General features: G+C 47.9%; 56 protein-coding genes and 2 pseudogenes (2 of these 58 only partly in view). 18 read left to right on the forward strand and 40 right to left on the reverse strand.

Going from position 1 to position 57,671, the window contains the following annotated elements; all coding sequences use genetic code 11:
- The 5 genes and pseudogenes from IJ22_RS09440 to IJ22_RS09460 all read left to right on the forward strand — a co-directional run.
- Positions 1–1,039, forward strand: partial view of a discoidin domain-containing protein gene (locus IJ22_RS09440; protein ID WP_062408630.1) — the 3' portion only. 1,388 nt of this gene lie to the left of the window's left edge; 1,039 of the gene's 2,427 nt are visible here — the last part of the coding sequence; the start codon falls outside the window, past its left edge; it ends in the stop codon at positions 1,037–1,039.
- A 34-nt stretch (positions 1,040–1,073) separates the two neighbouring features.
- Complete coding sequence (locus tag IJ22_RS09445; protein ID WP_062408631.1) at positions 1,074–2,867, forward strand: DNRLRE domain-containing protein; 1,794 nt, start codon at positions 1,074–1,076, stop codon at positions 2,865–2,867.
- Positions 2,868–2,997: 130 nt separating this feature from the next.
- Positions 2,998–3,534, forward strand: coding sequence for a phage holin family protein (locus tag IJ22_RS09450; RefSeq protein ID WP_062408632.1), 537 nt, complete (start codon positions 2,998–3,000; stop codon positions 3,532–3,534).
- Positions 3,535–3,637: 103 nt separating this feature from the next.
- Positions 3,638–3,943, forward strand: a complete 306-nt coding sequence (locus tag IJ22_RS09455; protein ID WP_235594292.1) for a hypothetical protein — start codon at positions 3,638–3,640, stop codon at positions 3,941–3,943.
- A 14-nt stretch (positions 3,944–3,957) separates the two neighbouring features.
- Positions 3,958–4,470, forward strand: a pseudogene (locus IJ22_RS09460) (peptidoglycan recognition protein family protein); the annotation flags it as partial.
- Positions 4,471–5,034: 564 nt separating this feature from the next.
- Here the strand turns inward: IJ22_RS09460 and IJ22_RS25695 are convergent.
- The 3 genes and pseudogenes from IJ22_RS25695 to IJ22_RS09470 all read right to left on the reverse strand — a co-directional run bounded on the left by IJ22_RS25695 (position 5,035) and on the right by IJ22_RS09470 (position 6,282).
- Positions 5,035–5,367 carry a recombinase zinc ribbon domain-containing protein gene (locus IJ22_RS25695; protein ID WP_082660752.1) on the reverse strand — a complete coding sequence of 111 codons (333 nt, stop codon included), beginning with the start codon at positions 5,365–5,367 and terminating at the stop codon, positions 5,035–5,037.
- Between the two features lie 65 nt (positions 5,368–5,432).
- Positions 5,433–5,732: pseudogene (locus IJ22_RS09465) on the reverse strand (SPFH domain-containing protein); the annotation flags it as partial.
- Positions 5,733–5,745: 13 nt separating this feature from the next.
- The gene (locus IJ22_RS09470) at positions 5,746–6,282 is read right to left on the reverse strand and encodes an NfeD family protein (RefSeq protein ID WP_062408635.1); all 537 of its coding nucleotides are present in this window, start codon (positions 6,280–6,282) and stop codon (positions 5,746–5,748) included.
- 333 nt (positions 6,283–6,615) lie between these two features.
- On the opposite strand from IJ22_RS09470, the gene IJ22_RS09475 reads away from it, so the two are divergent.
- A complete protein-coding gene (locus tag IJ22_RS09475; protein WP_054818406.1) occupies positions 6,616–7,599 on the forward strand; it encodes a YpdA family putative bacillithiol disulfide reductase in 984 nt (327 codons plus the stop codon).
- A gap of 63 nt (positions 7,600–7,662) precedes the next feature.
- Here IJ22_RS09475 and IJ22_RS09480 read toward each other — a convergent pair whose 3' ends face one another.
- From IJ22_RS09480 to IJ22_RS26535, 3 genes are all read right to left on the reverse strand, one after another.
- Positions 7,663–8,394, reverse strand: a complete 732-nt coding sequence (locus IJ22_RS09480; RefSeq protein ID WP_062408636.1) for a phosphonate ABC transporter ATP-binding protein — start codon at positions 8,392–8,394, stop codon at positions 7,663–7,665.
- Positions 8,395–8,468: 74 nt separating this feature from the next.
- The gene (locus IJ22_RS09485) at positions 8,469–8,954 is read right to left on the reverse strand and encodes a DinB family protein (RefSeq protein WP_054818405.1); all 486 of its coding nucleotides are present in this window, start codon (positions 8,952–8,954) and stop codon (positions 8,469–8,471) included.
- Positions 8,955–9,076: 122 nt separating this feature from the next.
- Positions 9,077–9,223 carry a hypothetical protein gene (locus IJ22_RS26535; RefSeq protein ID WP_174349962.1) on the reverse strand — a complete coding sequence of 49 codons (147 nt, stop codon included), beginning with the start codon at positions 9,221–9,223 and terminating at the stop codon, positions 9,077–9,079.
- Between the two features lie 186 nt (positions 9,224–9,409).
- Between IJ22_RS26535 and IJ22_RS25700 the strand changes: the two genes are divergently transcribed.
- The 3 genes from IJ22_RS25700 to IJ22_RS09495 all read left to right on the forward strand — a co-directional run bounded on the left by IJ22_RS25700 (position 9,410) and on the right by IJ22_RS09495 (position 11,266).
- Entirely contained in the window at positions 9,410–9,580 is a 171-nt protein-coding gene (locus IJ22_RS25700) for an aspartyl-phosphate phosphatase Spo0E family protein (RefSeq protein WP_074729694.1), read from the forward strand.
- 184 nt (positions 9,581–9,764) lie between these two features.
- Positions 9,765–9,950 carry a hypothetical protein gene (locus IJ22_RS09490; RefSeq protein WP_054818404.1) on the forward strand — a complete coding sequence of 62 codons (186 nt, stop codon included), beginning with the start codon at positions 9,765–9,767 and terminating at the stop codon, positions 9,948–9,950.
- Between the two features lie 131 nt (positions 9,951–10,081).
- On the forward strand, positions 10,082–11,266 hold the full coding sequence (locus tag IJ22_RS09495; RefSeq protein WP_062408637.1) for a M20 family metallopeptidase: 1,185 nt from the start codon (positions 10,082–10,084) through the stop codon (positions 11,264–11,266).
- Between the two features lie 83 nt (positions 11,267–11,349).
- On the opposite strand, the gene IJ22_RS09500 is transcribed toward IJ22_RS09495, so the two are convergent.
- The 4 genes from IJ22_RS09500 to IJ22_RS09515 form a co-directional block, all read right to left on the reverse strand.
- Positions 11,350–12,072 (reverse strand): amino acid ABC transporter ATP-binding protein, encoded by a 723-nt coding sequence (locus IJ22_RS09500; protein ID WP_054818402.1) that lies wholly within the window; start codon positions 12,070–12,072, stop codon positions 11,350–11,352.
- Positions 12,065–12,745 carry an amino acid ABC transporter permease gene (locus IJ22_RS09505; RefSeq protein WP_054818401.1) on the reverse strand — a complete coding sequence of 227 codons (681 nt, stop codon included), beginning with the start codon at positions 12,743–12,745 and terminating at the stop codon, positions 12,065–12,067. Before IJ22_RS09505 ends, IJ22_RS09500 begins: the two co-directional genes overlap by 8 nt.
- 105 nt (positions 12,746–12,850) lie before the next feature.
- Complete coding sequence (locus IJ22_RS09510) at positions 12,851–13,708, reverse strand: transporter substrate-binding domain-containing protein (RefSeq protein WP_062408638.1); 858 nt, start codon at positions 13,706–13,708, stop codon at positions 12,851–12,853.
- A 200-nt stretch (positions 13,709–13,908) separates the two neighbouring features.
- Positions 13,909–14,370 (reverse strand): protein-tyrosine phosphatase family protein, encoded by a 462-nt coding sequence (locus tag IJ22_RS09515; RefSeq protein WP_062408639.1) that lies wholly within the window; start codon positions 14,368–14,370, stop codon positions 13,909–13,911.
- Between the two features lie 238 nt (positions 14,371–14,608).
- On the opposite strand from IJ22_RS09515, the gene IJ22_RS26325 reads away from it, so the two are divergent.
- Positions 14,609–14,773 (forward strand): YheC/YheD family protein, encoded by a 165-nt coding sequence (locus IJ22_RS26325; RefSeq protein ID WP_160327368.1) that lies wholly within the window; start codon positions 14,609–14,611, stop codon positions 14,771–14,773.
- 19 nt (positions 14,774–14,792) lie between these two features.
- Here the strand turns inward: IJ22_RS26325 and IJ22_RS09525 are convergent, their stop codons facing one another.
- From IJ22_RS09525 to IJ22_RS09535, 3 genes are all read right to left on the reverse strand, one after another.
- The gene (locus IJ22_RS09525; protein ID WP_062408641.1) at positions 14,793–15,623 is read right to left on the reverse strand and encodes an alpha/beta hydrolase family protein; all 831 of its coding nucleotides are present in this window, start codon (positions 15,621–15,623) and stop codon (positions 14,793–14,795) included.
- Between the two features lie 156 nt (positions 15,624–15,779).
- Entirely contained in the window at positions 15,780–16,235 is a 456-nt protein-coding gene (locus IJ22_RS09530) for a Fur family transcriptional regulator (RefSeq protein ID WP_054818399.1), read from the reverse strand.
- A 66-nt stretch (positions 16,236–16,301) separates the two neighbouring features.
- Positions 16,302–17,306 (reverse strand): CobW family GTP-binding protein, encoded by a 1,005-nt coding sequence (locus IJ22_RS09535; protein WP_062408642.1) that lies wholly within the window; start codon positions 17,304–17,306, stop codon positions 16,302–16,304.
- A gap of 214 nt (positions 17,307–17,520) precedes the next feature.
- Between IJ22_RS09535 and IJ22_RS09540 the strand changes: the two genes are divergently transcribed.
- A complete protein-coding gene (locus tag IJ22_RS09540; RefSeq protein WP_062408643.1) occupies positions 17,521–18,906 on the forward strand; it encodes a hypothetical protein in 1,386 nt (461 codons plus the stop codon).
- Between the two features lie 115 nt (positions 18,907–19,021).
- On the forward strand, positions 19,022–19,657 hold the full coding sequence (gene trhA / locus IJ22_RS09545) for a PAQR family membrane homeostasis protein TrhA (RefSeq protein ID WP_054818397.1): 636 nt from the start codon (positions 19,022–19,024) through the stop codon (positions 19,655–19,657).
- Between the two features lie 61 nt (positions 19,658–19,718).
- Here the strand turns inward: trhA and IJ22_RS09550 are convergent, their stop codons facing one another.
- The 4 genes from IJ22_RS09550 to IJ22_RS26330 all read right to left on the reverse strand — a co-directional run bounded on the left by IJ22_RS09550 (position 19,719) and on the right by IJ22_RS26330 (position 23,399).
- The gene (locus tag IJ22_RS09550; RefSeq protein ID WP_062408644.1) at positions 19,719–20,129 is read right to left on the reverse strand and encodes a DUF4395 domain-containing protein; all 411 of its coding nucleotides are present in this window, start codon (positions 20,127–20,129) and stop codon (positions 19,719–19,721) included.
- Positions 20,130–20,166: 37 nt separating this feature from the next.
- On the reverse strand, positions 20,167–22,317 hold the full coding sequence (locus IJ22_RS09555) for a DNA topoisomerase III (protein WP_062408645.1): 2,151 nt from the start codon (positions 22,315–22,317) through the stop codon (positions 20,167–20,169).
- An 82-nt stretch (positions 22,318–22,399) separates the two neighbouring features.
- Positions 22,400–23,002, reverse strand: a complete 603-nt coding sequence (locus tag IJ22_RS09560; protein WP_062408646.1) for a YkoP family protein — start codon at positions 23,000–23,002, stop codon at positions 22,400–22,402.
- Positions 23,003–23,222: 220 nt separating this feature from the next.
- Complete coding sequence (locus IJ22_RS26330) at positions 23,223–23,399, reverse strand: endonuclease/exonuclease/phosphatase family protein (protein ID WP_160327369.1); 177 nt, start codon at positions 23,397–23,399, stop codon at positions 23,223–23,225.
- A 125-nt stretch (positions 23,400–23,524) separates the two neighbouring features.
- On the opposite strand from IJ22_RS26330, the gene IJ22_RS09565 reads away from it, so the two are divergent.
- Positions 23,525–24,637: an MGDG synthase family glycosyltransferase gene (locus IJ22_RS09565; RefSeq protein ID WP_062408647.1), complete on the forward strand. Its 1,113-nt coding sequence runs from the start codon at positions 23,525–23,527 to the stop codon at positions 24,635–24,637.
- A gap of 160 nt (positions 24,638–24,797) precedes the next feature.
- Here IJ22_RS09565 and IJ22_RS09570 read toward each other — a convergent pair whose 3' ends face one another.
- The 5 genes from IJ22_RS09570 to IJ22_RS09590 all read right to left on the reverse strand — a co-directional run bounded on the left by IJ22_RS09570 (position 24,798) and on the right by IJ22_RS09590 (position 36,335).
- Positions 24,798–25,655 carry a metallophosphoesterase gene (locus IJ22_RS09570; protein ID WP_062408648.1) on the reverse strand — a complete coding sequence of 286 codons (858 nt, stop codon included), beginning with the start codon at positions 25,653–25,655 and terminating at the stop codon, positions 24,798–24,800.
- Positions 25,656–25,941: 286 nt separating this feature from the next.
- Positions 25,942–26,376 (reverse strand): YkoP family protein, encoded by a 435-nt coding sequence (locus IJ22_RS27180; protein WP_418007115.1) that lies wholly within the window; start codon positions 26,374–26,376, stop codon positions 25,942–25,944.
- A 271-nt stretch (positions 26,377–26,647) separates the two neighbouring features.
- Complete coding sequence (locus IJ22_RS09580; protein WP_062408650.1) at positions 26,648–26,875, reverse strand: hypothetical protein; 228 nt, start codon at positions 26,873–26,875, stop codon at positions 26,648–26,650.
- Between the two features lie 43 nt (positions 26,876–26,918).
- Positions 26,919–27,803, reverse strand: coding sequence for a UTP--glucose-1-phosphate uridylyltransferase GalU (gene galU, locus IJ22_RS09585; RefSeq protein WP_054818392.1), 885 nt, complete (start codon positions 27,801–27,803; stop codon positions 26,919–26,921).
- Positions 27,804–27,923: 120 nt separating this feature from the next.
- Positions 27,924–36,335, reverse strand: coding sequence for a glycoside hydrolase family 94 protein (locus tag IJ22_RS09590; RefSeq protein ID WP_062408651.1), 8,412 nt, complete (start codon positions 36,333–36,335; stop codon positions 27,924–27,926).
- A gap of 367 nt (positions 36,336–36,702) precedes the next feature.
- Here IJ22_RS09590 and IJ22_RS09595 point away from each other — a divergent pair, with 367 nt between their 5' ends.
- Positions 36,703–37,563, forward strand: coding sequence for an alpha/beta fold hydrolase (locus IJ22_RS09595; protein ID WP_062408652.1), 861 nt, complete (start codon positions 36,703–36,705; stop codon positions 37,561–37,563).
- Between the two features lie 2 nt (positions 37,564–37,565).
- On the opposite strand, the gene IJ22_RS09600 is transcribed toward IJ22_RS09595, so the two are convergent.
- The 13 genes from IJ22_RS09600 to IJ22_RS09660 all read right to left on the reverse strand — a co-directional run bounded on the left by IJ22_RS09600 (position 37,566) and on the right by IJ22_RS09660 (position 48,894).
- Positions 37,566–38,315 carry a sulfite exporter TauE/SafE family protein gene (locus tag IJ22_RS09600; RefSeq protein WP_062408653.1) on the reverse strand — a complete coding sequence of 250 codons (750 nt, stop codon included), beginning with the start codon at positions 38,313–38,315 and terminating at the stop codon, positions 37,566–37,568.
- Between the two features lie 62 nt (positions 38,316–38,377).
- Entirely contained in the window at positions 38,378–38,725 is a 348-nt protein-coding gene (locus IJ22_RS09605; RefSeq protein WP_054818388.1) for an XdhC family protein, read from the reverse strand.
- The gene (locus tag IJ22_RS09610) at positions 38,725–39,981 is read right to left on the reverse strand and encodes a TRAP transporter large permease (RefSeq protein ID WP_054818387.1); all 1,257 of its coding nucleotides are present in this window, start codon (positions 39,979–39,981) and stop codon (positions 38,725–38,727) included. The genes IJ22_RS09605 and IJ22_RS09610 overlap by 1 nt, the downstream gene beginning before the upstream one ends.
- Positions 39,971–40,471 carry a TRAP transporter small permease gene (locus IJ22_RS09615; protein WP_062408654.1) on the reverse strand — a complete coding sequence of 167 codons (501 nt, stop codon included), beginning with the start codon at positions 40,469–40,471 and terminating at the stop codon, positions 39,971–39,973. The genes IJ22_RS09610 and IJ22_RS09615 overlap by 11 nt, the downstream gene beginning before the upstream one ends.
- A 25-nt stretch (positions 40,472–40,496) precedes the next feature.
- On the reverse strand, positions 40,497–41,567 hold the full coding sequence (locus tag IJ22_RS09620; protein WP_235594339.1) for a TRAP transporter substrate-binding protein: 1,071 nt from the start codon (positions 41,565–41,567) through the stop codon (positions 40,497–40,499).
- Positions 41,568–41,585: 18 nt separating this feature from the next.
- Positions 41,586–42,275 carry an isochorismatase family protein gene (locus IJ22_RS09625; protein WP_054818384.1) on the reverse strand — a complete coding sequence of 230 codons (690 nt, stop codon included), beginning with the start codon at positions 42,273–42,275 and terminating at the stop codon, positions 41,586–41,588.
- A gap of 48 nt (positions 42,276–42,323) precedes the next feature.
- Complete coding sequence (locus tag IJ22_RS09630; RefSeq protein WP_062408656.1) at positions 42,324–43,043, reverse strand: RraA family protein; 720 nt, start codon at positions 43,041–43,043, stop codon at positions 42,324–42,326.
- Positions 43,044–43,535 carry a (2Fe-2S)-binding protein gene (locus IJ22_RS09635; RefSeq protein ID WP_054818381.1) on the reverse strand — a complete coding sequence of 164 codons (492 nt, stop codon included), beginning with the start codon at positions 43,533–43,535 and terminating at the stop codon, positions 43,044–43,046.
- An 18-nt stretch (positions 43,536–43,553) separates the two neighbouring features.
- Positions 43,554–45,914, reverse strand: a complete 2,361-nt coding sequence (locus IJ22_RS09640) for a xanthine dehydrogenase family protein molybdopterin-binding subunit (protein WP_062408657.1) — start codon at positions 45,912–45,914, stop codon at positions 43,554–43,556.
- Between the two features lie 5 nt (positions 45,915–45,919).
- Positions 45,920–46,792 (reverse strand): FAD binding domain-containing protein, encoded by an 873-nt coding sequence (locus IJ22_RS09645; protein WP_054818375.1) that lies wholly within the window; start codon positions 46,790–46,792, stop codon positions 45,920–45,922.
- 27 nt (positions 46,793–46,819) lie between these two features.
- On the reverse strand, positions 46,820–47,281 hold the full coding sequence (locus IJ22_RS09650; protein WP_062408658.1) for an SRPBCC family protein: 462 nt from the start codon (positions 47,279–47,281) through the stop codon (positions 46,820–46,822).
- A gap of 16 nt (positions 47,282–47,297) precedes the next feature.
- Positions 47,298–48,002: a cyclase family protein gene (locus IJ22_RS09655; protein ID WP_062408659.1), complete on the reverse strand. Its 705-nt coding sequence runs from the start codon at positions 48,000–48,002 to the stop codon at positions 47,298–47,300.
- A gap of 82 nt (positions 48,003–48,084) precedes the next feature.
- Positions 48,085–48,894 carry an IclR family transcriptional regulator gene (locus IJ22_RS09660; protein ID WP_062408660.1) on the reverse strand — a complete coding sequence of 270 codons (810 nt, stop codon included), beginning with the start codon at positions 48,892–48,894 and terminating at the stop codon, positions 48,085–48,087.
- A 293-nt stretch (positions 48,895–49,187) separates the two neighbouring features.
- On the opposite strand from IJ22_RS09660, the gene IJ22_RS09665 reads away from it, so the two are divergent.
- Positions 49,188–50,111: a S66 peptidase family protein gene (locus tag IJ22_RS09665; RefSeq protein WP_062410927.1), complete on the forward strand. Its 924-nt coding sequence runs from the start codon at positions 49,188–49,190 to the stop codon at positions 50,109–50,111.
- Positions 50,112–50,247: 136 nt separating this feature from the next.
- Here IJ22_RS09665 and fumC read toward each other — a convergent pair whose 3' ends face one another.
- The 3 genes from fumC to IJ22_RS09680 all read right to left on the reverse strand — a co-directional run bounded on the left by fumC (position 50,248) and on the right by IJ22_RS09680 (position 53,750).
- Positions 50,248–51,636 (reverse strand): class II fumarate hydratase, encoded by a 1,389-nt coding sequence (fumC, locus tag IJ22_RS09670; protein WP_062408661.1) that lies wholly within the window; start codon positions 51,634–51,636, stop codon positions 50,248–50,250.
- A gap of 199 nt (positions 51,637–51,835) precedes the next feature.
- Entirely contained in the window at positions 51,836–53,047 is a 1,212-nt protein-coding gene (locus IJ22_RS09675) for a CynX/NimT family MFS transporter (protein WP_062408662.1), read from the reverse strand.
- Positions 53,048–53,054: 7 nt separating this feature from the next.
- Entirely contained in the window at positions 53,055–53,750 is a 696-nt protein-coding gene (locus IJ22_RS09680; protein ID WP_054818372.1) for a FadR/GntR family transcriptional regulator, read from the reverse strand.
- Between the two features lie 182 nt (positions 53,751–53,932).
- Here IJ22_RS09680 and IJ22_RS09685 point away from each other — a divergent pair, with 182 nt between their 5' ends.
- From IJ22_RS09685 to IJ22_RS09695, 3 genes are all read left to right on the forward strand, one after another.
- The gene (locus IJ22_RS09685) at positions 53,933–54,127 is read left to right on the forward strand and encodes a hypothetical protein (protein ID WP_054818371.1); all 195 of its coding nucleotides are present in this window, start codon (positions 53,933–53,935) and stop codon (positions 54,125–54,127) included.
- Between the two features lie 104 nt (positions 54,128–54,231).
- On the forward strand, positions 54,232–55,158 hold the full coding sequence (locus IJ22_RS09690; protein ID WP_062408663.1) for an aromatic acid exporter family protein: 927 nt from the start codon (positions 54,232–54,234) through the stop codon (positions 55,156–55,158).
- Between the two features lie 205 nt (positions 55,159–55,363).
- On the forward strand, positions 55,364–56,041 hold the full coding sequence (locus IJ22_RS09695; protein ID WP_235594293.1) for an SIMPL domain-containing protein: 678 nt from the start codon (positions 55,364–55,366) through the stop codon (positions 56,039–56,041).
- A 48-nt stretch (positions 56,042–56,089) separates the two neighbouring features.
- On the opposite strand, the gene IJ22_RS09700 is transcribed toward IJ22_RS09695, so the two are convergent.
- Together IJ22_RS09700 and IJ22_RS09705 are read right to left on the reverse strand one after the other, a co-directional pair.
- Positions 56,090–57,187, reverse strand: coding sequence for a GerAB/ArcD/ProY family transporter (locus IJ22_RS09700; protein WP_062408664.1), 1,098 nt, complete (start codon positions 57,185–57,187; stop codon positions 56,090–56,092).
- Positions 57,187–57,671 carry the end of a Ger(x)C family spore germination protein gene (locus tag IJ22_RS09705; RefSeq protein WP_082660755.1) on the reverse strand. The gene runs 769 nt beyond the window's last position, so 485 of the gene's 1,254 nt are visible here — the last part of the coding sequence; the start codon falls outside the window, past its right edge; its stop codon occupies positions 57,187–57,189. Before IJ22_RS09705 ends, IJ22_RS09700 begins: the two co-directional genes overlap by 1 nt.

A 57,671-nucleotide genomic window follows, 5' to 3' on the forward strand; every position in this document is an offset into this window, starting at 1 on the left:
TGTAGTTCGAGGTAGTTCTAGTGTTGATACATATTCCCATATCTCTTCATCGACTTCATCAGTTACCTATGGTTTTCGTCCTGTGTTAATAGTAGAGCCTTTAATATTTCCTCCAACATTTGAAGGGGGAATAGATAAGACATCAATACATAGTGATGATGTTACATTAGCAGGAACTATTTCTGATCCAGATAACAATAGTGTTCAATACAGGATTCTTATAAACGGTGTTAATGAATATCCCTCAGAAGGCTATACCGATTTTATGCCTTCTCCGCTCGCTATTAATTATACAATCTCTAATAGTAAATTTATTTTAGGAAGTAATCAAATTTCATTAGAGATGGTTAATAGTAAAGGGAGTGAAGCAAGTTGGATTACTACGGTTACACTTGATAGTCAGAACCCTACAATAACAGCCTTTATGACTGGTATGCAATTGAATGCGACAATTGAAGATCCGGAAAATGATACTGTTCAGTTTAAAGTAGTGTTAAATGATGTGCAAATATATCCTAATGTTGGTTATACTTCTCTTGTGCCGACACCTGTAAATTATCAAAGAATCTTTCACAGCAATGAAATAAATTTGGGAAGCAATAATACTGTACAAATAATTGTATTAGATAAATATGGAGCACAAAGTGAAGTTACTTTAAATTTTATAGGAGAATATACGGGACTATTATTCTTTGACACAGGCGGAAATTATTATTCAACTGATATTGGAGAAGTCTTAAAATATCTCGATTTCGGAACATTGGTCGCAGGTCAATCATCATTGGATATAAAGGTAAATCTAAAAAATACATATCCATATAACATACAAAATATCCGTTTGTGGTCAGAACATTCAATCGAAGGGCTGGCAGTAGAATTAAGCAAAACAAATAATCCTTTTATTGCAAACAGTTCACTCATATACGGTCAAGTGATGAGTTATAATGATTCATTAGAATTTTATGTAAGACTAAAAGTAGACACATCGGCGCAAGTCGGAGGTACATTTGATATTCGAGTAAGTGCTGACCCAGTTTAGTCGTTCCAATACAATGGAATAGGAAGTGATGAAGTTGTCAGACGATTTTATTGATATATCGGGGAGGATTATTATTCCTCCTCATAACAAAATGACAGGAAAATTAAATATCATTGCGGTGGGCAAAGAAGATATTGTATCTTCTATAACCGTAACAAGATATAATGAAATTCCTAGCTTGATATATGTATACAGTGATTATGTTGTTGAAAGAATTGCTTATCCACCAAGATTAGGTAATCAAAGACGAGCGAATCTTAGGATTTTAAATCGAAGTAATATTCTTGGAAATATTAAGATAAATCCTAAAAACAAGATGACAGGCAGGACGGAAATTGTTCAACCTCCTAAAACAATAGCTCAACTATATCCAGTTAAGGATGCATTTGTTCGTGAGGGAGTTAAAACCCTTAACTATGGCATTGAGCAAACAATGCTTGTTGGATACAATAGGAATTTAAATGAAAGATATCGCTCTTTTCTGGAATTTGACTTATCACAACTTCCAGAGAATATTACAATCGAAAAAGCAGAACTTAAGGTTTTTAATCTTAATAAAGAATCAGTAAATCATCAAGTAGGATTATTTTCTGCTGCTTCTACATGGACTGAACAGGGTGTTACATGGAATAGTCAACCTGCAATTCAAAATATACTTGACAGTAAAAATATTAATGAAACTGAAGGATATATTTCATTTGAAGTCACAAATAAAGTTTCGAACTGGTGCGATGGAACAGAAGTTAACTATGGATTTATTTTAAAATCTTTAAATGAATCAATCCAGCAATACGGACAATTTTATACAAGAGAAAGTCAAATTAATAAGCCCATATTAGAAATAACTTATCGGGAAAAAATTATATATAGTGCTGGACGTACTGAGATTGATGGAAATATATTTGTAAAATCTATAGGACAAAAAGATTTATCTTCATCTATTCGAATCCAAGAATATGATCAAAAAGCGACACTACGCTCCAGTATACATATTTACAATCCTGATTATATGGAATCTTCAATTTTGGTAAATAGACCAAAGATTGAAGCGAATATTCAAGTTCGAAGAAGTGATGAAAGTGATTTACTTTCAAATTTAATTGTAAGACAAAAGTGGCTTGATCAAAGAGATGCAAGTATATTAGTTAACGCTCCATCTAGAGTAGGACATATTAATATTCCATATCGTAGTGATTTACCTTCAGATTTAAATGTAAGACAAAAAAAGTCTGATTACAGAGATGCAAGTATATTAGTTAACGCTCCATACAGAGTAGGACATATTAATATTCCATATCGTATCAGTCTTCCTTCTTCAGTTACGGTGAGAGCATTAGGATGTGAAAAATTTCCTGCCAAAATCAGTATAATCCGAAAAGAAATTTTAGGAAATTTAACAGTTAAAAGAAGAGATTTCAGTGAAATCAATGGCTCTATTGCGGTTAAAAGAAGTGATTTCGATGAAATCGATAGTTCTATCTCAGTAATAAGAAAAGAAATACCAAGTAGTATTATGGTTGTTTTAAGTGACTATTTGCCGGGAAGTATTACTGTACAGCAAACAGACGAATCAACCATTCCTTCATATATCACAATTCCGTATAGGAAAGATTTACATGGTTCCATAAATGTGGTTGGGGCTAGTATGATATCGGGAAATATCTTTGTTATATCGGGTTTTTTAAGAGCGAGCATATCAATTCCTGAATACGCCTCTTACGACATTTTGGGACAGATGAAGGTTCGTGCAAAGTGGATAAGTGAAATACCAAGCTCATTAACTGTGGGAGGAGACAATATTCCCGGTGGCTTTGTGTTCATTATATAACATAATAAAATTTTTATTGTGTCTTATTACACATTAAAAAAATTTGTAATTCAGATTAAGTGAGATCGTCTTTGGGGCGATCTCTTATTTTTATGATAATAATATTGATGGTAGGAAGTAGGCGAGTGGATTGTCTCAAGAATTAAGAGAAACCTTTACTGATGTGTGGATATACATTTGTAAAACTTTTATTTATGTAAAACCATTATTTGTAATTATATCTACAGGAATATCTTACATTTTATTTCCTCATGAGTCGTACGTTCCAGCAGCAATTGCTTTGATCGGTGCTCTTATTTTAGATGTAGTAACAAAATATTACTCTGTTGGCGCTCTCAATGGAGGAATAAAAAATGCAATTAAAACCAAAAAATTGACATCTGAATCATTGTGGAGAGGAACAAAAAGAAAAATAATTAGTGTTTTAGTTATTATGATTCTTTGTGGTCTATCTTATCGGCTTTCACCTCTTGATGCTGTCGGAATCTTGTTCACAACCGTATGCTATACTTTTATGTTTTGGAGAGAAGCACAGTCAATAGTTGAAAATTTAATTGATGCAGGACATGAAGATTTAGAGTGGTTGCTATTCTTAGTAAAGAAGAAGCAAAAAGAAGTTTTAGACCAAAAAAATGAGGTAAAAGATAAAGACGAAAAGACGGTTTAATTATCAACTATGCCCACTGCAAGGTAATTAGATAATAACCGTCTCTTATAATTTTATCATAATTTCATGTTATTAACAAGAATAATCTATGGAGGTGAAGAAAGTGGAAGAACAATTTTTTACTTGGCAATCCCTTTCAACAATGGGAGGCTCATCTTTACTGACTTTCTTTGTGGTTCAATATACCAAAAATTTAGTTGACAAATATTTCAAAATACCAACTGATATTTATGCTATAGCGGTTGCCTTTTTTGTCTTAGTGTTTGCACAATTGGCATTGGGAGCAGATGGTTTGGATTGGAAATTATATGTCTTAACTTTTGCAAACTCATTTTTAGTAGCCGCTGGTGCAGCGCATATTCAAAATAAGTCAATGAATCCGCCTAAAGACAGTAGAGGTGATAAGTAATGACTCAATTTAAAATGAAATATGAGATTATTCAAGATTATATTCGCATTGGAAATGCTCGTAGTGGTCAAAAACTTAATGGAGTACATTTTCTTGTTGCTCATGATATAGGAAATGGTGCAAGTACTGCTTATAACAATCGCTCATATTTTAACAACCAACAACCGTTAGCTTCTGCTCACACATTTATTGATGATAAACACATACTTGAAATTGTTCCATTAGACGAGAAAGCATGGCATGTACAATATAATACTACCAATGATAATAAGTTATTTGGTGCAGACGCGAATGATGTAGCGATAGGTGCTGAGTTATGTTGGGGAGGAAAAATTAATTTCCAAGAAGCTTATAGACGGTTTGTATGGTATCATGCATATCTTTGCTGGAAATTTAACTTAGATCCTACAAAACATATTGTTAGCCATAAAATTCTTGATCCTCAAAGACGTTCTGATCCTGATAATGCGCTTAATAAAAATGGGCTGACTTATGAGCAGTTTTTAAAAGATGTGAAAAATGAATACGATGACTGTTTAAGATTGGAGAGCGATGAAAACATGAAACTCACTTTAAATGAATGGAAAATGCTTGGTGATTCAATTGATGGCTGGTACAGGAAAGGTCTTATATCGGATTATAAATGGGCTGAAAAAGCATATAAACAAGAGATTACTCTAAGTGAACTTACATGGTTAAATGCAATTGTATTCACTCGTAAAAATGGCATTAAAGTTTAATACAATCCAATTGGAAGTGTAATTTGTACATTCGGATGAGAATACAAAAAAAGTTATTGAAGTAAGCATTGAATATGCGTTAATTAAGAGTAAAAAATAAGTATACTCCTCTCTTCTATTACCTAATAAAAGCCAGATTTTATTACCTTCTCATGACTATATGTAGTGTCTATAGTATAAAATAGACACTACATATAGATTATTCTTTACGGAAATTGATAATTCATGTTCCCCCTCTAATTTTCCATAAATCCTACAACCATACGGCTTTAACCTCCCTCCTTTCGTGTTCACTAAAAACATGCATGTTGCCCCCATTTCGACATTTATTTACATTTTACTTGAGGGAGGCTAATATTTAAACTTTGTTCCATAAGGCGATGAATTATCATTTACTACACTATTTGTTCCGTCTTTATAATAAATTCGATACCCCCTGTCTCTAACTTCAATAACTTGAACATGCTCTCCCAATGATCCTTCCACTCGAACTCCTTTTAATTTTAAATGAGTTGATACGATATGTGCTATTTCCTCTTCTTTTATAGTGAAATTGGAACATGCTAAAGTTCCCTTTTTCTGATATGTTGAACATGTGTATGCTTTGTGATTTCGAAGTTGTTTACCTCTATACTTTCCTCCACAGTTTAGGCATTTAATCAGGCCATTTCCAAATTGGTACATATTTAGTATCACCCCAGAAGATTATAACACAACGTACTGAGCATATAAATTATCTACAGTGATTAAATAGGAACGCCCTGCTCCGTGTAAACCTCCGGGGTGGAGACGTCCAATTTGTGTGATAAGAGCGAAACAAATTCGGCTTGCTGAAATACCGGAAGGATGAAAGACCCGCCGCCGCGAACAATTTTAATTTTGCGTCCGGAATCGTCCGTCAATACATTTTTGCTGCCGAGGAACGATCCGGTGACGATCATCGCCTCATCCGGACTTACCGTTTTGTACCGGGCCCAGAACGCAAGCCCCAGTACGACAATCACACCGACAACAATGATTGGAATTGTCAGAAGTTCAGTTAATACCATTCCCTTCTCTCCTTTACAACTTGGGTTCGTCCAGACGGGTCACAAACAGCGTGCCGTCTTTCACTTCCACCGTCACTACTCTGGCACCCGCCTCAATCGAGTTACCGTCAAAGCTTTCCGCAATCTGATTCGTAACGCCTCCGCCCATCTGCATCACAACCTCCCCGCAGCCTTGGGCCGGAATCGGCACCGACACCTCCCCGATCCTTCCGACCAAATCCTGCATGGAGAAAGCCAACGAATTCTCGGTGTTTTGCATTGGCTTGACGTATAAGAAAAAGATCAATGTCCCGGACAGAACGGCGGCCAGCAGAGATAGGAACAACACTGCAGCAGCTGCCAAAGGGGAATACTTCGTAAGCAAAATGCCCGAGCCACCGAGTACCGTCAAACCGCTAAACAGCACCATCGGTTGCAAGTAATGCAGCACGTCGCCGGACATCCAATCGAACATCCCGTCTATCGCGCTGCTCAGCAGGTCGCCGAACACAACCGTCACTAGCGCAAATAATACGCCGGTAATAAGCAGTCCCCAATACAGCTCCAACATGATGCTCCCTCCAAACTTCAAACAAATGTGCACAATCAGTAATACGCAGCATACATCTAGAAAGTTGCATTTTTACCTCACAAATCCAAAAATATGAACAAAATGCGACATGCCCCCGAAATCGCGAATCACGGGTTGAACCGGATCGGACGCAACGCCGCCTATAAGAGCGGTTGGGTACTCTAAATAAGCGCAAAAAGGATCAAAGATGAGGTTGCCCGGCCCGGGAACACTGCTTGGTCAATGCAAACTGGAAACCGCTGGTCAAATCGGTTACTATGATAAGGGAACTGCTGTACATACCCTTAATTACAGGTAGGCGAGGTGTTTGTTGTGGAAGAAGTCGTTGTGATCGGGGCGGGTCCTTGCGGCTTGTCCGCCGCTGTTGAGCTGCAGAGAATCGGTCTGAATCCGCTCGTTATTGAGAAAGAATGCGTTGTGCATTCGATTTATTTATACCCTACTTATATGCAATTTTTCAGTACGCCGGAGCTGCTTGAAATCGGAGGGTATCCTTTCTCCACTCCGAATGACAAACCCTACCGGTTGGAAGCATTAAACTATTACCGGAACGTGGCCCAACGCAGTGAGCTGCGCATCCGCTCGTATGAGACGGTAACGGGAATCACCCGTCAAGCCGACGGCACCTTCGAGCTGACCGTACAGAACAAATTCGGCGCATCTGACAAAGTACAGACCCGTTATGTTGTCGTGGCCACCGGGTACTTCGATTCTCCGAATATGCTGGGCATTCCAGGCGAGGATTTGCCCCATGTCTCGCATTATTTCAGAGAAGCCCATCCTTATACCGGTACCCGGGTAGCCGTCATCGGCGGAAGCAACTCCGCGATCGACGCGGCTATGGAGCTGCTTCGCGCAGGAGCAAGCGTGACGGTCATTTACCGCGGGGAAACGTATTCCTCCGTCATTAAGCCTTGGGTTCTGCCCATATTCGAAAGTATGGTAAGCAAAGGCAAAATCCGGATGATGTTCCGTTCACGTGTAACGCACATTACGGAGACGACGATCACTGTGGTAACGGACGGGCAGGAGCAAACGCTGGACAATGACTTTGTGCTGGCCCTAACCGGCTTTCGGCCGGATCGAAGCCTGCTGACCAAAGCAGGCGCCGAATTAAACATAGAGGCGGGCGGCGTGCCGAAGCACGACCCGGACACGATGGAGACGACGGTACCTGGCCTGTACATTGCAGGAGTAGCGGCTTCCGGCTCCAATGCCAATGAAGTGTTCATCGAAACCGGACGTCTGCACGGCGGACGCATTGCCGCTCATATCGCTTCAAAGAAACAAACCTGAACATTGGAATCATTCCAAAGGTCGCCCCGGGCTTTAAGGACAGGCGGCCTTTTTTCCTTGCGCTTATTTAAAAATAAGATCTTTTTCCCGCTGCGTCAGACGGCGTCCGGCGATATCGACAACCAGCTTTCCCCCCGACAATCCCCAAATCCTGGTGGCAAACTTCTCTGCGAGCTCAACTTGATGAAGGCTGCAGAAGACGAGAATCTTGTTTTTGCGGCAGATCGTCCGCAGATCCTCCAGTACGCGGCTTGCCGCCTCGGGGTCCAGCCCGGACACCGGCTCATCTGCAAAGATCACCCTTGCCCCTTTAATCAACGCTTTACAAATGGCTACCCGCTGCTTCTCCCCGCCGCTCAGCTTTTCAACAGGCTCGTGGGCTTTGTCAAGCAGTCCCACGCGATCCAAATAATCCATCGCTTCCATATGATCGTCTTCCGATACCGTATTGGTGAGAAAGCGCCACCATGATTTTTTGAACAGCAGCGCGGAAAGCACATTTTTAACAGCCGATTTTTTTTCATTTAAGCCCGGTTTTTCCTCCAGATATACCCACTGCTTGCGCAGCTGAAATTTCTCCCAAGCATTCAAACCGGTAATATCTTTACCATCATAAATATATTGGCCTTCATCCCATTTTTCCTTCAGCATCAGACACCGGAAAAAAGTGGTTTTGCCGCTTCCGCTGGCACCAAGCAGGGCGATCAAATCGCCTTCGTCCGCCTGAAAGCTGATACGCTGCAGTACGCGGTGATCGGGTGGGAAGGTTTTGCTCAAACTTCGTACAATGATCATCCGTCCGATTCTCCTTTACTCACATGAATCTCTAATACTATACCATGATCCCCGGCCCGAAAACCACCGCGCCTTCATTCACCTTCAGCCAGCCTTAAGTAATAGATGAAGTCCGTGGAAGCGCCGGACACACTCCAATGCCGCATCATCGATGCGATATTGCCTAAGTGATATGTACCATGATTCGATAAATGCTGGACGACTTCAAGTATCGAATTGGAGAATACTTCACCCTTTGAATTGGAATAAGTGATCCTGTCCCCGGCACTTACCCTCTGCAAAAATAGGCTGTAATCCGCCCGAAGCCGATCAAACCGCTGCTTCAGCTCTTCGATGGATGGCTGTTCGCTCCTTTCCATCGGATAAGGAATCTGCCGAAGTCGGGATAACCACAAACCGTCGACATCCGCCAAATGAGCCAGTGTTTCTCCAATCGTAGGAAATACACCGGGAACCGGCGTATACAGCACGTCCTCTTCCATTTGTTTTAAATACGCAAGCCAGGCATCGATCGCCCAAAAATGATAATCGATCAGCTTGCATAGCCAGTCATTATTCATTCCTCTCAGCCTCCCTGACCTTTATCATAATCCATTCACGGAATATAATAAATCCTGAAAAAACGGGAAAAAGCCGCCCGCAGTTCGGACAGCTTTAGATTCATTCGGCGAACGGCTTTTTACTATTGAGGATTCGTTTCCTTTGGGACCTCATTCAGACTGGGCGGATGAGTGGCCGCTTTGTCCGGCTCTACGATCGTACCCTCTTGCGTAAATTTATTTTCTCTGAAATCAGGATTGTTTCTCTTATTGGCTTTCTTGTTTTCCATGTCCCGCATCACCTCCCATTTTAAGGTTATGATTTCATAATAATACTTTTTTATGCATATTTTGTTATTTGTCATAAAAATTTAACAAAGTTTTCGACAAAAAATTACAATTTTCACGCTAACCTCGTATTATAATACTCTAAGGAATAGCGGTATCTATCAATTATAGGATGTGATAGGACATTCATGGAAGAAGCTGAATTGAAACGCCGCATGGAACGAATGCAGCGCCAGCTTTATGTGCTGGTCGAGAAGACGGGAAGCTTTGTAGACCCCAAGGTCGTCGAGCTTAGCCAACAGATCGATTGCCTCGTTCTATCTATCCAACTCTTACGAATGAAGGACAAACTCCAATAAATCCGAGGCCGTTGAATGAAATCAATGAGCCTCTTTATTGTGCTTCGGCTTGATAAATATTACATGATATGTTATATTAAAAACAAGGAAAATCAAGGGTTTAAGCAATATACGCACCTTGTACCCCCTGCTTGATGTACTCTCTTGATGCACCACTCAAATGATAATAAAGGAGCGATGCACCATGAATTATGATGCTCATCAACAACCGCAGGAGAAAAAGATTTCCGTTGAACTGACTTTGAATGAAGCTCTGGCTCTTACCGGCGTCCGATTCCGGGATAATCATAAGCTCGAGGTCAACGCCATGGCCAAGATCAAAAGACAGCTCGAAGAGCAAATCATCGACAGCCGCAGAAATGTTCAGTAATCGGCTTTGAAATGAAATCGTTAACAAGATCCCGATGCAAGCCCTTTGCATCAGGATCTTTTTGTTTTATTCCGCCCTCTTCATATATAATGGATTCACACTAGGGAATCAGTAAAGGAGCGACATCGTTAATGAAGCAGCAAATCGCGTCGGTCATCGACCGTTATAGTGAATCGTTTACCAGCCTGTCCAAATATATCGGAGAGCACCCGGAGCTCGGAAACGAGGAATGGGAAGCCTCGTCCCGGCTCAAGGAAGCACTGCGTGAGCATGGCTTCGAGATCCAATCTCCGGTCCTCGATCTCCCCACCGCCTTTATCGGCACGTACGTATCAGTCAAACCGGGCCCCACAATCGCTTTTCTGTGTGAATACGATGCGCTGCCAGAGCTTGGGCATGCTTGCGGGCATCACTTGATTGCCGTCATGGGACTGGCCGCGGCTGTCGGCTTAAAAGAGGTAATTGACGAGATCGGCGGCACGATCCGCGTCTATGGGACACCCGCAGAAGAAACGAAAGGCGCAAAGGTTCCCATGGCTGCCGCCGGGTTGTTCGATGATGTCGATATCGCCATGATGGCGCACCCTTATCATACATATGAGAAATCCGGCAGCTCGCTCGCCATGGACGCGATCCAATTCGAATACTTCGGTAAATCCGCTCATGCCGCGGCAAGTCCTTATGAAGGCATTAACGCGCTCGATGCGATTCTGCTGTTGTTTCAATCGATTGGGGCATTGCGTCAGCAGTTGCGAAGCCACGCCCGCATCCATGGCATCATTACCGAAGGGGGCAAGGCTCCGAATATTATTCCGGACTATGCGGCTGCACAATTTTACATCCGGTCCGCAAACCGACCCTATACCGATGAAGTGGTACAGAAGGTTCTTCGCTGTGCCGAAGGAGCCGCTCTTCAAACCGGATGTACGATGAAATGGTCCAACTATGAATTTTCATATGATGAATTAATCACAAACCGCGTATTATCCGACCTGTTTACGAAAAATTTAACATCGATGGGCATTGCCGAGGACATGATCGAAACCGGCAAGGATCACGGTTCGCTTGACCTGGGCAATGTATCGCGCCATTGTCCGACCATTCATCCTTATGTGAAGGTAGTGGATGAACGCCACATGCTGCATACGAAAGAATTTCGCGATCTGGCGATGCTCCCGCGTGCCTTCGAGGGCATGCTGCTGGCTGCCAAGGTGCTGGCTTTTACCGCATATGATGTGATCGTCAATCCCGACCTGCTCCGTTCCATCCGGGAAGAATTTGAACGCAGCATTCGCAGCGGACACCAGGGGAACTGACGGATTCATCATGAAACAAGAAAGAGGCAGATGAGCAGCTCCATTCACTCATTTGCCTCTGTTTGTGCGTTTAAATTCAAAATTCATAACACTTTTCTCAGGAATTCCTTCGTCCGCGGATGCTGTGGATTCGCGAACACTTCCACAGGTTTGCCCTGCTCGACGATTTTGCCGCCGTCCATAAAGATCAACCGTGTGCCAACCTCTCGGGCAAAGCCCATTTCGTGGGTGACGACAACCATGGTCATTCCCTCGGCAGCCAGCTCTTTCATAACATCGAGCACCTCGCCCACCATCTCCGGATCAAGCGCAGACGTAGGTTCGTCAAACAGCATTACCTTGGGGGACATGGCAAGCGCCCTGGCGATGGCAATCCGCTGCTTTTGACCGCCGGACAGCTGTCCCGGATAGCTGTCCGCTTTATCGGTTAAACCGATTCGCCTCAACAGCTCCCGTGCGACCTTGTTCACTTCATCATTGCTCATCTTCTTCAGCTTTCGCGGAGCTAACGTAATGTTTTCCAGCACCGTCATATTCGGAAACAGGTTAAACTGCTGGAATACCATGCCCATCCGCTGACGCAACAGATTGATATCATGCTTGCTGCGGAACAGCGAGGTGCCTTCGAATTCAATATCTCCGCCGGTCGGCTGTTCCAGCAAGTTCAAACAGCGTAAGAACGTGCTTTTGCCCGACCCGCTGGGGCCGATGACAACGACAACTTCGCCTTGGCCGATGTCGATATCGATACCGTTCAACACCCGGTTATTCCCGAAAGCCTTATGCAAATCCGTTACTTTAATCAGAGGTCCTCAGCCTCCTTTCAGCTAGTCCGAGCAGCTTGGACAACACAAAGGTCATCATAAAATAAACGATCGAAACAACGATTAACGGCTCAAACGGCTGGAACGTGTTGCCCTTCACTGTATCTGCGCTGTACATCAGTTCAGCCACCCCGATGACGGATACGATGGAAGAGTCTTTGATAATGGTAATGAATTCGTTGCCAAGCGCTGGCAGCACATTGCGGAACGCCTGGGGCAAAATAATATAGCGCATGGCCATCGCATGAGGCATCCCAAGCGAGCGGGCCGCCTCCATTTGACCTTTGTCAATCGCCTGAATCCCTGCACGAAACGTCTCCGCCACATAGGCGGCGCTGTTAAACGACAGGGCAAGGATGCATGCCGCCACGTCGGGAAAGGCCGACCCCAGCCAAGGAAGCTCAGGAAACTTGATTCCCAGCTTGGGCAAACCGTAATAAAACAAAAGCACCTGCACCAGCAGCGGCGTCCCGCGGATAAATTCAATATAGGACACGGAAAAAATCTTCAGCGGATAAATACGCGACATGCGCATGAGCGCGAGGCCAATACCGAGAATGACCCCGAAAATGACGGTAAAAAAGGACAATATCAATGTCATTTTGGCCCCGTTAATAAAAAACATATAGTACGTCGGCAAAAATGAAAAATCCATCCGTTCCCCTCCTTTTATTTATGTACGGCCTATAACCGAACAAAAACCCGCCGGAAAACGCTCCGCTCAGGTTTTTGTCCGATCATTTTCATAGACCAGGCCGAATTACTGTGCTTCCACCAGCTCATTCGCTTCGGCAACCATCTTATCAATCGATTTATCCTGAATCAGCCTGTCCAACGTTTGGTTCATCGCTTCCACAAGGTCGGATCTGCCCTTCTTGACGGCAATCGCAGAACCGCTGTCCTCAGAAGCCAGCTTGATATCCGAGATGACCAAATCCTTGTTCTTCGTCAGGTAAGCTTCAGCAACAGGCAGTTCCACTACAAGAGCATCAATTTTTTTGTTTTTCAATTCCATCATCAGGTCGGAAATTTTGCCAAGAGGCTTCACTTCAGAGCCTGGCATCTGTTCTTTCACGATCTTTTCCTGAGTCGCGCCTTTCTGGGCCCCCACTTTCATCCCCTTCAAGGATTCAATCGTATTGAATCGATCTTTATCCTCTGCACGAACGACAACCTTTTGGACAGCCGTATAATATATTTTGGTAAAATCAACAGCATTCATGCGCTCAGGAGACGGCGTCATCCCCGAAATCACAAAATCCACATTACCGGCTTGCAGCGCTGCCAGCAGTCCTTCGAATTTCATGTCTCTGATCTCCAGCTCAACTCCCAGATCCTTCGCAATCTCTTTGGCTATTTCGATGTCAAAGCCGACAATCTCATCTTTTTTGTTAATCTCTTTATGAAATTCGTAAGGAGGATAATCGGCGCTGGTACCGACCACGATTTTGCCGGCTTGCTTAATTTTCTCCAACGTTGATTGTGTTTGCTGCGCGGTTTGGGATGAATGGTCTCCTCCGCCTGATTGTTCCGTCGTCGCAGCAGGCTTTGTCCCGCAGGCAGTGATGATCAGCAGCAAGCTCATCAGCATAAGTGCAATCGCCTTATATTTTGACATTGGTCAATTCTCCTTTCTCATTAACTTCAACATTATATAATAGAGATTCCAGTTTTACAACATATCGAATGTTGATAATAGGATGTATTATTATGGAATATACCATAATCAATTGGAATACTATGGGATTTTATTCCTGTTCAAAATATAGAAAAAGCGGTATTCCCCATTTTCGGGAAATACCGCTTCTGATTTTCGTTTTATTCGGTTTTCGCATCATCCAGTTGAAAGATCTCAGCCACCGATTTCTTCAGCTTCTCATGAACCACGACTTCCGGACGGATGGCTTGAATCCGCGCCTCGGCATCATCCACCGAGTCGCTGAGTCCGAGGGCAAGAAGGGTGCCGATGGCTACGCTTCCGGCTCTGCTGCGTCCCGCCGCACAGTGAAACGCCACTTTTTTCCCCGCCTCGGCTTCCTTTACGATCGTTTCAACGGCTTGTTTAAGAAACTTTTCCTGTCCCTCTTCTTTATCCACCAACGGGATATGGATTCTTACTACGCCTTCCTTATCCAGCTGCGCGTCAGGCGATTCTGCCCTCAGGTCGACAATGACCTCGCATTTTTCCTCTTCTATGAACGACTGCACATCCTGCTCTCCGCCGATGAATATTTTGTTATCCACCAAGGCCTGGTACGATTTTTTCGATTTTTCCGCCACAACCGCCACTCCCCTCACCTGATTTACTATGACTAAGTTTATCAAAGCATGCACAAATACACAATTTTTTTAACTACAGCACACATACACAGGAGGTGGTCGCTATGTATTCGTACAAAAAAAAGTATAAAAGCAAGACGATCAAGGGAAAGCTCCGTGTGTGCCATGATTTGAGAGCCAATAAGGAGCTGAAGCCTCTGGTTCCCCAGACCTTGCCCTTGTCACCGAAGAACCTGGAATGCAGGAAGCGGGAATTGATTTTGCCTATGACTCCAAACAGCGCTTATGGGTGCTGGAGGTGAATTCAAACCACCCCCAATTTCATCCTTTAAAAAAACTCGATCCCGCAGCTTATCGCCGGATGGTCGCTTATGCCAGAAGCTACGGCAGACGCGACGATTAGGATGCTTGCATCGGATAAATCAAATCTCCCAATCGTTCCATTCGTTCTTGCGTTTATCGATCTGGAGCAGCCAATCCCGTGTTTTATGAATGACTTGCTCCTTCGCCTGACCGCCGCTGAAGGTATGATCCGCCTGAAAAATAACTTCTTTATCGCATTGTCCCTGACTGCGGAGCCAGAACAGCTTTTGGTATAAGAAGCAGTAATCGACCGGAATTACTTCGTCTGCAGTACCGTGGACAAGGAACACATCGCCGCTGAATTTACGCAGTTGCTCGAACGGTTGATGCTTGGCCAGCGATTCGAAGAATATAGGCTTCAGCGAGTAACCGAGGTAATCGGTTGAACCGTGCTTTACCGCTTCTTCGTATGCCTTTTTGCCGGTTATGCCTACAATGTCATTAAAAGGATAAGCAACGGGAGCCCAAAGAACAAGCGTTTTGACCCTTTTGTCCCGGGCAGCGGTCAGTATGGCGACGGCTCCACCCAGGCTATGCCCCAGAAGAATCACCTTTTGAGGATCTACGCAATCGATATCGAGCGCATAGTCAAGGACGGAGCGCGTTTGATCGATCATCGCATCGAGCCCGCCACTTCCATAATCGCCTGTGCTTTCACCGCAGCCCCCGTAGTCGAATCGGAGCACCATATATCCGTTTCGCGCATATTCCCTGGCCGCAAGCACGAATAACCGGTCTACTCCAATCCTGCTTCCGACAAAACCGTGAGCGATAATAATGATAGGGTACTTCTCATTTATAGAATTGCCGTTCCTATTCCCCGATACCGGGTAGTGAAGCGTGGCCGCGAGCTCCTGTTCCCCGCTTTGTATCGTAATATGATGTTCCATGATGACTTCCGCTCCTTTTACAAATCTCCTAAAATATATTATTCCGATGTTTTTAGTGTGTTTTATCGCTATAATAGCACCCTGCCCGATATACTGTCAAACGAAAAAAACTCTGCCTTTGCGGACAGAGAAGTTTTCATGCTATTTGAGTAAAAGTTATTGCTGCTTCGCATTCACAGGTGTGCAGTCGCCGCAGTATCCCAATATTTCAAACCGGTGATTGAGCACTTGAAAATCAGTCGGTACGCCATCCATCTGCTTCATTGGACAAAATTCAAAGGGAATCGTCCTCTCGCAGCTGATGCATATGAGATGATGATGGTGATGCGACTCGCATCTGGCGCGGAACTTCAATCCGTCGTTCAAATAAATTTGCTCCAGCACTCCCATCTCGGTTAACAGCCGGAGGTTGCGGTACACCGTATCAAAGCTCACTCCAGGATACTGCTGTCTCATATACTCATAGACATCCTTGGGAGCCAAATAACCTCTCGATTCGGCAAACAGACCGGCAAGACTTTTCCGCTGGTCGGTAATGCGCCAGCCCTTTGCCGACATTGCCTTTAAGATTTCTTCAATTGTCGTTTCCGTGTCATGCTCATGAATGGCCATAGCTACCTCTCCGTTTTGCGCCTGGATACTATTAATAATGCCTGAATACGCGCCGTGAGTCAAGATTCATCGGTTTTCGAGCGCGGTTAACTGCTCTGCCAGAGCGGTTTTGTCGAAATGCTCGCCAATGAACACGGCAACGTTCGGAACGTTTTCTTTTGGCGCGATTTTGATAAAATCCATCTCGCGGTACGCATATTGAAACAGGAATGGACTGGCCGTATCGGTAAACCATAGAACCCCTTTGCCCCGATAAATGTTGCGCGGCAGCCGGCCGACAAGCTCCTCAAAGCGTTCGCTGTCAATCGGCCGGGTAAAATAATGGGTATATACCATGACATGGTCGTGGCTGTGATGGTGAGGCGGAGACCCTTCATGCCCGCAGACGGTGTCATGACGGTCATGGCCGTGATCTTCTTCACACCGGCAGGCCTGGGTCTCTTTATACCGATCCTTCACTCCGCCGTCCGGATGATCCAGCACAGTTAGATCCATCTCGCAGCGTACGGTCGGGATGATCGGAGCCACAGGGTTCAGCTCTCTAATGACGGCTTCCAGGCGCAAAAGCTCGGAAGGAGGAATGAGATCCGTTTTGTTCAAAATAACCCTTGTTGCGCAGCGAATTTGGTCGGCCATCAGCCGGTAGGTCCTTCCAGCCGGATTGATCGATCGTTCTGCAAGCTGGGCGGCGTCAACCACCGTAATCACCGATTGGAGCGCAACCTCCGTCAGCATGGAGGCATCCGTAATTCCGTCGAGCATTTCCATCGGGTTGGCCGCTCCGGTACTCTCCACGAATACGACATCCGGCTTATGGTCCTGAATCAACTGTTTAAGCTCCATTCCCAAATCCCCGCGAATTGTACAGCAGATACAACCGCCAAGCATCTCCGTCATAGGCACTTCCTCATCGACCATCATGCCGTCCAGATTGACATCCCCGAGCTCGTTCATCAGCACCGCCGGCTTTTTGCCGTTGAGCTTGAAGTAATCCAATGCCCGGGTAAGCAGCGTCGTCTTGCCGCTTCCAAGAAATCCGGTCAATATATGCACAGAAACAGGCTGCTTCATTATTCTTCACTCTGCCTTCGTTCTTGGTTTCGTTTCAAGGGTACATTGTACTCCCGCTGTCTTATACTGTCAATTTTACAACCTTAGTTTGGTTGTCCCGCCCATTCCGACCCGCTTCGTTTATCCCTCCTTTTTTATTCTAAATTGGAAACCGTACGCATAGAAGCGTACAATATAAGAAAAAAGGCGAGCGGAGAAAGAGGTGCAGTGAGGCATGCTTATCCGTACATATGATCCCCGAAAAAAATCTCAACCCCCCTCTGCCATCCATCAGTTGCAGCCTAGCATCCAAATTGATCCAACATTTGCTTATTATCTGGACAGATCCGAGGATAGCGTCGCGGCAGAGCTGGAGCTGGCCGGATTCCGGGCCGTACGTTATTTTGTAACAAACGAAACCCAGGTCAATGGACGCCTTATTGCCGCTTTGCGCAATCGGGGCCTGGAGGTGTGGGCCATGGTGCTTGGCAACGGAGCCTATGGAACCGGACACCTGCCCCCGGGTTGGAAGGATTGGCAGATGACGCTGCTGAAAAAAATAGATGACGGATTCCACCGGTTCTCCCTGTTCAGCCACCAGTATTTAGCTTGGAAAAAAAACGCCGTTTCCCGTCTCATCAGCCGGCATCCTTTCACCGGCTTCGAGGTGGCGGAACCCTATTTTCCGGAATGGAACGGTCTGGACAGCGGGGTTTACGGGGATGTCGGTCCTTTGGCCAGAGCCGCGTTCAAGAGGTTCAGCGGAGCTGAAATGCCTGACTTTCGTTACCCGGGCTCCCCCGCCTATTATAAAACCGACCGTGCCCGTTACCTGCTGTGGATGGAGTTTCGTGTACAGGCGGTCAACGGCTTCCTGAACGAGCTCATCAACGGCGCAGGCGGGGTGCGGGAAACCAATCCCGGGATACGGATAGCGACATGGTCCCTTGCTGTAAATGCGGGGGACGATTCCGTTCCAGCCCTTAGAGAATACCAGGGCATTGACGCCGCCGCTATGATCCGCACAGTGCGTCCGGACGTGCATATCCTTCAAACCCATTGGCCCGATTGGATGCGCGAACGGCTGAAGCCCGACTATATAAAGCATTACAAACCGTTTATTGACCATATCCGGGCTTCTCATGCTTCCATCCCGATCGGTGTGCAAACCGATATCGGTTCGCTTCGCCGGATGCGGCGCAGCCGTGCCTGGATGGAACGTTTTGCGGCGGCCGCCGGAGCTCACGGGTATCAATTCTGGACCGCATACGAATACAGTATCGGGCTTCCGATGTATGAGGACAAACCTCAGCCGGTTCGCGCCCATCGTCCCGAGCAAAGCCTCGTCGTGCTGGAATTCAACAAACGCGTGGACGTACGGACGGCCTCCTGCGGCCAGCATTACCGTTATGTGAGCCATGGAAGCGAACCGGCAATCCCCGTGCGCGTGAACCAAGTCGACGGGCATCGGGTCGTTCTTTCTTCAGAGCAGTTCCCTGTCGAATCGTTTGAACTGCATATCACCGGGATCCGGGATACCCCCGAGCTATGGCTGCTCAAGAATGAGGCGGGCAATCAAACGCCGCAAGGGTGCCGGATCAAGATTCCCCGCTGCATTTGATCATTGGTCATTTGTTCCGTTTGGAGTTACAATGAAATCAACGTCTCCTGCTTTGGCTAGACCGGCCTTGAACGAATCGGCGGAGACCCTATGTTCCGATGGGAGTGAAATGATAATGATCATCGATCCTTGGAAAGAAGAACGCGCCAACGCGGTAACCCACGGAATCGGAGCCGTCCTCAGCGTGGCGGCCCTTGTCCTGCTGCTGATCCATTCTTTACGCAATGGCAGCGTATGGCACATCGTCAGCTTTACCGTTTTCGGCGTTTCGCTGATTTTGCTTTACGTCTCCTCTACTTTGCTGCACAGCGCCCGCCAAGAGCGGTGGATCGACATCTTCTCGATCATGGACCACGCCGCCATATTCGTGCTGATTGCCGGCACGTATACCCCATTCCTGCTCGTGACGCTGCGTGGTCCGCTGGGTTGGAGCTTATTCGGGATCGTTTGGGGATTAGCACTCGCCGGGATTATTTTCAAGCTGTTTTTTGTCAAACGCTTCATTCTGCTCTCCACTCTATTTTATATCGCGATGGGCTGGCTTGTGATGTTCGCGTTTGGTCCGCTGCAAGAAGAGCTTGCTCAGGCGGGAATAGTTTGGCTCGTTGCAGGGGGCTTGCTGTATACGCTGGGTACCATCTTTTATTTATGGAGAAAAATCCGCTATCATCATGCGATCTGGCATATATTCGTACTGGCCGGCAGCATCTGTCATTTCGTTACCGTTTATTTCTATGTTCTGCCCGAATAACAACAAACAGACCGGGAGGCCCGATCAGGCACTCTCCGGTCTGTTTGCATATCACTTCACTTTATCTGTTGCGGAGCTGCTTGAATTGGAAATATAAAAAACAGCCGACACAGAACCCGCAGATCGCGACAAATGCCGCCGCGGCTACCATTCCCGCAAAAAGATAGCCTACCCAACTGCCGGGCATCAGCCAGAAAGAAACCACAGACAAGGTCAATAATATCACGGCAATCGAATTGTTGAACCGCTGCAGCTCTGCGGCTTCCGTCTGAGCTCCGGCAATACGGCCGTGCAGCAGCGGCGCCGCCAGCTGTACAATCAGGTTTGCGCGTACGCCCTGCCATAAGCCGATCACTTGTATCGCCCATAACGCAGCGATTAGAAAGGGCTGTTGAAATATAATGGCGAGAACAACAAGTAAAACAATCCCCGTTTGATTCGCACGAACATAAGGAATAGGAATTTCTTTCATCTTGACCGATCCACCTTTCGTCTAACTGATTATGGAGTCACTTCAATTCAAAAGACACTTTCTGCTGCTCTTTGTTCCAAACCAGCGCTGCCTCGAACATTCGATCTCCTTTTTTAAATCCTTTCAGCGAAGCCGTTTTCCCCGTCTTCAAAAATCTCTTGATTTGAGTTTCAGAAATGGTTTTGCCGAGCACCTTCTTGGAAAAGGAAAAATTACACTGGGGATAGGCCGAGCAGCCAAACAAACTTTTCTTGTCCACAACAGGCTTCTGGCATTTAGGGCACGGACCCAGGCCTTCGGAATCGGCTTCCGTATGTTTTAACGGTTTGCCTTCTTCTAATTGCTGAGCCGTAAAGGTCCAGGTTCTCGCGTTTTCCAGAGCGTCTTGCACGATCTTTTGAGATAATTTTCTGACCTGCTCCATGAACGATTGGGGCGAAGCTTTGCCCTGTCCTATATCGTGGAGACGCTGCTCCCATTTCGCCGTCATTTCTGCTGAAGCGAGTATACTGTCACCAAGGGCCTCAACCAGCATCATACCTTTGTTTGTGGCATAAACCAAGTTTTTTTTAACTTCAATGTAGTTTCGTTCCTTCAGCACGGATATAATGCCTGCCCGGGTGGCTTCCGTCCCCAGACCTTCCGTTCGTTCAAGTACCTTTTCGAGCTCCGAATCTTCGAGATGCTTGCCTGCCGTTTTCATTAAAGTAATTAATTGACCTTCAGTATATCGTTTAGGCGCTTGTGTTTTACCCTCTTTCACCATCAGTTCTTCTACTGCTCCGGTATCCCCTTCGACCAGCGGAGGCAGGACTTCAAGTTCAGATTCTTCCCCCGAGTCATGTTCATACAGCACCGTTCGCCACCCTTCTTGAACAATTTGCCTCCCCTTCGTCAAGAACGTTTCCTGCCCGCCGACTAAAGTAGTTAGACGGGAATAATCGATAATCGCCTTATCATAATGGGCCGCGATGAGTCGTTTAACAATTAATTCATACAAGTTGCGCTCATCGTCCTTTAATCGGCTGGGCTGCGGAATGACCTCAGTAGGAATAATAGCATAGTGATCGCTGACCTTGGCGGCATTTACAAAGCGCTTATGATTGGCAATCGATTGTACAGGAAGCGGAAAATAGCTTTTGAACGAATCCAGCCGGCTTAGCCTGGCAAGTATATCAGGAAACTGCTTGGCCTCTTCCGGCGTTACATAGGCGGAATCCGACCGTGGATACGATATAAATCCATCCAAATACAACTGCTGCAATGCGTTTAAAGTTTTCTGAGGGGAATACTTGTATATTTGATTAGCCGCAGCCTGCAGAGATGACAAATTAAAGAACTGCGGCGGCTGAAATTCTTTTCGTTCTTTCACGAGATCAACGACACGGGCCTCTTTGCCCTTACAAAACTGTCTGACCAATTCCGCTTCTTCTTTAGTTGTAAACCTCGACTGCTCGCCTTTGAACCACGTTCCGTCATAACGTGCATCTTTCGTAACAAACTTGGCTTTCAGTTCCCAGAACGGTTCAGGCTTAAAGTTTCGAATTTCCTTCTCGCGCGCAACGATAAGAGCAAGTGTAGGGCTTTGTACGCGCCCGGTGGAGAAAACCTCCCTGATGCCCCTCCGCTGAAACAGTAACGAGTATACCCTCGATCCGTTCATTCCGACAAGCCAATCCGCACAAGAGCGGCTTAGCGCTTCGTAGTATAACGGCCGGGTGGCTTCTTCACTCTTTAAGTTCATAAACCCCTGCTCTACCGCCTTCGGGGTCAATGAAGAGATCCACAGCCGTTTCATCGGCTTCTTGACGCCGCTTAATTGAACCGCAATACGGACAATATATTCCCCTTCCCTGCCGGCGTCCCCGGCATGAACGATTTCTTTAACATCCGGTCGAAGAAGCAGGCTTTTGATCACTTGAAATTGTTTGGCTTTGGAAGGAGCTACCCGATGCTTGAACTTCTCGGGGATGATCGGCAAAGAAGAGATGCTCCATCTTTTAAGGCCGGGATCATATGCTTCAGGAGGAACCAACTCACAGACATGACCGACAGCCCAAGTTACAAGCGCACCTTCGGGAAAAAACGGATTCGGGAATATTTCGATAAAGCCCTGCTGTTTTTTATGTTTAAAGGGTGAGGCCAGTTTGGCCCCTTGATCCGGTTTTTCGGCGATGATTAATTTCAATGAAGTTACAGCTCCTTGTATCGAACGTACAACTTATTATATCAAGAAAATTGAAAATTTGACTAACAAATAAAATAAATCATCAAGAACGGTTTATGTTGGATTTGAGCTCGCCGCTAGGCGTAAACAACACAAGTTTTTGTAATAGCGTATCCTTGGACATAAACAAGTAAGTGGGGACATGCTTTTTCATGTTTTTAAACGGATTCGTCACCGATAACAGATAGATCGGCATCAAACTAATCCATTTTAACCATTTGTACCCTGTGCTGGATATGGGAAATGCTTCAAAATTCAATTTATCGTATCCCCGATTTAACATGGTAATCCCGATCAGCCCTTTGATATCATGGCATTTCGGATGGCTTCTAACATACAAGGCAAGGTCGGGCAGCGATCTTTCAATGCTCCGGTAAAGAAATCTTGCTTTTTGCAGTTCATTCCTCAAGGCCAGCATGTTCTTTAACAGAACAACATTATGTAAATGAATTTTCAGCAAGAGATCGCCCTTTTGAATCGTCGTTCCGTCGGCCAAAGATACCGGTCTGCCTTTGTACAACGTAAGTCGCACTCGAAACGCGCTGCTTTTCCGGTCGCCCCCGCCAATATATCTTAACCGGGTACAGGCATAATAGATGGGATCAAGAATATCCCAAACGGTCAGGGCTATTGACTTTAACCTCATGTCCTTATCCCCTTTGGAATGTTTTAATGGATATGGTTATTTTGTCTTGTGAAAAGGAATTTCATTGGTGGAAAAAATCAGTTTCTGCTTATACATGCTGCTCCGGATTAAGAAAACCTCTCACAAGGCCATTCATGAATGAGCGATCGCAGTGGTTACACATCTAAAATCAAACCCGCTCTTATTTGTACGTCGGCTTCCAATAAAACACGGGCTTCCCTTAATCCGGAACAAACGTTTCCAAGCTTATGCTGTTATTAGGATATAATGGGAAATCTCGATAAAGATCGGCCTCACTTTCTTCAATGATTCCGGCAATTCGATTCAGGTTTACCTTCCCGTCTATTCCTTGTCCATGAGGTATGTTGAAAGTCATCACCTTCATCTTCATCTCCATCTGTCGGTCTCCTCGCGAACATCATACAACCATGTATGTCAAAGGCCATGATGTAGTATCCTATTTACCGTATTATCCCCAGTTTGTATTTCGCATATTGCCGTTACTGATGGAGGAAATGAAGGATGAAAAAAATATTGGTTATGCCCTTTCTTTCGATATCTACCGGCCATCACCAGGTTGCAGAAGCTTTAATAGATCATATTCACGGAGTAATGCCTTCTGTCCAATGCAAAAAAGTGGATATTCTTCAATACAGCTATGGGAGGATGGAATCTGCCGTATCACAAATTTACATAAAATGGATTCATTCGTTCCCGAATTTCTACAACTGGATATACAGAATGTCGGTATACCAACCGACGCGGCAACCGCAGCGTTACCGTATCTACGAGTGGCTTTTTCAGTATTTTGTTGAAAAGCTGGTTCGCGAGGAACAGCCTCATATGATCATTTGTACCCATGCTTTACCTTCTTATATTCTCAATCGTCTAAAGACCCGTCGTATAATCTCCGTACCGGTTATTAATGTATATACCGATTTTTTTATCAATAATCTGTGGGGATGCGGCAATATCGATTACCATTTCGTTCCCAACAAGGACCTAAAACAGTCGCTCGTGCAAAAAGGTGTCCCTGAGGAACGGATTTTTGTTACCGGTATACCGATTCACCCGAAAATTACTGAGAATCAAGAAAAATCGGTGTTCTCTTCCCAAATGACCGTATTAATTTCCGGCGGCAGCCTTGGTGCTGGCGTCATTCCTTCCCTTGTTCGTCAAATTGGAAAAAAGGGAAATATCCACTATAAAGTATTATGCGGTAAAAATAAGCATTTGCACGAATATCTGATAAATTTAAAGCATCCCCGTATTACTCCCTTACCCTATATCACATCAAGAGAAGAGATGGATGAATTGTACAATCAAATCGATGGCATCATTACCAAGCCGGGCGGAGTAACGGTCAGTGAATGCCTTTATAAAAGAATACCTATTTTTGTTTACCATGCGCTGCCTGGACAAGAAAAAATCAATCTGCAAAGCTTAAAGCAGCAAGGGCTTATTGTCCAGGCCGACCATTGGAAGCACGAGGCGAGTATGGAAGAACAATTGGGAAGTATATTAAGCTCCCGGGAACAATGTGATGGATTGCGCCGAAATGCAGATCATTATTACGATACAATTACGAATAGAAATATCTCGTTGTTATTGCAAAGCATATGCCAACTTCATTAGGGCATACAGCTAATTTCGAACTGGAACGGTATAATGTGCCCCTCACTCCGCCGCGCAAATGATGGCTGTCATGGGAATGGACGACCTGCGCAATCTTGTTCCATGTCGGGTAAATGATATGATACTCGCACAGGGACTAAAAAAGTACAAACTCCGGTCGCTATACTGCTGTCGGAGTTTGTACTTTTTCAATAGCCTGTAGAGATAGGTGATGAAATGTGATTTCCGGCCTGCTGCCAACCCGGATATTTAACCCTGTTTGCCCCAATCCTTCACTGATATAAAACGCTTTGCCCCGATAACGCTGCAAGCCTTTTACCATATTCATGCGAACCAGACGTCCCATCTTAATCAAATGGTAAGGCTTCGGCCACCAAATCTGGCCTCCATGAAAATGACCGGCCAGCAAATAATCAAAGTTATATTTCTCCATTATTAATACAATATTAGGGTCGTGCGTCAAAACCAACCGAAACCCCTGATTTACCTTCCGAAAGGACTGATCTAAATTACTTCTCTCCGTGCTGAAGTCGTCGATTCCGATAATGTGGACAGGTCTGCCGTCTACGTACAAAAGATCATTTTCATTTTGTAAAACTTGACACCCGTTATCCTCCAACACCTTCCGCAGCTTATCGAAATCATGATGCTTCAACACGTAATCATGATTGCCGAAAACAGCATAAATTCCATATTTCGGCTTCATTTTGTGCAAAACCTTTAAATATTCGGACAGCTTCGGAATACTTTTTACTTTGTCCAAATAATCCCCGGTCAATGCAATCAAATCCGGCTGGTCTCCGGATAATAGATCCGATAACCGGTCAGGCGATACCGAAATGTTCTCCATGTGCAAGTCCGAAAGATGCAGTACTTTCAAAATTTCATTACGAGAGACGTTCTTGTTTTCCGGCAACCGGATATGAGTCAGCTCTACCTGTTTCGTATTTTTATGTGCTTTATATAATAAACAGATGATCACTGCTATGATCAAAACCAACAAGATATACCATTCCATTTCGAAACCCCCTTTTCTATATCTAACAGTATAGAAAATGATCCGGACAATGTCATCGGTAATTAATGGCCGGTATTTTTGTCCCGGTATGACAGAGATGCGGGCCTGGTACGATAACAAAAAAAGCCTTCCCCTTCCAGGGGAGGCAAGTGAGAAAAAGGTTATGAGGAAAAGTCTATTATGGGAAATAGAATTGCGCAACAATTCTGATTTCCACAATTCAAGTATAACCCACCATATTTTGTGATGCAATGTAAAATAAAACCTATATATAGTGCTTTTGGTTTCAGACGATCTTTTTGGGCTTATCATCAACTCCACATAATTTTTGTAAAAGCTGATCCTTTGACATAAACAAATAGATCGGCACATGCTTTTTCAAGTTTTTAAACGGCTGCGATACCGATAGCAAGCAAATAGGCATCAAACTCATCCATTTTAAACATCTATATGCTGTGGAGGATATCGGGAATGCTTCAAATCCTAATTTCTCACAGCCCCGATTTAACATCGTAATGCCGATTAGCCCCTTGATATCTTGGGATTTAGGATGGTTTTTAACATACAGGGCAAGATCGGGCAACGAACTATCAATAAACCTGTACAGAAATCTTGTCTTTTTGATTTCATTTCTTAAGGGAAGCATGTCTCTTAATAGAACGACATTATGTAAATGAATTTTTAGTAAGATATCCCCTTTTGAATCATCGTTCCGTCGGATAAAGTTAAACCCGTTTTATTTCCTGTATATTTCGCCGCAGCGAAAATCGGCCGGCAAATCCGCGTATGCCATAATGGCCCCAAATGCAATTGACACATTTATTAGGTTGTTTCGGTTTAAAAATCATACTGTACTCCTCTTTATATCTCATTGTACTGACTGGTTAATTATTCCACTTTAACCCGCTTCTTTTTGTTTTACAAAATTGAAAAAGGGGTATCCCCGTCACCTCGGTGAATTTTGGGACAGCCCCGTTTAACCTTACGACTTTTTAATACAACCACATATTCGCGGCTGCCCCGACCAGACCCAAGCCTATGGCCCACCATCCCAAATTGTTGGCTTGACTAAAGACGGTGATCAAACCAAGAATTATCGCAGCACAACCAAACAGAACCGGTGAAAAGAAAAAAGCGATAATTCCTGCGATAATCCCAATCCATCCCATCCATAAAGCCGATGAATCCGTGTTATCTCTTTCCTTTTCCTTGGCCACCATTTATTCCACCTCCTCTGTTTAGTATTTCTATGATGCATTAAAATTATTTACTTGCCGATCCCTTGGACCGCTCAAGCCAAAAATGATGCAATTTATCATGCAAATCTTCACACCGCAAAGCTAATGACAAAGTAGCTTTTATATATCCCCATTTGTCCCCGATATCATGGCGGTCTCCCTCCAGAAGACGCGCATGCATGCCCTGCTTGAGGCAGAGAATCTTGAGAGCGTCCGTCAACTGGATTTCACCGCCTCGTCCCGGTCCTGTTTCCTCCAAAATATCGAAAATCTCCGGTTGAATGATATACCTTCCGACGATGGCCAAATTCGATGGCGCTTTATCCGTATCGGGCTTTTCGACCAAATCCTCCAATTCATAGATATGGTTATCGATCGGCATGCCCGCAATCACGCCATACTTGGACACTTCTTCAGGCAAAACGGGCTGTACGCCCACCACCGTCTTCCCATGGGTCTCAAACTGTTCCATCATCTGCCGAAGCGCCGGTTTCGTAGGGTTATCGATAATATCGTCACCCAGAAGAATGGCGAATGGCTCATTTCCGACAAAATTGCGGGAGCATAAGACCGCATGCCCGAGTCCGCGCTGCTCTTTTTGCCGTATGAAATGGATATCCGCCATTTTCGCGATCTCCAGCACTTCTTCATATTGAGACCATTTCCCCTGTTCTTTAAGGAAATACTCCAACTCCACATTGTGGTCGAAGTGGTCTTCAATGGCGCGTTTGTTTCGTCCTGTCACAATCAGAATATCCTGAATCCCAGAAGCAATGGCCTCTTCCACGATATATTGAATTGCAGGCTTGTTAATCAAAGGCAGCATTTCTTTGGGCTGGGATTTGGTTGCGGGTAAAAATCGGGTGCCGAAGCCTGCAGCCGGAATAATCGCTTTACGTATTTTATACATGTGGAAACTCCCTCCAACCGATCATGATGACAAGCGTACAGATTACTGCGGCCGTCCGGCGTAAAGCTGCGGCTTGCCTTCTTCATCCGCCGACGACCGCCCCATTCTTATACCTTGGCACTACAACGTCACAACCACATGGTGGACTTGCCCATCGTCACATAATTCAACGTAGTAACCGTCTTTTGCATCGTGCTCCTTAAGGGACATTTCTTGACCGTCCATCTGTAAAGCAGTCACACCGCCGGATTTATGCAGCGGATTATTGACGGTAATGAGAAAGCGCGTCCTGCCGAACCGGTAATGAACGGAATACTCCGGCCATTCACTGGGAATGCACGGGCTGATGTACAGCCGCGTCCCCCGTCGGCGAAGTCCGAGAATCCATTCAATTCCCGCCTGATACATCCACCCCGCGGCGCCGGTGTACCAAGTCCAGCCTGCATGTCCTTTGTGCGGATTCGCCGTATAAACGTCTGCCGACATAACGTAGGGTTCACCGGCGTACCTCCGCACTTCGTTTGACGTGCGCGTGTGGTTTAGCGGATTTAACAGGTGAAACAGCTCAAACGCCTTGTCCCCTTTCCCAAGCTGGCACCAGGCGATAATGCTCCAAATGACACCATGCGTATACTGCGCCCCGTTCTCGCGAATTCCTGGCGGATAGCCCTGAATGTAACCGGGACTAGGCTGCGTACGGTCAAAAGGCGGTGTCAGGAGACGGGCGACGGAAAGCTCCCGATCCACAAGCTCACGATCGAATGACTGCATCGCCTGCAGAGCCTTGTTCCTTGGCGCGGCTCCTGAAATGACCGACCATGACTGGGCAATCGCATCGATTCGGCATTCTTGATTGTGGATAGAACCGAGCCATTGCCCGGCATCGGTGAAGGCGCGGCGATACCATTGTCCATCCCAGGCATGCTCGTCGAGTGAAGGAATGAGCCGATCCCTTACATCCCGGTAACGTTGCGACCGTTCTGCGTCACCTCGCTCCCTGCAAAGATCCGTGAACCGGCCGAGAATGTCATAGAGAAACCAACCGAGCCATACACTCTCGCCGCGGCCTTCCGCCCCAACAAAATTCATCCCGTCATTCCAATCTCCGATTCCGATCAGCGGAAGCCCATGTTCGCCAAAGCGCTGCAAGGCCCTGTCGATGGCCCGCAAGCAGTGATCGAACAGGGTTCCGCTTTGTTCTGAAACGCGTGTCGGCTCGTATCGTTCATGTTCCCCTTCCCGCAAAAGCTCACTGTGAAGAAACGGAACTGCCTCTTCAAACAGGCTGTCATCCCCCGTATGCTCCACGTATCGCGAAGCCGCATACGGCAGCCATAGTAAATCGTCGGAGAATAACGTACGGATGCCGCGCTCCGTTTCTTCATGCCACCAGTGCTGCACATCGCCCTCCTCATATTGATGCGCAGCGTGCAGCAAAATTTGTGCACGCGTAAGGTCGGGACGGGTGTGCAGAAGCGCCAATGAATCCTGCAGCTGATCGCGAAAGCCGTATGCGCCTCCCGCTTGATAAAAGGCGGATCTGGCCCACATTCTGCAGCCGAGCGTCTGATAAAGCAGCCATCCGTTCAGCAGGACATCCATCTCGGGGGATGGCGTAGATACCGAAATCTGGTCCAGCACATCATCCCAGAATTCCCCTACAAGCGCTAATGACTGCTCGCTGACACGCGCTTGACGGTAGGTTTGCGCCAATTTCATGGCGGCATCGCGCGACTGATCGCAACCGAGAAGTATGTAAACTGTCCGTTCGGCATCAGGCTCCAGCGTAAGCTTGGTCTGCACCGCGCCGCAGGTATCATAAAGAGCTCCCGTTGTCTTGGACAACCGCTCGCGGCTGAGTGAAGCGGGATTTTCGTATGTGCCGTTGCGCCCGAGAAATTCATTGCGGTCTGCCGTCCAGGACAGATCAGCCGGTTCGACTGGAGCAGACTGCTGAACCTCTGATGCTGTATCCGGGGACTCCTCCGACGCTTCAGGCAGCAGATACATACCCAAAAAGGCCGTAGCATCGCGAAACGATTCCTGATATGCATTGCGAGCCAGGAGCATTTGGGCCGATTCGTCCCATTCCGAAACGATGAAGGAGGCGTTCGCCTGACGTTGTACACCCAGCACCCATTCAGCGTAATAGGTGACGGAAAGGCATCTTTTTTCGGAAGTTTTGTTTTGCAGCCGCAATTTGATGATTTTGACAGGATCATGAAGCGGAACAAAAACGGTCATTTCCTGCATGATACCGTATCTCTCGTGATGAAACCGCGTGAATCCCCGACCGTGCGAAACCGTATAGGATTGGTCCGGATTTGCGGCAGACGAAGGAACAGACCATATTTCACCGCTTTCTTCATCCCGCAAATAACAAACTTCACCAGGCGGGTCGAGCACAGGATCATTGAACCACGGGGTCAATTTGCACTCCCGGCTGTTTCTCCACCAGGTGTAACCCGTGCCAAGCTCCGAAACAAGGCAGCCGAAGCGAGGATTGGCGATGACATTGATCCATGGCGCCGGCAAATGATTACCGTTCTTGATCACGATCCGATACTCCCGCCCATCGGGTGAAAACCCGCCCCAGCCATTAAAGAACATCAAATCGCGCACGTCTTCCGTCGGCGGGCTGCCGAACCGGTTTAACGGCACTGTCGCTGCGAACGGGGCCGGCCAGGCTTTATCCTGACGCGGCAGCTTGATTTGCGCCTTCAGACTCGGACCGCCCGCACGCAGGATAAGACGGGCTGCGGCCAGCAGCAGCGTCCTGTCCACATCCGGCAGCTGGTCGGCATTAATAATGAACACTCCCCCATTCCCTGCGTTATACCGGTCCATCCCGTGTTCTACCGCACTGCGCAGCGCTTTCTGCAAATCCTGCTGGTATCCGCCTGCCGATTCATTCAGAATGACCAGGTCAAAAAATAACCCCAAGCGGCGCAAATACTCGTGTCCGATCAGAAGTTTGGCAATAAATTTCATATTGGCCCGATTCTCGATCCGTACAAGGATCATCGGACGGTCCCCGGACACGCCATGCGCCCAGAGGCCGGACTGCCCTTTGGCATTCGCCATGATTCTGTCCTTCCGTTCCTTCCTCAGCGGAGAAGTATACAGCACCTGTCCGGCAAAGGTTTGGAAGGCCGCCGCCTCGGCGGCCGTAATGTGCAGATGCCTAAGCTCGATTTGACTGCGATTCCACGCGAGCAGAAATGTTCGTTCCACCGCCTGGTTCTCCAGGAACCGGCGGACGATGCCGACCGCTTCCTCCTTGGAATCGGCAATCCCGGTAACAGCGAACAATTGAACCTGTTCACCGGGCTCGATGCTTACCTGACGCCGCATGATAAAGGCAGGGTCCGCCACAGAGCCCACCGTACCGCGAAGGCGGGAACGGATCCCCTGCGGCTGGGAGATGGAATGTCCGCGGCCGATAAAGCTGGCCCGGTCTGTCTCATATTCCGCCGGTCCGAGCGTTCGTCCTTCCGCCATGAGGGAATGCGCCGCCCATACAGCCTTCTCACTTTCCTGTCGGGGTCTTCTTCGGGCGAGAAGGCACTCGGAATCGCCCGCATATTCTGTTTCTATAAATAATTTGCTGAAAGCGGGATGCGCATCATCAGCTATAGGGGGAGCCAAGGCCAGCTCCGTAAACGTTGTGACCTCTATGATCTTGGCCTCATTCCCCGTGTTGGTCAGCGTCAATCGGCGAATTTCCGCATTCCATTCGGGCGATACGCAGACTTCAAGACGGGTCTGCACGTCTCCGTCTGTACGCATGAAGGTGGCCCGGTCAAGCGAGAATTGTATGCGTTGTTCGGATGACGGAACACGGCACGGTTGAAATGCCGGAGACCACACCGCATCACGGGCGACGTCACGGATATAGATATAGCTCCCCCAATCGTCCAATACCGGATCCTCCCGCCACCGCGAGACGGCCAGACCTTCATATCGGCTGAACCCGCCGCCACTGCCCGTCACGACGGTCATATAGGTTCCGTTGGACAGAACACACACCTCCGGCGTACGCGTATCTGCCGAGAGGTATTCCCGCTGCGCATCATTCTGCACCGGCCTTGTTTCAGGCATATATTCACGTGCCATTGCAGGGTGTCTAATGATTTTGGGATGCGCGGGTATCCGCTCCTGCAGCAGCAGCTCCGCCGCCTGCACGCGCTTGTCGCGGTGAAACCGCTCGTACATTTTTACCGGCAGCAGTATGTTCGCAAGGGCAAGCAAACTCATCCCTTGATGATGGGCCATAAAGCTGCGGATGACCATGCATGTCTCATTATTCGGCATCCGTTCGGACGTGAAATCGATCGCCTCATAATAGCCATATTTGCCGCGCGCGCCAAGCTCCTCCATTTTACGCAAATCTTTAAGCCCTTGACGTTTCGCAAAAGGCAGCGCCAGAATGGCGGCATACGGCGCCACGACCAAATCCTGTTCCAGGCCCCGCTTGAAGCCGAGACCGGGAACGCCGAACGCCCTGTATTGATAGTTCATCTGGTAATCAAAAGCGTAATAGCCGGATTCGGAAATGCCGAAGGGGACACCCCTTTCGTGCGCATAATCGATTTGCCGCTCTACGACGGCGCGGTAGGTGCTATCCCAGATGGTGTTCCGATAGGTGCGCATCATCAGCCAGGGCATCAAATATTCGAACATGGTTCCGGACCAGGAGAGCAGCGCGGTGCGCTTCCCGACTTTGGTCATGGTCCGTCCGAGCGCGCGCCAATGAGCTACAGACACCTGACCGAGGGCAATGGCAATAAAGCTGGCCTGTCTTGCCTCTGATGCCATCAGGTCATACAGAATCTTATCGCGTTCTTGGAGCGCGGCATGATACCCCAATGTCAATAGTTTGGTCTTGTGATCGTAAAGCGGACGAAAGTCTGTCTTCTCAATCAACAGCGCCATGCGTGAGATCAGATGTTGTCCGCGTGCCGGCCAATCCTCTGCCGATGCTTTGCGTCCGGAACCGTCTTTATTCCCCCCGACTCCCGCGTCTGCCGTTTCCGTGGTCTTGTCCGTCAGTTTACCCTGCAGTGAAGGCACCAAATCCTCGGCGAATGCCACATGGAACGCTTCTTCCGCTTGACCTTGACCCTTGGTATTCGACTCCGGCTTTTCGTTGAATGTAAAGTCATTTTTGAGCCACTCGGCCAACCCCTCTTTGACTGTCATTAAATAGCCGGCGAAGTTACCGGAATCCACCGTCGATACGTACAGAGGAGGCAGTGGTTCTAGAGTAGTCGTGTCGTACCAGTTATAAAGATGGCCGTTCCATTTATTCATGCGCTCCACCGTATCGATCGTACGCTCCAACCGCTCAATCAGCCCGGGCGTATCGATAAATCCGAAATCCCGTGCGGCGAGCGTGCAGGCAAGATAAAGCCCGATATTGGTGGGCGAAGTTCGATGTGCAATGCCATTGGGCGGCTCCAACTGCACGTTATCAGGCGGCAGCCAATGGTCCTTTGCGGTAACGTAGTCCTCGAAGAAGGTCCAAATCTGTTTGGCCAACGCCTTCAGTTCTTCCTCTTCTCCCGGTTCGAGCGTCAGCTCGGCCTGTTGGACGGGACGGTCCAACCAGTGGACGACAAGAGGAGCGAATAACCATACAGCACAGAGCGTCAAGCCTGTCCACCGTACCGCTGGAGCGCCGCTCGCCGCCGCTGCCAACGCAAAGACAAGCACCAATGCATATCCCGGGTACATCCCTAAAAGCACAATATGCCGCTTTCCGCGGTTGCGGCGTTCAATTTCCGCAGAGCTGACCCATTCAAGCAAACGACGCTTTGAAACGAATAGCCGGAACAAAGTTCTGCCGATCGCGTCTAGCAGCAGAACGCTTTGAAACGGCAGAGTCAACAGGGTAACCAAAACTTGCAAAGCCGTGGCAAGCAGGCTCCGGGGACGCCGAATAGTATGCCGCATTGCCACGAGTTGGCGGATCAGCGGCAAAAACAATGTAGCAAACCCAAAAACAAACCAGCGTTCCGGTGATCCGGGAAGGACGCCCGTACCTAACAGCAGAAGAGCGAACAGCGCCGGCGGAAATAGACTGCGCCGCAGGTTATCGATCATATGCCAGCGGGTAAGAGCGGATAGATCGACCGGCAAGCTCTTTCCCCGCCGGTCGGACGTGCGGGGAAAGAGCCATAAAAGCAATTGCCAATCCCCTCGCACCCATCGGTGCAGTCTTCTTTGATACGCGCTGAACGCGGCAGGCTGGTCATCGATCAATTCAATGTCCGACAGCAAGCCTGCCCGCAAAAAGCCGCCCTCCAACAAATCATGGCTAAGGACCCGGTTTTCAGGAATACGTTCGCATAGCACCTGCGCAAATGCACTGACATCGAATATCCCTTTACCCGTGAAAATCCCCTGCCCTAATCCGTCCTGATACGGATCGGAAACCGCAAACGCATAAGGATCGATTCCCGGATCGCCTGACCATAAATAAGCCAAGCGCGAACGCAAGGACGATTCGTGACTAATGCCGATTCGCGGCTGCAGTACGCCGTATCCCTCGACCACCCGTGTCCGCGAACGGTTCAGCCGCGGCTGGTTATATGGCAGATGCAGGGTACCGATCATCCGGTGGGCGCTGCCGATCGGAAGCTGTGTATCCGCGTCGAGTGTAATGATATAACGGATGCCCGGAAGAACCGAGGCATCCCCGACTACGAAGTCGTAGGTCGTATCTGTTCGCCCTTTTAGCAGTTCGACGAACTCTACCAGTTTGCCCCGCTTGCGCTCCCAGCCCATCCATACGCCCTCAGACGGGTTCCACAATCTGCGACGTTGAAAAAGGTGAAACGTACTGCTTTCTTCCGTTTGGGAGTACGTGCGGTTCAAACTCTCAATACTTGCGCGGGCAGCTTCAAGAATGGCGGAATCCTGCGGAAGACTCTCGGCGTCGGCATCGGCAAAATCACCCAGAAGGGCGAAATGAAGATTTGGATCGCGGTTCGCCAGATAATGAAGCTCCAGCCGATCCGCCATTTCCCGCACTTGTTCGACGTTTGACCAGATCACCGGAATGACAACCATTGTAGTCGCCTCACTCGGAATTTCATGCGAGAAATCATAGCGAAGCAGCGGCCGCGGTTGCCTTGCGCACTCAATCATCCAGTGTGTTGCCGTTACGGCCCACTCACTCACGGGTATTGACAGCAAAAGCAAAACCGCCGCCCACCCGGTCAGCGTCAAGCTGAAGCCTCCTGCAATCCACAAAGCGAATCCGAGAAGTGCAACCAGGAACAGCCCTGTAAGAACGGTGAAATAAACGCCGGTAGCCCGTTGCAGCAGCCCTATATGCGACAAACGCCGGGGACTGCTGCATTGTTTCAGCGCGCGCTGGAGCTCTTTGACGCCGCTCGGTTCGAGCAGGTAATAAGCGATATACGCCGGACGAGGCATCACATCCGGACGAACCGCACTACCCGCGGCACTCTCCTTCTCCGCTATATGGGTGTTGGCTTGTTCTCGTTCCGCGCACGCCAGGTTATACTCTTGTGCCGCCAGCTCCACAGCCTGCTTGGCGATCAGATTCTCCGGCACATTAAAGCGGCGGGCCAGCCGCTCAACGCGTCCCCGCAGTACGCTGCGGCTTGAATCATCCAGCAATACATAGTCACCGGAGTTTTCTTGCCTCATGGTTTGTTCCACAAGGCAAATTTGCTCGAATGGTTCGTGCCAGTCGCAGCGTTCGATTTTTCTCAGACTGCTGATGGCATTGCCTATCGTCACTTGATATGCCGCCTGAAGCTGATACTCATAGGAGACGATACGATCCAGGCTGTCAGGACCGTTTTCCAAGTTGCACAACAGCCATTCACGTACGTGTGCCGAATCGTCCGTCCATTCACGCAGATGACTGACCAAATGGACGATCATCGGACCGGAGAGCGGCATCTCTTGGCCTGCTTGTTCAAGCGCAGCCTTAAGCGCATCGGGACTTACCTTCGACGGCTCCATTCGCTCCAGCAGCCTTTCGACGAGTGAACACACCTCATGCCGTTCGCGAATGAATTCCATCACTTCGGCCAATCGCCGGATCAAGGCAATTCTTGCGATAAGCGGGATCGCCCACGTTTCAGCAATGGTCAAAACGGATACTTCCTGATAAGAATTGATATAGGAAACAAAAGTGTCCATGTCCAGGTTTCCGTCCACGTGTTTCAGATAATCGGCGCAGATCGAAAGAATCCGTGGCTCGCCGGTCTTGCGTAGATGCGGCAAACGCCGCAAAAAGCTTCCGGTGAGCTGGCTTTTAATGACTAACCCCTGTTCCTCAATGAACTCCGCGTGATCAAGGAACCATTCTTCCGCCGGCTGCGAACAACTTGCGCGACGTCCATGCATGGAGCGTATGAACGCAGTCAAATTTTCCATATCCGTAGTAAAATTCCGCCATATGCGCATCGCTAGGCGCCGCGTGATGTATGGTTCATGGGTTAGCGCAAGTTCATGAGCTTTTTGTCGGAGTTGTTCCGTATGTAGATTCATACATCCTCCCAAAGAAAGTCAGAAATTAATGTTAAAGAAGTCATGTCTATAAGATCTGTTGACTCCGTAACGGTTAAGTTATAACAGTTAAAACATTCCCATTTATGCTGCAAATTATAAATTTCGCTTCGGAAGGATGTATATTTGGTATGTGTTGCCCTCTTCAATCCGGTCAATAATAAAACCTCCGGCACCATTATTTAAAAGTGGTTCCGGAGGTTCTTCATTCATTTCGGGGACAGCGTTTTACGCAAGCTTACCCTCATCATCACAGGAATCTGTCCTGCGTATCGGATGCGGGAAAATCGCGCATATTAAGTTGGAAAACGAGTTGTGCATATTCGAAGGAATCGAGGAGTAGTATCCCATGTCTAAACATATAGCTGATCATCTGTATGTTTCAAACATTCGGCAGCATGCCTTATATTGCCGTATCTGGATACCTGTTAACGCTAAAGCACTTATTATTTTTCTGCATGGGGCGGGACAGCACTCGGGACATTACTCCTGTATCGGCACGGAGTGTTTAAACCGGCGGGTCGCTCTCGCCGCGCCAGACCTGCGGGGTTTCGGACGTTCGGGGGGAAGACGGGGGCACATTCTTCGATTCCAGGAATATTTGGATGATCTGGAAGAACTGGTCTCCCGCTTGCAGAAGCAGTATTCGGGATTGCCGATCTATCTGTTCGGCCATAGTATGGGTGGTCTCATCGCCATACGTTATGTTCAACGATTTCCCGGCAACATAGCCGGCGTTCTGTTGTCTTCCCCGGCCCTGGGAATTTATCCGCCTCCGTTCATCATCAGAAAATGCATTGAATTTTTTTCGGTCGTCGCTCCAACCCTGCCTCTTGACCTGATCAGGTGGAACGAAATCTTAAGAAGACTCAAATGCTTCCGGGCGAGTTTGCCCGATTGGACCTCCGACGCCATAAAAGAAGAACAGCTGCCGACCATCTGTTATACTCCGCGCTGGTGTACGGAAATGATGCATCACGGTAAAATGGCTATAACGGAAATCCAGAATTTTCATTTCCCGGCATTATGTCTGTACGATGTATACGATCCGGTAGTCAACGTCAAGCTTATTGAACATTTTTTTGAAATCATGCCCTCAAAAGATAAGACAAGTATCGTCTACCAGGACGGCGAGCATCAGCCTCTGCAAGGCAGCCGACAAAAAGAAGCGCTGGAGCAAATTTTTCAATGGTTAACTCCCCGTCTATAACCTCATAACATGGTTTGAATCGACTTGAATAATAAAGCCGACGCACTTAATGTCATCATGATCAGCACGGAATAACGAAACACTTGATCGGAGATTTTCTTTTGCAATGCAAAGGCTGCCGCAAGCGCCAACAGGGCCGGGACGATCGCCCCTATCGAATAATAAATGACCGGGCCATGGTAAAGCCCCAGTTTATAAACGGTCATAAGCTGTATAACATCAATCGTCACAAAAAAACTGTTGATCATAAACAAAAATTCGTCCCGGCTCATCTTCATCTGCAGCATATACATGCTGATGATCGGACCGCTGGCACCGGCGGCGCCCTGGGCGGTCCCAGCGATGAACCCTACCGTCGCATCCAGCCGTCTCCTCTGCTTGATCGCGGGAAAAACGGCGAAAAAAGAGGTGCCGACAAAAAGAAGAATGATGACACCCAGAACTGCCGACAGAATGGACGGATGGATGCGAACCAACGCATAGGAACCGACTGCGATGCCGCACATTCCAAACATCATCAAGGAAGCGGCGTTTTTGATCAAGCCCCAATTTTTCGGTGTTCTGATCAACATGATTATATCCGTTAGAAGTGTAGGCACGATGGTAATCGCAATGGCGGTTTGCAGATCAAACAAGAGCGTCAAAACCGGCGTGGCCACAACAGGAAGTCCCATGCCGCTGATGCCTTTGGCGAATCCTGCAACCAGCAGGGCCAACACCGCGATAAAAATTGCAATCGCTGATATCGTCAAAAAAATCACCCGGTTTTAGGCCGTATTTTTTCATTGCAGCTCAGGTGCTTCATGATATAACACTATATTCCACAGATAGGTCTCATGCTTGCGCCGGCGGCAGTCCCCGGATTCCTCCGCTCCTCCGATGCCGCTAACCGGTTATCGTGAATGGCTCCCGGCTTATCACGCAAAAATTGAGGAGAGCGCCGGTTTCTGACGGCCAATAATTCCGCCGCTATGCTGACCGCGACTTCTTCTGCCGTTTCTGCACCGAAATCCAAACCGATAGGACTGTATATGACATCACGTAAGGATTCTAATCGTGTTGAATCGATCTTTACGATTTCATGCAGGATGCGTTCGGTTCTGCTTTTGGGTCCAAGAAACCCGATGTAGGATACCTGTTGAGAACAATACAGGCGAGCCATTATTTCATTAAATCCGGAAGCCACATATATAATTGCGGGATATAACTGATAATCGCCAAAGACAATAAATACCAGACCCAGAACGGCTTCAAGCTGGCAACCACTTCGGCCATAGACTTTTTAAACACGCCCTGACTGACGAATAAATTCAAGCCGAACGGCGGTGTGAACATGCCAATGGCAAGATTGACGGTCATAATCAGCCCCATTTGAATCAGATCAATCCCCAAAGCATTACAGATGGGTACCAATAATGGGGTAATGACCAGAACAGCCGAGGTCGGATCAAAAAACATCCCGACAAGCAGCAAAAATAAATTGATAATTAATATAAACACAACCGGTGACAAATCCGACGTCAAAGCCGTCAGTTTTTGCGGCACTTGAGCAAAGGTCAGGGCTTGCGAAAACACGGTGCTTGAGGCGATGATAATAAAAATTTGTGTATTCAGCATCATTGCATCTTTTATCGCGCCGAAAAATGTACGCAGCCCCATTTCCCTGTAGATAAAAATGGCTACAACCGTGGCATAAACAGCGGCTACGGACGCGGCTTCCGTCGGCGTGAACAGTCCCCCGTAGATACCGCCCAAAATCACTGCGGGCAAAATAAGGATCCAAAAAGCATTTTTGGTTCTCAGCATAAATTCTTTAAAAGAAAACCGCTCTGCCGTCTCCACCTTGTTCGAGCGCCAGATAATATAAAACGAAATCAGGCCTCCAATCAGTAAAGCCGGGACGATCCCCGTCAAGAAGAGGGCTCCTGTCGATATGGAAGCTGTGGCGCCATACAAAATCATCGTAATACTTGGCGGCATAACGACCGCGAGAGCCCCGCAGGAAGTCAAGAGTCCGAGTGCAAAGGATTCTCCTGACGCTTTTGAGATTTCCGGATACAGAATTTTACCGACCGTTGCTGTTGATGCAGCGGACGAGCCGGATATCGTAGCGAAAAATTCACTTGCCAATACCCCTGTTAACGGCGCACCGCCACGATACCTGCTGACCAGGTAGAATAACCAATTGACCATGCGCTTGGCCATGGAGCTGGTCTCCATTAATGCGCCCGCCAACAGGAAAAAAGGTACAGCCGCCAGCGTAAATTTAAACACACTATCGAATAAAACCAATACAATGGAAGACATGTCCATGTTCATTTCAAACACAAGGATATAGATCCCTGTGGTCAGCAAAGAAATATAAATCGGGAATCCCAGCGCCAAAAACACAATAAAAAGAATCGCACTAATGATCATGGGGGCCACCGTCTTCATCCGACATAAAGAGCTGTACAAGTTTGGTCAATGCTGTTAAAGCAAATCCGACAAATATAATCCCGAATAGTAAATATAAAGGAATGCCTAAAGATGCCGTTTTATTGCCTACATCCATGTTTCTTTGCACGACTTCCCAAGAAGCCGCCGTGAGGCAAATCGATACGGCCAATATTAAGAGATGATGCGATTTACGGATCCAAAACTTAACTTTCTTCGGGAATAAGTCGAAAACAACGGACACATTCAACTGCTTGTTGGTCCATTCCACATAGGCTAACGGCAAAAAAACGAGGAGCACCAGCAGAATGCTGTCCATCTCTTCCGTGCCGATCCAAGGTTTATTCAATGCTTTACGCATGACCACATTGACAAAGGTGAGAAAAGTCCCTATTAAAAAGCATACGGCAATTACGGTTAGAACGACCTTCCAAGCTTGCTCCGTCACACTCTTCAGCCCACTATTTTTCAAGGATAACTCCCCCGATACTTAACGATTAGTTCGTTTTGAATTGTGCCTGGATTTTGGAGATAATTTCTTTCGATCCCGGAACTCTGGCTTCAAACTTAGAGATGATCGGCTTGGAAGCTTCCACCAATTGCTGATGGAATTCGGCGCCGGGCTCGATCACTGTCACGCCCTCTTTTTTCATTTCCTCGATCGACTGGAGATCTCTCTCTTTGGCATATTGATGGGCCTCATCCGTAATTTCCACGGCAGCCTCTTTAACCGCCTTCTGCAAATGCTCAGGCAGGGAGTTTAACCAATTCGTGTTGGCCATAAATATGGAGATCTCCGCGCCTTTAGGCTCCATCAATAAATATTTAGCGCTTTCATAATATTTTCCAGAATGAAAAAAGCTTGCGGCGCTTTCCAAACCGTCAATAGTCCCCTGCTGCAGTGCCGTGAACAGCTCGGGCACGCCCATGGCTACTCCTGCGCCGCCCCAGGCGTTAATCTGATCTACCAATACAGGCGCACCCATAACGCGAATCTTTTTGCCTTTCAGGTCTTCCATTTTTTCGACCTTGTCTTTAAGCAGAATCGTACGAGGGCCGTATTCGTAATAACGCAGAGCCGTGATGCCTTGCTTATCCAAGCTTGCTTCAAACAGCTTTCCGCCTTCCCCATTCAGAAACTCCGTCGCTTTCTGTACATCTGGCCATAAATAAGGAATGTCAACGATCGTCATCAGCTCATTAAACCCGCCTAAGAACGCCGTAGGCTGCACCATACCTTGTATGGAGCCCTGCGTAAGCATTTGAAGCATCTGGTCGTTGCTTCCCAACTGGCTGGCCGGATAGAGCTCCACTTTCAATTGACCGTTGCTTTTCGCTTCGGCAGCTTTTTTAAACAGTTCCATTTCATGAGTTTGCGGATCGTTCGTTGTAGCCGTGGCAAATCTCATCGTGTAGGTTTTGCCGTCCGTCTTGGATACGTCGGACCCTTGCTTGGCTGCCGGTTCTCCATCGCTGCCGACTGACGCTGCAGGCGCAGAAGATCCGCAGGCGCTAACGAGCATCACAGACATCAACCATAACAGGACCAAACCGTGCTTTACTTTCATTTTCACTGGAAACACCCCTTATAAATATGTATTTAGCTTTGCCGATACCTCAGCGGCCGGCATGACGTCCGCATACTTCATATCCAGATCCAGCAAAGTGGCCTTATGCGAAACCGATATTCGGTCTTTTACGCATTCTTCAGGAATAATCACATGGTAATTATATGAAGCGGCATCAACGACGGTGGCCCGCACACAGCCTGCGGTAACGAATCCCGTAACAATTAAGGTATCGATGCCCAATGAACGGAGAATCGTCTCGAACGGAGTAGCAAAGAAAACGCTTGCATATAACTTGTCAATGACGATTTCATGATCCAAAGGCTTCAGCGGTGCTACGATTTCGTTTCCGCTTTCATTCCGGTGAAGGCGCTGCGTTCCTTCCTTCTTCATCTTCCTTCTGAAGGAATCATATACGGCGTCTTTTTCCGCTGTAATCCACCGGGAATGGATCACCGGAATCCCCTTCTGTCTGGCCAGCTTCAGCAAGACTTCTGTCTTGTCCACCGCATCCCATGCTTCCTCGCCGATACTGGAAGGATACTTGGCAATGGATTGCTCAATGGGAAGACGTTCACCGACAAAATGAACCTGCGCATCGATAATTACCAAAGCCGGAGTCTTGCCAAAACCGCGCCTTCCTCCAAAAATGCTGTTCTTTACAACCCAGGCGTCTCTCTCGTTTAAAATATCATCCCATGATGACATACGGCTTCCCCTCCCCACAATGATTAACTCATAACCAACGCAACGGCCTTATTCTAAAAGTCTTTCCTTTTTAATCCCAGGCACAAGGCCCTTTTCCCGCATGACGGAATCCAACCAGGCAGGAAGAGCCTGCCCCCTTGCAATCTCCTCCTTCCGTTTGATCTCCCACTGTTCTGTTTGTTTCATCTTGTCAAGCACCGAAGACAGCCCTTCTCTCTGAATGATGACCACTCCATCGTCGTCCCCGACGACGAGATCCCCCGGGCGAACGACAACACCGCCGCAAGTCATCTCTCCATTAACAAAGCCTGGACCGTTTTTCTCTACGCTGACCGGAGCTGTGCCCCGGCAAAAAACGGGGAAATCGAGCCGCCGGATGGCGGCGCCGTCGCGAACGATCCCGTCTACGACCAGACCACCCAATGCCAGAGCCATCGCCGTATGCGTCATCAGCTCGCCCCAGACGGCCCTGCGCTGCCCGCCATTGGTATTGACGACCAGCACGTCTCCCGGCCGCGCCAGCTGCAGCGCTTTGTAGAGCATCAGATTGTCATTTGCAGGAAGATCGACCGTAACGGCACTGCCCCACACCCGTTTTCCGGAGCCGAGCGGCTTGATCCCAGGGTCCATAGCCCCTGTCCGATTTTGCGAATCCGTTACGTCCGTTGAGCTTGCATGCTGCAGTTGTTGGATTAAAGCGGCATCCGCCCTATCGAATGTTTCGATAAAGCCGAAACCGATCCCGCCAATGATGCTTGGTTCTTTCATTTAATGGGCTCCTTCCATTCTGTCCGCCTGAATCATCTGCGAGGCCGCCTGGATGGCTTGAATGATCTGCCCGTAGCTGGCACATCGGCATATATTTCCGGACATAAACTCTTTAATCTCATCCTCGGACGGATCGGGGTTTTCCTCCAGCAATTTTTTGGCCATCAGAATCATGCCGGGCGTACAATAACCGCATTGGAATGCCGTATGCTCCATAAAAGCTTCCTGCACCGGATGAAGCGCGTCCTCTGTTTCCAAGCCTTCAATCGTCACGATCTCTTCCCCGTCTGCGGCTGGCGCCATATAGAGGCAGCTGCTGACCGGATTTCCGGAAACGATGACGGTGCATACGCCGCACAGTCCGAGCGCGCAGGTTTCGCGGGCCCCCCCCAAGTGAAACCGGTTGCGCAGAACATCAAGCAGGCTCTCACCCGGAGAAACTGACGCGGAAACCTGTCTTCCGTTTAACTTAAAGCTGATTTGCTTGTTCAAGTTGATCGCTCCTTACGTTTAGATTTGCTGCTGTAATTCCGAGGTTCTTTGTTGCTGAACTTCCCTGATGGCCCGCAAGACTTTCTCCGGAGTCAACGGCATACTATTGACCCTGGCTCCTGTCGCCTGATAAAGAGCATTGGCGATCGCGGGCTGGACGCCGAAGGATGCCGTCTCGCCCACTCCCTTGGCACCGAACGGCCCCTCCGGATGGGGAACCTCCACGATGATCGTTTCTGATTTGCCCGGCAAATCTTTAAATGTAGGAACCTTGTAATCGGCCATGTTCGCATTGATCATTTGACCGTAATCGTATCGGCATTCTTCAAACAACGCTTGCCCGATCTGCATCACCGCCGCACCATATAACTGCTGATGGACCTGGAATGGATTGATGGCCTTGCCGACATCGCCGGCCGACACCATGTGCAGAATATCGATTTTGCCCGTTTCGGTATCCACCTCGATTTCAACCGCCGTTCCTCCCGGAAACCAGAAAATGGCCACATCCTCCGATTGACCCGTTTCAGGATCGGGGCTTTGATAATGACTTTCAAATACATATTTTCCGATGATACAGCCCGCCGGCATATGAAAGATGTCTTTGATCGCCTCTTTTAACGTCATCGCCAGTTCGGGGCGTCCTGCAACATGCACCTTTTCATCCGCAAGAGACAAAAGCTCCGCGGACACATCATATTTTCCGGAAACATGAGCAAAAATTTGATCCCTGATGTCCTCGGCCGCTTTCAAAATCGCATTGCCCATATAAAACGTCGAGCGGCTTGCGGCAGTTATGGTATCGTAAGGCGTGACATCGGTATCGGGGTGTACTACGGTGACCTTTTCGAGAGGTAATCCAAGCACCTCGGCGGCGATTTGTCCCATCATGGTGTCCGAACCCTGCCCCATATCTACTGTGCTGCAGAATACCGATGCGCTGCCGTCGGCGAACAGGTTGACGATCGAGCCAGAAATCGACGGAGTTAATACGGCTTTTAGTCCAATCGCCGTTCCTTTGGCACGGATTTTGCTGCCGCTGCGATGTATGGCACCGGCCTGTTTTTCTTTATAAAATGCCGTCCATTCAATGCTTCTGTCCAATTCCTCAATAATTTGATCAAGACCGACCGAAGTCATTTTTTGCCCTGTGGCGTGGATTTTCCCCTCGGTCAGCACCTGCTTGCGGCGGAAATCGAGCGGGTCCCATCCCATTTTGGCCGCAATAATATCCATTTGCGATTCATATGCCCACACCAGCTGCGGTACGCCGAAGCCCCGGAAAGCCCCGGCAGGAACATTATTCGTATATACGCAGTAGGAGTCGATGCTCACGTTCGGTATATCGTATGGGCCTGCTGCGGTAAAGCCTGATTTTTGCGTAATCCGCGGGCCGATATCGGCATAAGCGCCCGTATCCCAGTACACCTGACAATCGCGGGCGACAATGCGTCCGTCGTTCGTGACGCCGGTACGCATCTTAAAGACCGTTGCATGCTTGGTCAGCGTAATAAATACTTCCTCCATCGCCAGCGCCAGTTTCACCGGTTTTTTCACGATCAGCGCCAGCACCGCAACCAAGGCTTCGATTTTGACATAAAGCTTGGTTCCGAAGCCTCCGCCCAAATAAGGGACTCGAACGCGAATCTGGCTTTCCGGCTTTTTCAATACATAAGCGACCTCACTGCGGATAAATGAAGGGCTTTGATTGGCCGTCCAAATATTCATCCTGCCGTTGGAATCCAGTTGGGCAACCGCCACGTGCTGCTCCATGGGAAGATGAACCGCCGCAGGCGTCCGGAACGTATCCTCGAAGATATGATCCGCTTCCGCGAAGCCTTTCTCCAGATCCCCGTGACGCAGCTTATAATGCAAGCAGACATTGCTCCCTTCCTTAGGCAGCAGATTTTTCAAATCCGCAAAGCTGCCGGCGGGCCTGATCACTTCATGAACGATTGGCGCTCCTTCTTTGGCCGCCTCAAGCACATCGAATACAGGCTCCAGTTCTTCATAATCTGCATTGATATAGTTGACCGCATCGGCGGCAATGGCCGCAGTTTCGGCAATAACGGCAGCAACCGGATCACCTATGTAACATACCTTGTCGAATGCCAAAACCGGCTGATCGCGAAATGCAGGACCGTAATGCATATGGATGTCCATATTCTGCAAATCGGCGCCGGTTACGACCTTTATGACTCCGGGGATTTGCTCCGCTGCGCTGGTATCAATGCTTTTTATCCTTCCATGCGGCACCGTGCTTCGCAGCACCTTGATATGCAGCATGCCTGGAAGCTCCATGTTCATCACGTATTCGGCCTGGCCCGTAATCTTCCCTTTACTTTCGATCCGGCGATGAGATTGTCCTATAACCGGCATTCTGTTCACCCCTTCTGCCCTTCCGGCAATAATTGCTGTAACACCCTGCGGACATGGACCTTCAGCATTTCCTTCTTATACCAGGAACTTCCCCGTAAATCCTCGGAAGGCTCCACCGCATGAAAGGCCATTTCGGCTGCTTGCTCTATCCATGCTTCACTGCCTGGCTTGCCCAACAGCAGCTGCTCGACCGCCTCCAGCTTCGCAGGCACATCCGTTACGGCGCTGACCGCCATACGCACATCGCAAAGGATTCCCTGCTCCTGCTGAATAAAAGCGGCGACCCCCAACGTAGGCCAGTCGTCGTTGGACAGTGTCGTATATTTGATGTAAGCCCCCTTCAACCCGGGGTCGGTCTTGGGTAAAAGCACTTCCGTGACCAGTTCGTCGGGCCGGACAGCCGTCACATAATAGCCTTGGAAAAAGTCAGCCAGCGGAATCCATCTGTCTCCCCTTACACTTTCCACTTTCACCTTGGCATCCAAGGCCAACAGGATCGGTGGCAAATCCAGATGGGCATCTCCGTGTGATAAATTGCCGCCAATACTGGCCACATAGCGGATTCTCGGGTTAGCCACATGATGAAGCGCTTTCGAAATGACCGGATAGTTTTGTTCGATGAATGGAGATGTCTCCATTTCCCGCAGCGTGGTCATCGCGCCGATCCGCAGGTTCCCATCATTATCCGGCCGAATGTAATTTAACTCACACCTCACCTTTTTCAAACTGATTAACCGTTCCGGTTGATAAATCCCCTGCTTGATGATCAACGAAAGCGCGGTTCCTCCGCTAACCACACGGGTCAGATCATCTCCCGACGCCAGCGCATGCTTCACATCCTCCAGCGTTTCCGGTTCCACCCATTCAACATTCAGCATCCTGCCATCCTCCTCCCTCAATATCGGTTAATGTTGCACTTCCGTAGGCTCCAGCGCCTGCCGGATATTCTCAGCGAACTGCCCGCCCATCTCCGCCGCTTTTGAGCGAAATGCGGATTGTCCCAGCGAGCCCAGCTTACCGGCCATGCTCATATCCATGATGTAATGAACCTGAGTAGCTCCTTCAGCCGGTGCGGTCAGATTCATTTGGGCTTTCATTTTCAGCTGTCCGACCAGCGACATCGGTTTCCCGTCCACCTCGGACACAAGCTGCTGTGGAGGCGTCATTTCCGTAATCCGAACATTCAGATGAAAGCGGAGCTTCATAAAAGCGATTTGTACGGAAGCTACAGCCCGGTATATCCCGTTTCCCATATCCTTGACTTCCTCACAGCCTGGCAGGCATCGCGCCAGAGATTCGGTATCCATCAAAAAGTGCCATACCTTCTCCTGGTCCGCCTTAATTTCAAACTTGTCTTCAATGATCATTCCTTGAACCTCCCGTTTATGAATTCCAGGCCAGATCAAAAATAGCCGCTGCCCTTGTCGGGCCGGCAGTTCCGCCTCTAACCTTGAGCGGCAAGCCGATATAGATAAACCTCTTTCCTGCAACCGCTTTCAAATCACCTAAGTTTTCCGTATTAAGCAGCCCCCTTTCGCGGCAAACGGTATGTGCGGGCTTCCATTCTTCTCCCTGATGGGGGCTGACATCGATACTGACCGCATCGATTCCGATATGAATCGCTCCCTGATCGGCAAGCCACTCCGCCGCTTCCCGGTCCAAGCCCGGATTTTTCTGATGATAATCGGGCCTGGGAAAATGACGTTCGTATGTACCGGTATAAATCAGTACGGTACCGCCAGGCGGTATGGTCAAATCGGCTTTACGGCAAGCATCCTGCAAGGCGTTCCTCGTAATAAAAGCAGAATCGGGGACATGGCTTACATCCAGACAAACCGCAGGTCCTATACATTTCTCCAGCGGGATTTGTTCAATCGATAGAGCATTCTTGTCCGGATCCATGTGTGTAAACGAATCCGTATGCGTTCCCGCATGCTCCGACATCAGCAGCGTATTGACGGCAAACGTCCATTTACCGTCCTCCTTCACGGTTAACTGTGTCATCGGAAAAATCACGGTGGGCTGATGACCCGGATAAACAGGCTGGCCTCTAAAAACCTCTTGCGACAGATCAACAATTCGCGGCAATGGGGACACTCCTTTTCGAAAATAATATTTCTTCCTGAAACTTAGTTTACTCTTCAGTCTAAAAAAATTTATATACATGGTTTCAGGGCATCGTTATCTTTCCCGATTTATTAGGGCTATAGCCCAGATCAAATGACCTGAGAAGCGACGCATCAAATAAATCGACTTCTTCCCTGCAGATATGGACAAGCTCCTCGATCCGGCTTGCCGTCATTTTAAAGTGAGGCGCGGCGGTCACCAGCATAGCGACGACTTGTTCATCCAAAGTGATCGGTACAGAAACGGCAATGACATCTTGATTGATTTCCTGATCTGCAATGGCATAGCCCTTGGAGCGAACCTCCGCCAAATTCTTAAGAAGGGTGTCCAGATCAGTGATCGTGTGCTCCGTATATGCTTTTAGACCATTTTGGCTGATAATCGAGATCACTTCCTGATCGGTCAAGCTCGCTAACCAAACCTTGCCGACAGCCGTTGCATGATATGGGGCTTTCTGGCCTAACATGGAAGCAACCCTTAAGGGATTGGTTCCCTCCGCCTTCTCGATGAAAAAGATGCCCTCCTTCTTCACCACCGCCAATTGAACCAGCTCGCCGGTTCGTTTGGCAATCCGTTCCAGCATCGGATAAAAAATATCATTGATCTCCAGAGCATTGATGTGGCGATAAGCCATGCTCAAGAAATAAAATGACAGCTTGTAGTAACGGGTTTTGCTGTCCCTTTCTACATACCCTCCCTCGAGCAGGGTGGTTAAAATCCGTGAAATGACACTTTTCGGAAGCTGTGTCCGGTTTTCCAATTCGGTCACGCTGACGCCGTTGACTTCACCCACCAAAATTTCCATGACTTGAAAAGTACGTTCCACTGCAGCCAAGGCGCTGTATGCGGTCATCCATGTTTCCTCCTGCCTAACCTAATGACTACTTCAGATGTAATCGATGTTCGTGGATACAATACCAAAACCCAATTACTTCCTGAAACTTAGTTTACTATGGTATTTGCATTAATTCAATACATTTTTCATGTTTTTTTGCAGATTTATACAAATAGCTGACCTATGAATGAAACTTTCAGCGCTGCTCCCGTATTGTTCGGCATAAACCTAAAGTTTTCGTTATGTAAACCGATGATTTCCATATAATTGTTATAGAAGACTCATATGCTCAGCGGGAGGAATGTATGCTTATGGCAATTCGGCCCCCAATATTAAAAAAAGGCGATACGATTGGAGTCGTGACATTGGGAAGTCCATTAGATGTAGAAGTCATTAATGCGCGGGTAGATACTCTGAAAAGTATGGGGTTTAATGTCGTACTGGGGGATTATGTCTATTCCCGGAACGGATTTCTTGCGGGCTCAGATCAGGAACGGGCCTCGGATTTGATGAAAATGTTTGAAAACCCGCAGGTCAATATGATTCTGCCGTCGCGGGGAGGAGTAGGAGTCGCCGGTATTCTTCCGTATCTTGATTATCATTTAATTCATAATAATCCAAAAATTATAACAGGCTACAGCGATATCACGATCTTGTTAAACGTGCTTTATCAACAAGCTAATTTAATCACCTTTCAAAGCCTTCTGCTGATTGATTTCAGACCCGATACGCCTGCATATAATTTCAACCAGTTTTTTTCCGCTACGTCTTCCTATTCTTCTTATCGGCTCATTCAAAATCCCCCGGGAATCCCCTTAATCAGCAAAGTGCAGGGCAATGTGACCGGTCCTCTCGTCGGAGGCAATCTGACATCGTTTGTCGGTACGTTGGGCACACCTTTTGAAATCGATACGAGGGGTAAAATTCTGCTCATAGAAGACACACACGAACCCACCAATACCATCTACAGATATTTGAACCATTTGAAACTGGCCGGAAAGTTCCGGGATTGCATCGGCATCGTTATGGGCGAATGCACCGGCTGTCAGTTCGCTTACGGCAAATCATACGAAGACCTGATCAACGAATTCATTGTCCCGCTGGGGAAACCCCTCATGACGAACCTTGCAACCGCGCATGGACCATATAAAGCGGCGCTCCCCATCGGCGCGATGGTGAATTTAAATACGTATAACCATACGTTGGCCGTGCTTGAGCCTACGGTCAGCCTATAGACGCATCGGGCCTGCTTACGTCGGGATGGCAGGCCAAATATCCGACGGGAATGGAGGCTCATCAATATCGGTAAAATAAGGATCTTAAACGAACATCCCTAGCTTCAAAAGCAAAGGGATGTTCGTCCAAGGTCATTTATTCTTTCGGATGAATCATATCCTCCGGGCGTACGATGGAGTCAAACTGCTCCGAGGTTAAATAACCGCTCCTTAAAGCTGCTTCCTTCAGAGTCAGGCCTTCCTTATGCGCAAGCTTGGCGATGGATGCGGCCTTCTCATACCCGATATGCGGGTTCAACGCGGTGACGAGCATCAGAGATTGCTCCAGATGTCGGTCAATGACGGCGCGGTTAGGCTCAATACCAACAGCGCAATGGTCGTTGAATGAATTCATCGCATCCGACAGAAGCCGGACGGATTGCAAGAAATTGTGGATGATGACAGGCTTGAATACATTCAGTTCAAAATTCCCCTGACTTGCTGCAAATCCAATCACCGCATCATTGCCCATCACCTGGCAAACCACCATCGTGAGCGCCTCGCTCTGCGTAGGGTTCACCTTCCCGGGCATAATCGAGCTGCCCGGCTCGTTCTCGGGGATTTTGATCTCGCCGATTCCGCTTCGCGGACCGCTGGCCAGCCAGCGAACGTCGTTGGCGATTTTCATCAAATCCGCTGCCAGCGCCTTCAATGCTCCATGAGTGTATACGATTTGATCGTGGCTTGTCAGACCATGAAATTTATTGGCGGCGGAGACGAAGGTCCTGCCGGTCTCCCGTGATATTTCTGCCGCTACGGTTTCTCCGAATTTCGGATGCGCGTTCAAACCGGTGCCTACGGCTGTCCCGCCAATAGCCAGCTCCTTCATGGATTCTACGCTTTGGCGAATCATCCTCCCGGTGGTATCCAGCATCGCCCACCAGCCGCTGATTTCCTGCCCTAAAGTAAGCGGCGTAGCATCCTGCAGATGAGTTCGTCCGATTTTGACGATATCGGCGAAGGCTTCCATCTTGCTTCGCAGCGTCTCCTTCAGCTTGTCCAGAGCCGGCAGCAGCTGCTCCTCCACCGCCAACACTCCAGCTATATGCATTGCGGTCGGGAAGGTATCGTTAGAGCTTTGCGACCGGTTCACATCGTCATTGGGATGAATACGGATGCTGCTCCCCTTCTCTGCGAGCAGCTGCGTGGCCCGAGCGGCGATGACTTCATTGGCGTTCATATTTGACTGCGTACCGCTTCCGGTCTGCCAAACGACCAGCGGAAATTGGTCGTCCCACTTCCCGTCGATCACTTCGGCTGCCGCCGCCGTGATCGCTTCAGCCTTCTCCGGTTCAAGCTTGCCCAGCTTAAGATTTGCCTGTGCGGCCGCTTTTTTCAGCAGCGCAAAAGCGCGTACCACTTCTACAGGCATTCGTTCCGTTCCGATGCGGAAATTTTCACTGCTTCGCTGCGTCTGCGCCCCCCAAAGCTTGTCTGCGGGAACCTTGATTTCCCCCATCGTATCTCGTTCAATTCTGTATTCCATGTGGGCTACCTCCTTTGTTTAATGTCATTTTACCATAGATTACCCATTATTATGAAATATACATTGATAAAGTTTCGACAAAGGCTGAACACACCGGGGGCTTAACGGCGCATGGAAGAGGCTTGCCTTCCGTCAGGAGAGTAAAACACATGAGCCGGGGATCGCAATGATCCCCGGTTCCGGATTTATCCTTTCATGGTTAAGACGATTCTTTGGAAGTCACATAGCCGCTGGCCGCTCCATAACCGGCAATCATCAGCATGACGGCAGAGGCCAACAAAAAGATCAACGGAAGGGTCCACCCATTCGTTACATCATGAAGCAAACCAAAAAGTGTCGGTCCCGTAGCCGCCATCAAGTACCCTACAGCTTGAGCCATGCCTGATAATTCGGCGGCTTGCTGCGAATCGCGCGTTCGAAGAACGAAGAACATCATAGCCAAACTAAATGCGGAACCTACTCCAATACCGAGCAGTATCATCCATAGTACGACCAAGGATAAATTGCCGCTAAGCAATCCGAGGCAGCCAATAATCAGTGAGATCCCGGTCATGATTACCAATTGGCGCTGATTCGAAAATCGGCTTGCCAGCACAGGAACGGCAAAGGTGAGCGGCAAAATGATAAATTGGAGCAGCGAAAGCATCCAACCCGCCGTTTCATTGCTCATTCCCCGTTGCTGAAGGATTTCCGGGAGCCACGCGACCATCATATAAAATACTAATGATTGCGATCCCATATAAATCGTCACGCTCCATGCCAGGCGTGAGCGCCATAACTGACCGCCCTTCTTGTTGACCTGGGCAATGGGGGTATGACGGCGATGACGCAGCTGCGGGAGCCAAATCAGAATCGCGGCAAAAGAAAGAAGCGCCCAGCATCCCAGTGCTGCGCCCCAACCCAATCCAAGTCCTCCGGTAATCGGTATGCTGATTCCTGAAGCGATGGCCCCGCATAAGTTCATGGAGACGGCATAAATGCCTGTCATGACTCCGATGCGTTCAGGGAACTCCCTTTTCACCAGGCTGGGTACAAGTACGTTGCATACCGAAATCGCAAGCCCCAACAATAAAGTACCCAGAAACAACATGCCAATTCCAGGAATCGATCGTATCAATATCCCTATGGTCAGTACAATCATCCCCGCAAGCAGGGTATATTCAATGCCTATCTTGCGGGCAAATCGGGGTGCAAACGGAGAGAGCAGTGCAAAAGCAAGCAGCGGCAGGGTGGTCAAAGCACCGGCCAATGTATTCGAAATTCCTGTTGCGTTCCGAATCTCTCCAATGATCGGGCCGACGGCCGTAATCGGCGCACGGAGATTTGCAGCAACCAATATGATTCCTGCCAAAAGCATGGAAAAGCCTGCACGTGTTTGCAGGCGTTGATTCACTAATTCCTGTTGCAGCATAAAGCAGTTACTCCTCTCTATTGTCGCTTTGCAGCATGTGTCGGGAAGCTTCTATATAATCGCGAACAGCTTGCGCCGCACCATCGGGATTACCGTCTATGATGGCCTGGATCAGCTCGCGGTGTATCCTGGTATGATGCTCTAAAAGAACAGAATGATCCAGCACGCTGCCGATCGTTTCTCTCACACCTTCCGTGATATGTTCATACAATTCTTTGAGTACGCTGTTGTGGGCCGCACCAATAATGATCTTGTGAAGGTCCAGGTCAGCCTTTAAATAGGCGTCCGTGTCTTTCATCGCTGCCGCTGCGTCATATTCGTTCAAGCATCTGCTTAAAACCTCAATGTCCTCATCGGTACGCCGTACGGCCGCTAAACGAGCGGCTTCCTGTTCCAGAGCGTACCGAACCTCCAGCGTCTCCACAATATTGGAACGGCGCAGGCGGCGCAGCAATACGGCGCCAAGACCGCTTGAAGAGCTTACATATGTACCGTCACCTGGACGAACGATCAGAAGTCCTGTATGAACGAGCGCCTTCACAGCCTCCCGTACCGTATTCCTGCTTACTCCAAGCTGCTGAACAAGATCCGGCTCAGCCGGAATGCGTAATCCCACCGACCATTTACCCGTCTCAATAAGAAGCTCCATTTGAGCTACGACTTGTTCAACCAGTGTCGTTCGCGATGCCCGCTTGAGCCCCAATAGTCAACCCTCCAAACATCGGATGTTTAATTTTGATATTATAACGCTAATCCTGGAGTTTGAACAGTCCCCGTTCCTCAGCCTGATAAGCAATAACAGAAGCAATGGCGTCTAAAAACAACCTTTTTTATCGAATCATGTAATAAGACTTAAAAATTTTGGAAGCTAAGAGGTATACCACCATGAGATTCGTGACCAAAACCAGGCTGGACTATCTTCAATCCATGATTCAAGCCATGGGAAATGATGATGAACATAAACTGGCATTGCATATCCTCGAATCCATTAAACGGGATATTGAAGAAAATTATGCGGAAATTAAAAAACCGATCCGGCTGCATGATAAGCTGAAGGATCGGTCCGAAAATACATATTGAAGGCAGGTTCGGTTCAATACATTTTGTTGCATTTATGTAAACTATGTTTACACCTTCGCCCGATTAAGTGTAAAATAAGGCAAAAACAAAATCGGGTGATCACCATGAGGATTGGCTTCCGCACGATTAAAACCGCGATTGGCGTCAGCATTTCCATCCTGCTGGCACAGGCCTTGCAGTTGGAATACTATACGGCTGCGGGGATATTAACCCTGCTGTGCATTCAGAAATCCCGCAAGCAGTCCACCCAAGCTGTGATCAGCCGTTTTTTCGCCTGCATAGCAGGTCTCTTGTTTTCGAGCCTATTATTTGAAGTGATCGGATACCGGCCCTATTCCTTTCTTGTACTTCTGCTGTTATTCATTCCTTTTTGCGTTCGCTTCCGGATTCAGGAAGGAATCGCGAGCAGCTCCGTTATCGTTATGCATGTCTATATGCACGGGAAAATAGAGCCTTCCTTCTACTGGAATGAAATTCAGGTCATGTTGGTGGGGCTGGGTGTGGGCTTGCTGATCAATTGGTATATGCCTAGTATCGACAAAGAGCTCAACCGTTACAAAGAAGAAGTGGATCAACTGATTTCAAAGATTTTGAACGAAATGGCCAGCTACTTGAAAGAAGGCTATACGCTTTGGGACGGGAAGGAGCTGCTTTTGCTGTCCGATACTCTCCAAAAGGCCAAGCGTCTGGCCATTCTGGATGCAGAGAACAATCTGCTGCGCAAGGAGAATTCCAATCAAGCCTACTTTGAACACAAGCAGAGGCAGTATGATATTCTCGAACGGATGCTGCCCTCCATTTCAAGAATAACCGTGCAAATGGAACAAGGGATACGGATCGGGGACTTCGTTCAAGAATTGAGCCATCACCTGAATAACCGCAGTCAAACCGCCTCTTTTCGCGAAAAGCTGCGCGATATCAGAGATTACCACAAGCATCTTCCCTTGCCTGAATCAAGGAACGAATTCGAGAATCGGGCCAGCCTGTATACGGTAGCTAACGAGCTCGAGCGTTTCATTAATACGATTTGAGCAATAACTGGAGGGGCGTTCCATGGAACGCTCCTCTACCTTCGTTTTCTTTACAGTGCCAATTAACCCGGTCCCGATCAATGACACCGGCAGAGATTCAGATAGAAGATTCCGTAAACGATACTGAACTTCCGCATGGAGGAATGTTAACGTCCGGACGCCAATACAATAGGAATATCCACGCACGGGAAAGAGGTGTTAACCTGTGTACTTTACTCAACCCTGGCATCCGGCCTCAAGGATGAATCCCTCCGTTCACCATCACCGCCAAATCATCGAGGTATCGGGTGAAGGAACCGTGTCTGCCCCTCCCGACAGAGCCGTTATTGATTTAGGTGTCATCACGGAGAACCCGAGCCTCTCTGACGCCCAAAGAGACAATGCCGCCTCCATAGCCAACATCGTTCACTCCCTCGTACAGCTGGGCATTCCCAAAGAACAGATCCAAACGGTAACTTACAGAGTCGACATCCAATATAATTATGTAGAGGGAAAACAAATCCTCAGAGGTTATCAAGTGACGCATATGCTTCAAATCACCCTGGAACAGATAAATCAAACCGGACTTGTTGTCGATACGGCTGTGAACCATGGGGCGAACTCCGTTTCCGGCATCCGATTCAGCTTAGCGAACCCCGACATGTATTATAACCGCTCCCTTGCCTTAGCCGTCAAAAATGCCGAAGCCAAGGCCATGACCATCGCCAGAACGATAGGTGCGACTCTGATTACACTTCCGGTGAAGGTTCAGGAAGAAGCCCGTTCACGGGAGCCCATACCTTATCAGGCCTCGCTGATGGCCCAAAGTGCGCCCGCCACACCGATCCTGCCGGGAGAATTGAAAATTACTGCTGCGATCAGGGCTGCATATACTTATGCTTAAACGTTTGTCCGCTCAGTCTTCTTTCCGTCCGGAAGGGAGGCATAACGATTAAAGCTTTAGCCTTTTTCGTTTTTTTACAGTTCCGACAATATACAGAACCAAGGGTATGCCTACAAAATTGATTGGGAAAATATACGGCATCCAAATAGTTTTGGGATAGTCGATGGAGGATTCAACGATATTGTTATAGCTCAATGCGAGAATGATTCCCGCCAGCGCCACAAACCAAATCATGATCTTCCATTGTCTAATATGCAGCCATTGTGCTGTTCCGTAGCTCGTAATAAATAAGTAAACGGATAATTTGATGCAAACACTTAAAAACCAGACAATGACAATGATGCTTTCAAGGTTTTGGATAAATTCCATGAAGGAAATATATCGAATCATCTCAAAAAACGGGTACCACATTTTTGCGCTCAAATGAGGTCCAAACGTCATTAAGCTGGCCAATACGGACAACGATAAAAAAAAGGAAGCGATGCCGACTCCCCACAGAGCTCTTGACACAACTTTTTTTTGATCATTGACAAAACAGGTTAACATCAACAATATGGTAGACGACTCCCCTAAAAAGGCAAGAGGCGGTATGGCACCTTTTAATATATTTATCCTTCCGGAGTCGGCATAAACGGGAAGCACCCGATTGACATCCATATTGATGACGCCCAGCAGCAAGACAAGTCCAAAAGCGAAAAATATAATCGGTCCCACGATTTCACTGCACCTTCCGATCCCTTGAATCCCGCCGTGGTACGTTACATAGATTACGGGGATAAGCACCAGCATAAGAATAAGAAGAAGCGGTGTCCTCGTGAACATGATCATGTCGATAAAATCGGACGCCTGCCGGAGAATGATGGGAATGACGGAATACCATTGAATAAAATAAGGAATGACAATGATTTTGCCAAGCCATTTTCCCAAGATGCTCTGGCTGAATTCGATAAACGTCAGGCCGGGATAAAGCAGGCTCAATTTTACCGATACCACCGTAATGAAAATGGCCGCGGCACCTGCTAATAAAAACGAAATCCATGCATCTTGTTTCGCATCCATAATGGAGGGCGAGGCGGTCAGCAGGATTGACATTCCAAGTTCGAATGTGGCTAACAGCCAAAGAATTTGCCGGCTTGACAGTTTCATTATTTTATCGCCCCTCCCTTCTGATGCAGCGGCAGCCCCGTAAGTCCCGTATTTTTGATTTTCAGGTCAACTCTAATGGACAGCTCGGCTTTCCGAAACTTCTCGTTCCATGTCTCTTTCATTTTTTTCCAAGCGTACGGATGTTTTTTATGGATAGCTTTCCTAAAGCCGAAAACGTCTGTTCCATAATTTTTTTGTACCTTTTTGATCATGTTCAGCATATCCTTTTGAACCGTTTCCTCAAGTGTTTTTTCCAAAACTTTAAGATTATTGAGCTCCTTCAAATCCAAATTAGTATTATTTTCCAGTATTTTTCCGGTCCCTTCCAAGAAGATTTCAAAGGAGATTTTATCTCCGGTTATGACCGGTTTAATTGTACTTTTAAAATAGTCCCCATCATACGAAATATTGCCCTCGCCTTCAGGAATATGGGCTATAATCGTATTTTTTTTCAATCGATTCAAAAGCCACAATCGTTCAACCG

This window comes from Paenibacillus naphthalenovorans (assembly GCF_001465255.1).
GTDB classification, from domain to species: Bacteria; Bacillota; Bacilli; order Paenibacillales; family NBRC-103111; genus Paenibacillus_G; species Paenibacillus_G naphthalenovorans.

Coding starts and splice junctions, on each gene's coding strand:
- IJ22_RS25695 (WP_082660752.1), bottom strand. CDS start 5,367: ATGTACCAATTTGGAAATGGCCTGATTAAATGCCTAAACTGTGGAGGA.
- IJ22_RS09470 (WP_062408635.1), bottom strand. CDS start 6,282: ATGTTGGAGCTGTATTGGGGACTGCTTATTACCGGCGTATTATTTGCG.
- IJ22_RS09480 (WP_062408636.1), bottom strand. CDS start 8,394: ATGATCATTGTACGAAGTTTGAGCAAAACCTTCCCACCCGATCACCGC.
- IJ22_RS09485 (WP_054818405.1), bottom strand. CDS start 8,954: ATGAATAATGACTGGCTATGCAAGCTGATCGATTATCATTTTTGGGCG.
- IJ22_RS26535 (WP_174349962.1), bottom strand. CDS start 9,223: ATGGAAAACAAGAAAGCCAATAAGAGAAACAATCCTGATTTCAGAGAA.
- IJ22_RS25700 (WP_074729694.1), top strand. CDS start 9,410: ATGGAAGAAGCTGAATTGAAACGCCGCATGGAACGAATGCAGCGCCAG.
- IJ22_RS09490 (WP_054818404.1), top strand. CDS start 9,765: ATGAATTATGATGCTCATCAACAACCGCAGGAGAAAAAGATTTCCGTT.
- IJ22_RS09495 (WP_062408637.1), top strand. CDS start 10,082: ATGAAGCAGCAAATCGCGTCGGTCATCGACCGTTATAGTGAATCGTTT.
- IJ22_RS09505 (WP_054818401.1), bottom strand. CDS start 12,745: ATGGATTTTTCATTTTTGCCGACGTACTATATGTTTTTTATTAACGGG.
- IJ22_RS09510 (WP_062408638.1), bottom strand. CDS start 13,708: ATGTCAAAATATAAGGCGATTGCACTTATGCTGATGAGCTTGCTGCTG.
- IJ22_RS26325 (WP_160327368.1), top strand. CDS start 14,609: ATGCAGGAAGCGGGAATTGATTTTGCCTATGACTCCAAACAGCGCTTA.
- IJ22_RS09525 (WP_062408641.1), bottom strand. CDS start 15,623: ATGGAACATCATATTACGATACAAAGCGGGGAACAGGAGCTCGCGGCC.
- IJ22_RS09530 (WP_054818399.1), bottom strand. CDS start 16,235: ATGGCCATTCATGAGCATGACACGGAAACGACAATTGAAGAAATCTTA.
- IJ22_RS09535 (WP_062408642.1), bottom strand. CDS start 17,306: ATGAAGCAGCCTGTTTCTGTGCATATATTGACCGGATTTCTTGGAAGC.
- IJ22_RS09540 (WP_062408643.1), top strand. CDS start 17,521: ATGCTTATCCGTACATATGATCCCCGAAAAAAATCTCAACCCCCCTCT.
- trhA (WP_054818397.1), top strand. CDS start 19,022: ATGATCATCGATCCTTGGAAAGAAGAACGCGCCAACGCGGTAACCCAC.
- IJ22_RS09550 (WP_062408644.1), bottom strand. CDS start 20,129: ATGAAAGAAATTCCTATTCCTTATGTTCGTGCGAATCAAACGGGGATT.
- IJ22_RS09560 (WP_062408646.1), bottom strand. CDS start 23,002: ATGAGGTTAAAGTCAATAGCCCTGACCGTTTGGGATATTCTTGATCCC.
- IJ22_RS26330 (WP_160327369.1), bottom strand. CDS start 23,399: ATGGAGATGAAGATGAAGGTGATGACTTTCAACATACCTCATGGACAA.
- IJ22_RS09565 (WP_062408647.1), top strand. CDS start 23,525: ATGAAAAAAATATTGGTTATGCCCTTTCTTTCGATATCTACCGGCCAT.
- IJ22_RS09570 (WP_062408648.1), bottom strand. CDS start 25,655: ATGGAATGGTATATCTTGTTGGTTTTGATCATAGCAGTGATCATCTGT.
- IJ22_RS09580 (WP_062408650.1), bottom strand. CDS start 26,875: ATGGTGGCCAAGGAAAAGGAAAGAGATAACACGGATTCATCGGCTTTA.
- galU (WP_054818392.1), bottom strand. CDS start 27,803: ATGTATAAAATACGTAAAGCGATTATTCCGGCTGCAGGCTTCGGCACC.
- IJ22_RS09590 (WP_062408651.1), bottom strand. CDS start 36,335: ATGAATCTACATACGGAACAACTCCGACAAAAAGCTCATGAACTTGCG.
- IJ22_RS09595 (WP_062408652.1), top strand. CDS start 36,703: ATGTCTAAACATATAGCTGATCATCTGTATGTTTCAAACATTCGGCAG.
- IJ22_RS09605 (WP_054818388.1), bottom strand. CDS start 38,725: ATGGCTCGCCTGTATTGTTCTCAACAGGTATCCTACATCGGGTTTCTT.
- IJ22_RS09610 (WP_054818387.1), bottom strand. CDS start 39,981: ATGATCATTAGTGCGATTCTTTTTATTGTGTTTTTGGCGCTGGGATTC.
- IJ22_RS09620 (WP_235594339.1), bottom strand. CDS start 41,567: ATGAAAGTAAAGCACGGTTTGGTCCTGTTATGGTTGATGTCTGTGATG.
- IJ22_RS09625 (WP_054818384.1), bottom strand. CDS start 42,275: ATGTCATCATGGGATGATATTTTAAACGAGAGAGACGCCTGGGTTGTA.
- IJ22_RS09630 (WP_062408656.1), bottom strand. CDS start 43,043: ATGAAAGAACCAAGCATCATTGGCGGGATCGGTTTCGGCTTTATCGAA.
- IJ22_RS09640 (WP_062408657.1), bottom strand. CDS start 45,914: ATGCCGGTTATAGGACAATCTCATCGCCGGATCGAAAGTAAAGGGAAG.
- IJ22_RS09645 (WP_054818375.1), bottom strand. CDS start 46,792: ATGCTGAATGTTGAATGGGTGGAACCGGAAACGCTGGAGGATGTGAAG.
- IJ22_RS09650 (WP_062408658.1), bottom strand. CDS start 47,281: ATGATCATTGAAGACAAGTTTGAAATTAAGGCGGACCAGGAGAAGGTA.
- IJ22_RS09660 (WP_062408660.1), bottom strand. CDS start 48,894: ATGACCGCATACAGCGCCTTGGCTGCAGTGGAACGTACTTTTCAAGTC.
- IJ22_RS09665 (WP_062410927.1), top strand. CDS start 49,188: ATGGCAATTCGGCCCCCAATATTAAAAAAAGGCGATACGATTGGAGTC.
- fumC (WP_062408661.1), bottom strand. CDS start 51,636: ATGGAATACAGAATTGAACGAGATACGATGGGGGAAATCAAGGTTCCC.
- IJ22_RS09675 (WP_062408662.1), bottom strand. CDS start 53,047: ATGCTGCAACAGGAATTAGTGAATCAACGCCTGCAAACACGTGCAGGC.
- IJ22_RS09685 (WP_054818371.1), top strand. CDS start 53,933: ATGAGATTCGTGACCAAAACCAGGCTGGACTATCTTCAATCCATGATT.
- IJ22_RS09690 (WP_062408663.1), top strand. CDS start 54,232: ATGAGGATTGGCTTCCGCACGATTAAAACCGCGATTGGCGTCAGCATT.
- IJ22_RS09700 (WP_062408664.1), bottom strand. CDS start 57,187: ATGAAACTGTCAAGCCGGCAAATTCTTTGGCTGTTAGCCACATTCGAA.